The sequence below is a fragment of the Pseudogulbenkiania ferrooxidans 2002 genome (genome assembly GCF_000174355.1).
In the GTDB taxonomy this organism is placed as follows: Bacteria; Pseudomonadota; Gammaproteobacteria; order Burkholderiales; family Chromobacteriaceae; genus Pseudogulbenkiania; species Pseudogulbenkiania ferrooxidans.
The window spans coordinates 463,497-521,167 of sequence record NZ_ACIS01000002.1; the positions used below are offsets into that span (position 1 = coordinate 463,497).

The following is a 57,671-nucleotide window of genomic DNA, read 5'->3' on the forward strand; positions in this document are numbered from 1 at the left end:
GTGGACGAATACATTCGTGCGCATTTCAATCGCCCCATCACCATGGGTGAGTTGACGCGGATTGCCGGCATTTCAGCCGCACAATTGGAACGGTACTGCAAACGAGTCTTCCATCTGACACCCCGGCAAATGATCCATAAGGCGCGCCTGGAGCATGCGCATCGCTTACTTCATACCCAAATACCGATTACCGATGTGGCACTGCAGTGCGGTTACACCGACCACAGCGCATTCAGCCGGCAATTCAAGGCGCTGACTGGCTTCACACCACGGCAGTATCGTCAGGCTACAGAGCGCAGCTGATAGATAAGGCTTTACCACAGCCTCCCGCATCTCACGCATCCCAAGACGCACAAAAGCCCGGGGCGCCGATGTTGCCATCGGCGCCCCGGGCTCGGGAAAAGACATTGTCTCGATCAGTACACCAGCTTGGTTCCGACGATGGCCAGCATGATCGCCAGTGCCGGACGCATCCAGCGCTCCGCCATCTTCTTGGTGAGGCGGCTGCCAATCCAGATACCGGGCAGCGACCCCATCAGCAGGTTAACCAAGAGGCCGTAATCGAGGTTGCCGAGACTGGCATGACCGATCCCCGCCACCAGCGTCAGCGGCACGGCGTGGGCAATCTCGGTCCCCACCAGACGCGTGGTCGGCAGCACCGGGTAGAGCAGGAACAGGGCCAAGGTCCCCAGGGCACCGGCGCCGATCGAGCTCAGCGTCACCAGCACGCCCAGCATCACGCCGATCAGCACCGTCGGCACGGTGCGCGAGCGGGACTCATCCAGCAACGACGGGTTGATGCGATGCGCCAGTTTCACCAGCAGCGGCTTGAACAGAATGGCGAGTGCGGTCAGGATCAGCGCCGCTCCCAGGCTCACCTTGATCACGGCATTGATGGTGGCGGTAGGCAGGTCGATACGGGACAGCGCGAACAGGGTCAGCAGCGCCGCCGGCAGACTGCCGGTCGCCAGGCGCCTCGTAATGCCCCAGTCGACATGGCGCTGACGGTGATGAATCATCACGCCGCCGGCCTTGGTAATGGCCGCGTACAGCAAATCGGTACCGACCGCGGTGGCCGGGGGAATGCCGAACCACACCAGGATAGGGGTCATCAGCGAGCCACCGCCCACGCCGGTCAGTCCGACGACAAAACCAACGAGAAGACCGGCCACGACATAGCCCAACTCCATACGACCCCCAGATGCACTCGAAAACGATATGGGAGAGTAACCGATTAGCGTTATAACCAAATAGATTTTCTAATTTGATCAATATTCTAAAAGATCACTATTCATCTGCCCGGGGCATCGCTGTCCATCAAAACAGCATACTGAAGACTCCCGTCCTGACATGAAATCGAAATGATTCGGCGGCAAGCTGACCGTCAAGGACATTCCTGCAACATTTCCGGAACCGATGCCCATTTATGCTTTACAAAAGAATTAATTAGGGTCATTTTGTAAAGCGAATGCCTTCTGGTGTACAAGCCAGCAATGCAGTGATGAGGTGACAGGATGATCTCTCGTATCCCTCTAAGCGTTCGACGAAAACAGGCCCGCGATCAGCACGAAAGCTTTCTTTACGCGGTAGCCAAACCTCAACTCAGTGAAGCGGAAAAAGTCCGGCAGCAAAAAGTTCGCCAACGGGCGCACGACCGGGACGATGCCCGCTTTCTCGCCGAACGGTGTGACGATATTTTCTGATTGACCCCAGCCGGGGAACATTGCCCATACTGGCCAACCGTGGCCGGAGGGCGTGCTGATGCCATCAGACGGCTCCAGCGCCGTCACTTCCTGCCGCCACAATAAAAAAGCGGCCAAGGCCGCCTTTTTTGTTTCATGCTTTCCCCACCTACTCGCTGCGGCGCGCCACGCCGTGCTCCACTGCGTACACCGCCGCCTGCACCCGGCTCGACAGCCCCAGCTTTTTCAGGATGTTCTGCACGTGGATTTTCACCGTGCTCTCGGCCAAGTCGAGCGTGCGTGCGATTTCCTTGTTGCTCTGGCCTTGCGCCAGGAAACCGAGAATCTCCCGTTCGCGTGGCGTCAGCTTCTCCAGCTCCTGCTGCTGTTGCGACGGCGCCGGCGCACCGGCACGGAAATGCGCCATCAGCTTGGCGGTCATGGCCTCGCTCATCACCGACTCGCCGGCGGCGGCCTTGATGATGGACTGCTTGAGGAAGTCGGCATCGATGTTCTTCAGCAGGTAACCACGTGCGCCGGCCTTCAGCGCGGCAGTGAGGTCGTCGGCGTCTTCCGACACCGTCAGCATCACCACCGCCAGCGTCGGGTTGTCCTGCAACAGCAAGCCCAGCGCTTCCACACCCGAGATACCCGGCATGTGCAGATCGAGTAGCACCACATCCGGCATCAGCTGCTTTGCCAGTTTCACCCCTTCAGCCCCATCGGCGGCCTCGCCCACGACGGCCAGCTCGGGCTGGCGCGACAGCAGCATGCGGATGCCACTGCGAAACAGGGTGTGGTCGTCGACCAACAGGATGCGGATCGGGGTATCAGGCATAAGTCTCTCTTGGTTAAGGTCGATATTCGGCTCAGGCGGCCTTGCGCTGGGCCCGCGGCAGATGCAGGTGCACCGAAGTGCCCCGGCCCGGCTGACTGGAGATACGCAGGGCCACGCCGGCACGCGCGGCACGCTCCTTCATGATGGACAAGCCGAAATGGGTATCGGCCTTGCCCGCCACCGTCGCCATGGCGAAGCCGACGCCATTGTCCTTGATATCGAGCTCGAACGCACTCCCGTCGTCCTTGAGATGAACCACCACCTGCGTGGCCTGGGCGTGCTTGCGCACGTTCGACAGCACCTCCTGCAGGATAAACAGTATCTGCAACTGCTGTTCCGGCATCAGCGGCACCGTCAGCCCCTCGGAGCGCAGTTCCACCTTGATGCCGGTCTGGCGGCGGAAGCGCTCGAGCACGGTGGAGATGGCCTGCATCAGGCTCTCCGAGAGCTTGGAGCGGAAATTGTTGAGCAGCTCCCGCACATCGTCGTAGCTTTCCTTGATGCCGGTCTCGATCAGGCCGACGGTGTCGTCCAGCAACTCCTTGTCGCCAAGCTGCAGCGCCTGGCGCAGCATCTGGGCCTGCAGGTTCAGGAAGGACAAGCCCTGGGCAATGCTGTCGTGCAGCCCCTGCGCCACCAAGTTGCGCTCTTCCAGCACCGCCAACTCGCGCTCCTTGGCGAACAGGCGCTGGTTCTCGATGGCCACGGCCAGGTTTTGCCCCAGCACCTCGAGCAGGCGGGTCTGCTGCGGCGTCATGATGACGGACTGACGGTAATGCAGGTTGAACAAGCCCAGGGAACGCCCCTGCACCGTGATAGGGAAGGCGGAAATGACGCGGTAGCCTTCCCGGCTGCAGCTCTTGTTGTCCGCCACACTCAGGGTCTCCACCCGGCTGGACGAGTGTTCGGCCACCTCCCCGCACAGGCAGTCGCCCACGCGCATGCAATGCTCTTCCTTGAGCAGGGCCTCCGGCATGCCCTGATCCGCTACCACGTAGACGATGCCCTGCTCGTGATCGGTGAGGCGAACCGCCCCGCCGTCGGCGCGGTACGCCGCCATCACCTTAGCCAGGAAACCCTGGCACAGGCTTTCCAGCGATTGCGGCTGGTTCAGGAAAGCGGAGATTTCATAGAGCAGCGCCAGTTCCTTGTTCTTCTGCTGCAGCGAGGCGGTCTTGGCGCGGACTCGCTCTTCCAGCGTGGCGCGCGCTTCGGCCAGGCGTTGCGCCATCAGGTTGAAGCCCTGGCTCACCTGGGCGAACTCATCGTCAGACTCGACCGGCACCGAGACGTCGAGCTGGCCTTCGGCCAGGAGCTGGATACCCTGATGCAGCTTGTCGAGCGGATTGAGCACCAGCAGCATCATCATGTAGATCAGGGCGACCGTACCCACCACGGCCAGGGCCGCCAACATCAGTTGGCAATAGCGCAGGTACTCGGTGTTGCGCGCGTTGTAGGCCTCCATGTCGGCGACGAAACGATTGATCAAGTCGACGTAGTCGCTGGTCATGGACTGGAAACGAGCAATCGACTGCGGGCTGGCCTCGCTGCCCGCCGCCAGAATGGCCTGCCCCAAGGGGCGGATGCGCCCGTGCCACTGGTCGGCAACATTCTTGAAATCGAGCAGGATTTTTGCGGTGCGCGGCACCAGCAAGGGGCGGGCGCTATCACCCCTGCGCAATACCGCCAAGGTCTGGTCATAGCGGACGATGGAATTTTGCACCACTTCACGCGGCAGCTTGCCGTCGTGGAAGCGCTGCACATCGAGTGACAGCCGGGTGGCGCGCATGCGCAGGCTCCCAGCGTCGTTGATGGCGGCGGCACCCCCTTCGAGTTGCCAGGACAGCCACAGCGTCGCCCCGATGGCACTGAGCGCCATCAGTAGCACCGCCAGGAGGGCTCCAATGATCTTGGCCGACAAGCGAAACCCCAGCGGGCGGGACAAGTCGGCGGGGGGCGGGAGGGTCATGGGTCGGGCTTCTGAATCGGGCACACCAGTGGTACGAAGCGGTCCTGCTGCGGGTCGAACCCCCACAACGCGCCCTCATGGATGTCGAAATACCAGCCATCGAGCAGGAGCGAGCCCTGTTCGACACGCTCGCGCAGCCAAGGGTAGGACAGCAGGTTGTTGATGGAAACCAGAATAGCCGCCTTTTCGCATTGGCGCAGACGCTCTTCCTCGCTCACGTCGTCGTAGCTCGACTCGACGAAACGCCGCGCCGGCTCGGCGATATCCAGCCAGCGCTTCAGGGCGCTGGCCTCATCGGCAGAACGCTGCATCAGCGCCCGGATGCCGCCACAACTGGCGTGTCCGAACACGATGATGCGTTCCACCTTGAGCGACAATACCGCAAATTCGAGTGCCGCCGCCACACTGGCGTGCGTCAGCGTCTCGTCGCAAGGCGGCACCAGGTTGGCAACGTTGCGTACGATGAACAGCTCGCCCGGTTCGGAGCCGGTCAGGGTGGCGGGGTGCACGCGCGAATCGCAGCAACCGATCACCAGCGTGCTGGGACGCTGGCCGTGGCGCAATTCGTCAAAGAGGTCCAATTCGCCAAAGTAGCGGGACTGGAAACGGCGGAATCCTTGCAGCAGGGGTTCAACCGAACGCACGTCACCCCCCGGTCATCGACATGAAGCGCAGGATCTTGGTCGGTTTTTCGCGGAACTCGTGCTTTTCCGGCTTGAGCTCGATGGCGGCACGGATGGCGTCTTCCAGGCCAGCATCGCTGATACCGGCACGCAACAGGGGGCGCAACTCGAAACGCTCTTCCTGCCCCAGGCACATGTAGAGCGTGCCATCCACCGACAGGCGCAGGCGGTTGCAGGTAGCACAGAAGTGCTGCGAAATCGGTGTGATGACGCCGAGCGAGAACGCGTTGTCGCGGGTCTTCCAGTAACGGGCCGGGCCGCCGCCCAGCGTTTCGGCCTGCGGCACCAGGTCGAAGGTGCGGCGCAGGTTTTCCAGCACCGGCTGCAAGTCGAGGTAGTGCGCCGACTGCCCGGTTTCCCCCATCGGCATGGCTTCGATCAAGCGCAGCACGAACCCTTGCTCGATACAGAACGCCGCCATGCTTTCGATTTCGGATTCGTTGACGTCCTTCATCGCCACCATGTTGATCTTGATCGGGGCGAAGCCGACGGCCTTGGCGGCCTTCAGACCTTCCATGATCTGCGGCAGACTGTCGCGACCGGTGATCTCGTGCATGCATTCGCGCTTGAGCGAATCGAGGCTGATGTTGAGGCGGTTCACGCCGCCCTGGAACAGCGCTTCGGCATGACGCGAAAGCTGCGTGGCATTGGTTGTGAGCGAGAGGTCGTCGAGACCGTCGAGTGCGGACAGGCGCCCCGCCAGTTGCGGCAGATTACGGCGCAGCAGCGGCTCACCGCCTGTCAGGCGGACACGCCGCGTCCCCAAACGCACGAAGGCGGCGACCACGCGCTCGATCTCGTCGAACGTGAGCCAGTTTTCCGGCTCCTCGAAATCCTTGAAGCCCTTGGGAATACAGTAGGTACAGCGCAAATCACAGCGGTCGGTCACCGAGAGCCGCAGGTACTCGATGGTACGGCCGAAACGGTCGGTCAGCATATCAACTCCAGGCGGGGCATGTTCCCCGAACTTAAGCTCTTCATTGTTCAGTATATAGAAGGCAAAAGACGCGCACATTCCCACAAACGACCACCCCGAGCTATGCCGAAGTAACTAGGCCGGGTTCACCCCCCCCCGGTGGAGGGGCGCACACGGCCGGGAGACGACGGCTAGCCGGCGTGCTTGAAGCGGTCGACCATGGCGACCAGGTCGCCGGCGGTCTGGTTGAGCTGGGTGGCCAGCTCCGCCGCCTGGTGCACGATGGTCGAGTTGTCTTCGGCCAACGCGGCGATGCGCGCGATGTTCTGCGCCACTTCGGCGCTGGCGGCGGTCTGCTGCTGCATGGCGGCGGCGGTTTCCTCGCACTTGAGCGCGGAATCGCTGGCCTGACGGTGGATGCCGTCGAGATCGGCCACGGTGAGACCGACCCGCTCCAGCCCGACGTTCATCTGGCTGCGGGCGGAGTCCATCAGCCCGGCTGCGGCAAAGGTCTCCTGGCGGATACCGTCGACCAGGGTGGTGATTTCCAGCGTCTGCTGGCTGGTGCGCTCGGCCAGCTTGCGTACTTCGTCGGCCACCACGGCAAAACCACGGCCGGTCTCGCCGGCACGGGCCGCCTCGATGGCGGCGTTGAGTGCCAAGAGATTGGTCTGGTCGGCGATGTCGCGAATTGCCGTGATGATGGCGCTGATGTGCTGCGACTTCTCGCGCAACTGCCCGATCGACTCGCCAGCCCGGCCCAGCGCCGACGAGGTGTCGCGCATCACGCCGGTGGTTTCCCCCATGCGGGCGCGGCCGGCGTCCAGGCTGTCCTGCATGACGAACACGGTCTGCTGCGACTCGCGGGTATTGTCCTTGACCATGGCGATGCCGCTGGCCATTTCCTCGACCGCCGCGGCGATCTCGGTGGAGGACGCAGTCTGGGTCTCGGCGGCACGCGCGGCCCGGGCGGAGACCGCCTGCAACGCATCGGCGGCACCGACCAGCTGGTGGGCATTGTGCTTGACCTGCGTCAGCGTCGCCGCGAACGCGTCGACCAGATGATCGAACGCCTGGCCCATGCGCGCCATTTCGTCGCTACCGGGAACCTTGGCACGCACCGACAGATCCAGATCCTGGCTCATCCCGGTCATGACGCGCTCCAGACGCCGCACCGGGTTGCAGATGCCACGGTAGATCGACAACGCCAGCGTCGCCAGCAGCAGCAGCGCCAGCACGGTTCCGCCGATGGTGAGCACCAGGTCGCTACGGGCGCTGGCACGGGCGGCGGCGAGGCGGGTCGCCATGTCGGCAAGCAGACTGTCCTGCAGGGTTTTGAGACCGGCCATGCGGCGCGTGGAATCGCCGAACCAGCGTTCCGGCGCCACGCCGGCCGGCCCGCCGAGCGGCTGGCTGCGCAGCGCCTGGCGCAGCGCCAGCACAGCCTGCCCGTCGGCACTGTGCGCCTGCGCATCGGCCTGCTGCAGGAAGCGCTCCGACCCCAGTTGGCGCGCCTGCGCAGCGCACGCTTCCTGCTTGGCGGCGAGGGCATCGAACTGGCTCATGCTGGCCTGATCGAAGCTCCCCCGGACCAGCACACCGTTGACGAAGCCACGCTCGCGGCCGGCGAACTCCTTCTCGCACAGGACGTTGAGCAGCACCGTGGTCTCGCGCAACGCTTCCGGCTCCTGGCCGGACTTGGCCAGTTGCGCGATCAGCCCGGCCAGCGCCTCGATGCGCTCGGAAAACGCCGCAAACAGGGCCGGTGCGCCCACGCTGCGCGCGTCGACCGCCGGGCGCTGTTGCAGCAGCGCCTCGATGCTGGCCACCTGCGCCGTGCCCTGCCCCGCTGCGTCGAGCTCGGCGAGGCCGGCCTTGAAGGCGGCGAACGCCGTGCCGGTCTGGCCGCGTGCCTCGTTCAGCGCCGGCGGTACACTTCCCTGGGCGTGCAGATAGCCGTTGCTCAAGCCGCGCTCCACCTGCAGGGCATGGATCAGCCCGCTGGCCAGCCCCGCCATCTGCACCTGCCGTTGCGACAGCTCCAGTTGCCGCACCCCGTGCCAGCGTTCCATGGAGATCACCGATGCCAAGCCGATCGTCACGAGGGCGAAGGGCACCAGCAACAGCAGCAGCTTGGCGGCAAGAGAAAGGCGGGACAGCATCGACATCGACTCCAGTTAAATACTCGTGAGCAAGCAATAAGCACACCATGCGCAATACGCCTGCAACATGGTCATGAAATGCTCAGCGGCCACACTCGTGATCGTGGGCACGCGGGGGTGGAAAACGACAGGAAACGGCGGCCCCGGTACGTGTCGGCGAGGCGGTGCACAGCAGCAGCCGAGGGCGGCAGCACCCATGCGCATGGTAACGATTACGACGACATGACACACTCATCCGAAAGAACTAATTGCGCCGTGCCATGGTCTGTCATGATTTGCATGGAGTTCTGACTACCCGTTCGCAAATGGCCGGGCATCCGCCCCGCGCCAGGGCAAGGCCCTGGCAGCGACCGCCCTGCTGTGGTGCATTGAGGTACCCGATCCGAAATGTGCGCCCGCTTGCCGACGGGTTTCCCCGGGCATCCGCCCCTCTTTCAAGCAGGCCAACTTAGGCCATCCTATCCACTCGCCGGCGCTTGCCGGCCGGAGAACTTGCCTATGGATACCTTGCTGCGTGCGCTGGCCGATGGTCAAGCGCACTCCCCGACTTCGCTGCTGGCCGGTCTGATCGACTTGGTCCGGCCCGCCCACCCTTCCGACAGCGCCCAGGCAATCAAGAACGTGCGGGCGCTGAGCTACCTGCTGGAGCAGCGCCCGGATTACCGCGCCAACCTGCGCCGCTGCCTGCTGCAACAGCTGAGCAGCACGCGCCAGATCCAGCTCTATACCGACGTCGGCATCCTGTCGAACGCAGGTTTCTTTTCGTCGATGAAGACGCGTATCGGCGAGAGGCTGCTGCCGCCGCCGCAGAACCCGGATTACCTGAAAGACGTGTTCAGCAGCCTGTTCCGTGACAAGCGCGATTACCAGTGGGTGCAGCAATTGCCGCAGGAAGTGTGCGGCGACGTGTGGCGCGCGCTGCACTGGGAGGAAGAAACCGACACCGAGGCGCGCGCGCATACCCGCTGGCAGCTGCTGGAAGCCGTGCAGGTGCTCTCCTCGCGCATCGTGGCGATCGGTCTGGAACCGGAGCTGGTGCGCGTGCACCCGGACATCGAGCGCTTCGAATCGCCGTTCCTGCACTTGAACGCCGAGGTGTTCCGCTTCGTCGAAAGCCAACAACACGCCGCGACCGACGACAGCGAGACCGGCGAGGACGAGAAACACATCCTGGTGCTGCTGGAACAGTGCGAGGGCATCGTCCTGCGCATCCGCAAGAACGCCGCGCGCTACGGTATTTCGGTCAGCCTGACCTACCATCTGCAGCGACTGCAACAGCACATCCACCGCCTGCACCAGGTATTGACACTACTGACCCCAGGCTACGACCCGGTGGCCGACCCGACGCTGTTCCAGTTCCTCGGCGAGCTGGTGCGCGCCGACAACCGCCACCACAAGCTGTCCGACCTGTTCACCTCGAACATCGAGCTATTGGCGCTGCAGGTGACCGAACACGCCGGCCAGCGCGGCGAGCACTACATCGCCGAGAGCCGCAGCGAGTGGCTGGGCATGGCCAAGGCGGCGATGGGAGCCGGGCTGCTGGTGGGCTTCATGGCGCTGATCAAGCTGACGCTGGCGCAGGCGCACCTGCCCCTATTGCTGGAAGGGATGGCCTTCGGCCTGAACTATGCCTTCGGCTTCATGCTGATCCAGCTGCTGCATTTCACCGTTGCCACCAAGCAGCCGGCGATGACGGCCGCACGCCTGGCCGCCGCGATCCACACCCCGAACGGCGGCAGGGCACAGTTGAGCGAGCTGACGGAACTGGTGGTCAGCGTGCTACGCACCCAGTTCATCGCCATCGCCGGCAACGTGGTGATGGCGCTGCCGGTGGCCTGGGCGATCGCCGAGGGCTGGAAACATCTGTTCGGCTCCCAGGCGGTGAGTGTGGCCAAGGCGCAGCACCTGTTGCACGAGATCGACCCGCTGGCCAGCCTGTCGCTGTTTCACGCCGCCATTGCCGGGGTGTACCTGTTCTTGGCGGGCCTGATCGCCGGCTACTATGACAACCTGGCGATCTACCAGCGCATTCCGGAGCGGCTGGCCGCGCTGCCGTGGCTCAACCGCCTGATCGGCGAGCATCGCACGCGACGCCTGGCGCAATACGTGGAACACAACCTGGGGGCGCTGGCCGGCAACTTCTATTTCGGCCTTTTCCTGGGGCTGACAGGCACCATCGGCCTGCTGCTGGGGCTGCCGATCGACATCCGTCACATCACCTTCGCTTCGGCTAACCTGGCCTTCGCGGCGGTGGGGCTCGACTACACCATCAGTTGGCAGACGCTGACGTGGTCGGTGTTGGGTATCGGCCTGATCGGGCTGCTCAACCTGTTGGTGAGCTTCAACCTGGCACTGTGGGTGGCGTTGCGTTCACGCAAGCTGACGCTGCGCGACGCACTGCCGCTGCTGCCGGCGGTGGCGCGCCACTTCCTGCACCGGCCGCTTGACTTCTTCTGGCCACCACGCCGTCCGGCGACGGAGGACGAGGCCATGGTCGAGACGCTGGAAGCAGGCCCGCGTTGACCGGCCATCCAGCATAGAAAAAGCGCTGCCCGCGGGCAGCGCTTTTTAGTGTTGCGAAGATGAGCCGGCTCAGGCGCGCGGGCGCACCAGCTGCCAGGCACGGCCGAGGTAGCCCACGGCGGCGAAACCGCTCCACACGTGCACCAGACGGGTGAACGGGAAGATCAGGAACAGGCTCATGCCCATGAACAGGTGCATCTTGAACACGATCGAGGCACCGGCGATGTAGCTGGCCGCGTCGCCCCGCAGGGTGATGATGTGCTGCGCCCAGGTCATCAGCAGGACCATTTCGTGGCCGTCCAGATGGCCGGCGGAGACGAAGATGGTGGACAGGCCCAACAGCAGCGTCAGCAGGATCCACACCATCACCAGCTTGTCGCGCCAGGTGCTGTTGACGGCCAGGCGGTCGTTGCCGAAGCGGCGCTGCAGCAGGATCAGCACGCCGATCAGGCACAGCGTGCCCATGATGCCGCCGGCGGTCATGGCGAACACCTGCTTGAAGGAGTGGGCGACGCCCAGCGCGTCCCACACTGCCACCGGAGTCAGGAGACCGACCATGTGACCGAAGAACAGGCCGATGATGCCGATGTGGAACAGGATGTTGCCCAAGCGCAGGCTACCGCGATGCAGCAGCTGGCTCGACTCGCTCTTCCAGCTGTACTGCTCGCGGTCGAAGCGCACCAGACTTCCCAGCAGGAAGATCGACAGGGCGATGTACGGGTACACCCCGAACAGGAATTGATGCAAGGTATTCATGACTTTCCTCCATTCCGCTTCGGCCAACCTTGTCGGCCGACCGAAAGCGGCAGGTGATAATCAGGCACGCGGCCGTTGCGGGTAGAAGTTGACCGGAGCGATCTCGGGACGCAGCGTCGGCTTGAGCAGGGGCTCGATGCCGTCCGCGCCGGGACCGAAGGTTTCCAGCGCCTCGTCCATATCGCGCACCGGCGGCACCGTGAGCGGCTCCGGCGCTACCGGGGACAGCCACACCACCGCATCGAGCACGCCGGCGTAAACGCTGTTGTGCTCGCGCAGGCGGCCTGCAACGTGGGCCACCACGTGCACGGCGTCGGACAACAGCCTGCCTGCTTCCTCGGCATCGGTCTGAGACAGGAACTCCAGGAACAGCGGCAGGTAATCCGGCAGTTCGCTGGTCATCATCTCGAAACCGTGGCCCTTGTACTCCTCCATCAGGTCGACCATGGCCTGGCCACGCGCCCTGTCCTCGCCGTGAATGTGCTCGAACAGGTGCAGCGAGTGCGACGGGTTGCGGTCGAACACCAGCACGTAGTTCTCCTGCAGCGCGATCAGCTCGCCCGCTTCCAGCTCGGCCAGGAGCGGAGCTACCTGCGGCTCCAGCCCGGCGTCAGCCAACAGCGCCCGAATTTCCGGCAAGGCTTCGAGCAGTTCCGGCTCGGGGTAGCTCAGCAGCGCCGACAGCGCCTTGAAGTGTTTCATCATGCTCTCCTTCACTGGCCGGCGTTAGCCTTGCGGTCGCGACGCAGGTCGTGGAACACGATCGGCGTGGCCTTCTTCTTGCCGAACAGGCTGTGGTCGGTCGCCCCGCTGGAGCAGCCGTTGCCGAAGCTGAAGCCGCAGCTGGCCTTGTCGTCGAAGGTATTCTCGACCATTTCCTTGTGGGTGGTCGGGATCACGAAACGGTCTTCGTAGTTGGCGATGGCCATCACGCGGTACATCTCTTCCACCTGCAGCGGCTTGAGATGCGTGCCCTTCAGGGTGGCGGCGTCGCTGACCTTTTCCACGCTCTTCTTGCGCATGTAGCGGCGCATGGCGACCATGGTTTCCAGCGCCTTGACCACCGGCTCTTCCTTGCCTGCGGTGAGCAGGTTGGCGAGGTAGCGGATCGGGATGCGCAGATCCTTGACGTCCGGGATGATGCCGTTCTCGCCGATCAGGCCGTTTTCCAGCGCGGACTGGATCGGCGACAGCGGCGGGATGTACCACACCATCGGCAGCGTGCGGTATTCCGGGTGCAGCGGGAAGGCAACCTTCCACTCCATCGCCATCTTGTACACCGGCGACTTCTGCGCGGCGGTCAGCCAGGCATCCGGAATGCCCTGCTTCTTGGCTTCGGCGATGATCTCCGGCGCGTTCGGGTCGAGGAACACGCCCAGCTGCGCTTCGTACAGGCTCTTCGGATCTTCCACGCTGGCGGCGGCTTCGATCTTGTCGGCGTCGTACAGCAGCACGCCGAGGTAACGGATACGGCCGACGCAGGTCTCGGAGCACACCGTCGGCTGACCGGCTTCGATACGCGGGTAGCAGAAGATGCACTTCTCGGCCTTGCCGGTGGTCCAGTTGTAGTAAATCTTCTTGTACGGGCAGCCCGACACGCACATGCGCCAGCCGCGGCACTTGTCCTGGTCGATCAGCACGATACCGTCGTCTTCACGCTTGTAGATGGAGCCGGATGGGCAGGAGGCGACGCAGGCCGGGTTGAGGCAGTGTTCGCACAGGCGCGGCAGGTACATCATGAAGGTGTTCTCGAAAGCCGAGTACATTTCCTTCTGGATGCCTTCGAACAGCGCGTCCTTGGAGCGCTTGCTGAATTCGCCGCCGAGGTCGTCTTCCCAGTTCGGACCCCATTCGATCTTGTCCATCTTCTTGCCGGTCACCACCGACACCGGCCGTGCGGTCGGCGGGGTGATCATTTCCGGCGCGTTCTGCAGGTGCTCGTAGTCGTAGGTGAACGGCTCGTAGTACTCGTCGATGGACGGCAGGTTGGGGTTGGCGAAGATGTTGGACAGGATCTTCAGCCGGCTGCCCTGGCGCGGTTCCAGCTTGCCGTCGGAACGGCGTACCCAGCCGCCCTTCCACTTGTCCTGGTTTTCCCATTCCTTGGGATAACCGACGCCGGGCTTGGTTTCGACGTTGTTGAACCAGGCGTACTCCACCCCGTCGCGGCTGGTCCACACGTTCTTGCAGGTCACCGAACAGGTGTGGCAGCCGATACACTTGTCGAGGTTGAGCACCATGCCGATTTGGGCTCGGATTTTCATGTTGATTCTCCAGTTTGGCGGAAGCCCTTACTTGGCACCGCTGTGTTTGCCTTGCCCGCTCAGGGGCGTTCCGCCGAACTTCAATGGAATTAGGGAGTACAGGGGCGTTTCGCCGTCATCCGACGAAACGCCCTTCGGGCTCGCGCCCTACTCAGCCGACGGCCGATCCATCCAGTCCACGTTCTTCATCTTGCGTACGATCACGAATTCATCGCGGTTGGAACCGACCGTGCCGTAGTAGTTGAAGCCGTAGGAGAGCTGGGCGTAGCCACCGATCATATGGGTCGGCTTGGTCACCGCACGCGTCACCGAGTTGTGGATACCGCCGCGCTTGCCGGAGGTTTCGGCACCCGGCACGTTCACGATCTTCTCCTGGGCGTGGTACATCAGGCTCATGCCGTTGGGCACGCGCTGAGATACCACGGCACGGGCGGTCAGGGTGCCGTTGACGTTGAACACCTCGATCCAGTCGTTGTCGACGATGCCGGCTGCCTTGGCGTCGTCCTCGGAGATCCACACGTGCGGACCGCCACGCGACAAGGTCAGCATGCGCAGGTTGTCGGAGTAGGTACTGTGGATGCCCCACTTCTGGTGCGGGGTGATCCAGTTCAGCACGATCTCCTTGTTGCCGTTCGGCTTGGCCCCGAGCATGGCGCCGGTGGTCTTCAGGTTGATGTGCGGGCGGTAGCTCGAGAAGCCTTCGCCGAAGGCACGCATCCACTGGTGATCCTGATAGAACTGCTGACGACCGGTGATCGTTCTCCAAGGAATCAGCTCGTGCACGTTGGTGTAGCCGGCGTTGTAGCTGACCTCTTCGCTTTCCAGGCCGGACCAGGTCGGCGAGGAGATGATCTTCCTCGGCTGAGCCTGTACGTCGCGGAAGCGGATCTTGTCGTGCTCGCGCGGGATCGCCAGGTGGGTGTGGTCACGCCCGGTGATCTTGGACAGCGCTTCCCAGGCCTTGACCGCAACGTGGCCGTTGGTTTCCGGTGCCAGCGTCAGGATCATCTCGGCGGCGTCAATCGCGGTGTCGAGCTTGGGCTGGCCCTTGGACACGCCCTCCTCGGTGACGACGTGGTTGAGGTGACGCAGCTCTTCGATTTCGTGGCCAGTCTTCCAGCCGATGCCCTTACCGCCGTTGCCGGCTTTTTCCAGCAAGGGGCCGATCGAGGTGAACTTCTTGTAGATGTCGCCGTAGTTGCGCTCGACCACGGTCATGGTCGGCATGGTCTTGCCCGGAATCGGCTCGCACTCGCCCTTCTTCCAGTCGCGCGGGTCGAACGGCTGGCCCAGTTCGCTCGGGGTGTCGTGCATCAGCGGGGTGAGCACCAGGTCCTTGCGGGTGCCGAGGTAGTCGCCGGCCAGTTCCGAGAACTTCTTGGCGATGCCCTTGTAGATTTCCCAGTCGGACTTGCTCTGCCACAGCGGCTGCACGGCTTCGGACAGCGGGTGGATGAACGGGTGCATGTCGGACGTGTTGAGGTCGTCCTTCTCGTACCAGGTGGCGGTCGGCAGCACGATGTCGGCGTAGAGACAGGTGGTCGACATGCGGAAGTCCAGCACCACCAGCAGATCGAGCTTGCCTTCGGCGGCCGGGCGTACTTTGACTTCCTTCGGCTTGATGCCGGTCTGCTCGTCGTCCATCAGCGCGTTCTGCGTGCCGAGCAGGTACTTCAGGAAGTACTCGTGGCCCTTGCCGGACGAACCCAGAATGTTGGAGCGCCACACGAACATGTTGCGCGGGAAGTTGGCCGGATTGTCCGGGTCGTCGCAGGACATGTCGAGCTGGCCGTTGCGCAGGCTGTCGACGGCGTGCTGCACGGCGTCCTTGCCCAGCGATTCGGCTTCGGCAGTCACGTCGAGCGGGTTCTTGGCGAGCTGCGGTGCGGACGGCAGCCAGCCCAAGCGTTCGGCCTTAGCGTTGAAGTCGATCAGCGACATCTCGGCCATCTTGCCGTCGGCGGTCGGGGCCAGGATTTCGCTAGCGCCGAGTTTTTCATGGCGCCACTGGCTGGTATGGGCGTAGAAGAACGAGGTGCCGTTCATCTGGCGCGACGGGCGCACCCAGTCGCTGGCAAAGGCGAGCGGGGCCCAGCCGGTTTGCGGGCGCAGCTTTTCCTGGCCGACGTAGTGGCACCAGCCACCACCGCTCTGGCCGACACAGCCGCACATCATCAGCATGTTGATGATGCCGCGGTAGGTCATGTCCATGTGGTACCAGTGGTTCAGCGCGGCACCGACGATGACCATGGACTTGCCCTGGGTCTTGTCGGCGTTCTCGGCGAACTCGCGCGCCACCTGGATCACCATTTCCGGCTTCACGCCGGTGTGCTTCTGCTGCCAGGCCGGGGTATACGGCACGTCGTCCATGTAGGAGGTGGCCACGTTGCCGCCGCCCAGGCCGCGATCGACGCCATAGTGCGCCATCATCAGGTCGAACACGGTGGCGACCAGCGCCTCGCTGCCGTCGGCCAGCTGCACCTTCTTGGCCGGCACGTTGCGCATCAGCAGGTCGTCGTGCTCGGCGCCGAAGTACGGGAAGCCGACGCTGACCACTTCGTCGCGGTCGTCCAGCAGCGACAGGCGCTGCTTGATCTCGCGGCCGCTGTGGCCATCTTTCTCTTCCAGGCTCCACTTGCCGGATTCACCCCAGCGGAAGCCGATGGAACCGGTCGGGGCGACGATGTTGCCGGTGTTGTCGTCGTAGACCAGGGTCTTCCATTCCGGGTTGTTGTCTTCGCCCAGGTGGTCGACCAGGTTGGAGGCACGCAGGAAGTAGTCCGGCTCGTAACCCTTGGCGCCGTTCTTGAGCAGCACCAGCATCGGCATGTCGGTGTACTGGCGCACATAGTCGTTGAAGTAGGCCGACTTGCCGGTCTTGTGGTACTCGTTGAGGATGACGTGGCCCATGGCCATCGCCAGCGCGGCATCGGTACCCTGCTTCGGCGCGAGCCAGATGTCGCCGAACTTGGCCATTTCGCCGAAGTCGGACGATACCGCCACGGTCTTGGTGCCCTTGTAGCGCACTTCGGTGTAGAAGTGGGCGTCCGGGGTACGCGTCATCGGGATGTTGGAACCCCATACCATCAGGTAGGTGGAGTTGTACCAGTCGGCCGATTCGGCGACGTCGGTCTGCTCACCCCAGATCTGCGGGCTGGACGGCGGCAGGTCGCAATACCAGTCGTAGAACGACAGCGGCACGCCACCGATCAGGCTGAGGTAGCGGCTGCCGGAGGCGTAGCTGATCATCGACATGGCCGGAATCGGCGAGAAGCCTACCACGCGGTCCGGTCCGTAGTTCTTCACGGTGAACGCGTTGGCGGCGGCGATGATCTCGTTGACTTCATCCCAGTTGGAACGCACGAAACCACCCAGGCCGCGCTTGGACTTGTATTCCTTGGCGGTTTCGGCGGTCTGGCTGATCTTTGCCCAGGCCTCGATCGGGCCCAGGGTCTTGCGTGCCTCGCGCCACAGGCGCATCAGGCGGCCACGCACCATCGGGTACTTCACGCGCTGCGCGGAATAGACGTACCAGCTGTACGAGGCGCCGCGCGGACAGCCGCGCGGTTCGTGGTTAGGTAGATCCGGGCGGGTGCGCGGATAGTCGGTCTGCTGGGTTTCCCAGGTGATCAGACCGTTCTTAACGTAGACCTTCCAGCTGCACGAGCCGGTACAGTTGACACCATGGGTGGAGCGGACGATCTTGTCGTGCTGCCAGCGCTGGCGATACGCGTCCTCCCACTTGCGATCCTCGTTCACGACGGCGCCGTGGCCGTCGGAGAAGGTGCTGCGGACCTTGCCGAGAAAATTCAGGCGGTCGAGAAAATGGCTCATCATGCCTCCAAACATTGGCCGCGCAAGAGAGGCGCGGCTGACCCGTTGTCACATTGCAAAGCTTAGGGAAACCCGGTCCAGCACGACATTCGCCAAAGGTTGGCCGAAGCCTGCGCATTGGCACTACCCCCTCCCCCTGCCGCCCGGCCATCCCGGCTACTCCCAAAGAACTACCCCGCCCAAACCCATCGCCGCAGGCGCAAAAAAAATCCCCGCACAGGGCGGGGCAAAGAGTCGACATAAAGGGAAGCGGACGGGTGCCATCGACGGCACCCCTGGCAACGAGACCCAAGCCTCGTCAGTGTGCCGTTCTCAGCACGGTACTTCGGCGTTCTTGCGTGCGTAGTACCAGCCGTTGATCACCAGGCAGCTGAGGTAGAAGGCGATGAAGGCGTACAGCGCGGCCTCGACGCCACCGGTCAGCGCAATCGAGGTGCCGTAGCTCTTCGGAATGAAGAAGCCGCCGTAGGCACCGACCGCACCGGAGAAGCCCAGCACCGCAGCAGCCTCCTTGGTGGCATTGGCGACGGCCTGCTTCTGTGCCGCCTCGCTGCTGCCGGCCATGCGCTTGTGCAGGGTCAGGAAGATGGTCGGCACCTGCATGAAGGTGGAACCGTTGCCGATGCCGGTCAGCGCGAACAGGCACAGGAACATCGAGAAGAAGCCCTGGAAGCTGCCGCCCTGGCCGCCGTGCGGCAGGAACTGCAGCACGCCGAACACCGCGGCGATCATCAGCGCGAACACCGCCTGGGTCACCTTGGCGCCACCGATCTTATCGGCCAGCCAGCCACCCACCGGGCGGGCCAGGGCACCAATCAGCGGGCCGAGGAAGGCGTACTTGGTCGGGTCGATATCCGGGAACTGGCCTTTCACCAGCAGCGGGAAGCCAGCGGCAAAACCGATGAAGGAACCGAAGGTACCGATGTAGAGCCAGCACATCAGCCAGTTGTGCTTGCGCTTGAAGATCACCGCCTGGTCGGCGAACGAGGCCTTGGCCGAAGCAATGTCGTTCATGCCGAACCATGCTGCCACCGTCGACAGCACGATGAACGGCACCCAGATGAAGCCGGCGTTCTGCAGCCACATCAGCTTGGTCTGGCTACCCTTGATCCAGGTCTGCGGCTCGCCGCCGAAGGCGCCGAACACGCCGGCGGTGATCACCAGCGGCACCACGAACTGCACCAGCGACACGCCGAGGTTGCCGAGGCCGGCGTTGAGGCCGAGCGCGGTACCCTTCTCCGCTTTCGGGAAGAAGAAGCTGATGTTGGCCATCGACGAGCTGAAGTTGCCGCCGCCGAAGCCGCACAGCAGAGCCAGGAAGGCCATGGTGCCGTAGCTGGTGGAGGTATCCTGCACCGCGAAGCCGATGCCTACCGCCGGCAGCAGCAGCGTGGCGGTGGAAAACGCGGTCCACTTGCGGCCACCGAAGATCGGCACCATGAAGGAGTAGAAGATGCGCAGCGTGGCGCCGGACAGGGCCGGCAGCGCGGCGAGCCAGAACAGCTGATTCTGGGTGTAGTTGAAGCCGATGTTCGGCATGTTCAACACCGCCACGCTCCACACCTGCCAGATCACGAAGGCCAGCGTCAGCGCCGGGATCGAAATCCACAGGTTGCGCCGGGCCACCGCCTTGCCCTCATCCTGCCAGAACGCCGAGTTTTCCGGCTCCCAGCGTGTCAGTACGTAAGACGTCATGGTAAGAGTCCTCCAGGGAGAGGGCTCCAGGGGGAGCCCTCCTTCATTAAAATTCGATATCAGGATTTAACGGTAGCCAGCTCGCCCGCCTCTTCGGCACGGCGGACCGCCTTGAACGACCAGTGCATCCAGATCAGGCTGACGCAGACGGTGCCGTAGAGCAGCATGAAGGAGCTGGAGCGCACGCCGGTCAGATCGACCAGGACGCCAAACAGGATCGGCAGCAAAAAGCCGCCCAGACCACCCGCCAGGCCCACCACGCCGGACACCGCGCCGATGTTGTCGGGGAACTCTTCGGAGATGAACTTGAACACCGAGGCCTTGCCCACCGCCATGGCCACGCCGACCACGAACAGCAGTACCGTGAACAGCGTCGGGGTCAGGCGGACGTCGAACGACACAGGGCCCTTGATGGTGTTGACCACCATCTGGGTCGGCGGGTAGGAGAGCAGGAAGAACACCACCCAGCACACCCACATCACGCCCCAGGTCACCTTGAACGGCCCCCACTTGTCGCTGAGCCAGCCGCCGAAGGCGCGCAGCACCCCGCCCGGCAGCGAGAAACAGGCGGCCAGGAAGGCGGCGTGCTTCATGTCGAAGCCGTATTCGCCGACGTAGTAATGGATCATCCACAGCGCCAGGGCAACGTAGCCACCGAACACCACCGAGTAGTACTGACAGTAGCGCAGCACCGCCGGATTCTTCATCAGGGCGAGCTGCTGCTTGAGCGATACTTTGGACGACACCACGTGCTTGGGATCGTGATAGCTGAACAGCCAGAAGCTCAGCGCCACCACCAGCATGATCACGGCGTACACCGTCGGCACCATCTTCCAGCCCCAGGCGGCGACGATCGACGGCGCCACCAGCTTGGTCAGAGCCGAGCCAGCGTTACCGGCGCCGAACACGCCCATCGCCAGCCCCTGCTGCTCTTTCTTGAACCAGCGCGCCACGTAGGGCGTGCCGACCGAGAACGACCCACCGGCCAGGCCGACAAACAGGCCGATCACCAGGAACTGCCAGTACTGGGTGGCGAACTGCATGGCGTAGATCGGGATAATGGTGGCGATCATCAGCGAGAACAGCACGATGCGGCCGCCGAAACGGTCGGTCCAGATGCCCAGCGGCACGCGAATCAGCGAGCCGGTCAACACTGGCGTGGCAGCCAGGATGCCAAATTCGGTTTCATTCAGGCCGAGCTGCTGCTTCAGCGGTATCCCCAGTACCGCAAACATCATCCAGATCATGAAACAGACGGTGAACGACACCGTACTGGAAACGAGTACCGCGTATTGTTTGTAACTGTGCGACGCCATGGCTGGCCCCCTCGTTGTGAGCTGATTTCTCGCTATGAAAGGTACGCTTTGCGCCAGCGGATTCCCATTCACCTAACGTGGGCATACGCCGAGGGAAAAGAGCTAGCCGGGTATACCCTTAAGGCCGGCAGGCTCTAGTACTTTAGGAGGAGACGTGAGCAGAAGACAGCGACGGCCAATCCGCGCCGGGCGGCGCGGATTGGCCAGACCGGCGACAAGTCGCGCCAAGGGGATGCCGGGCCGGCCTTCGGCCAACCCAGCAACAGGCGGAGCGCTAGCCCGCCACGCTGCCGAAATCGGCCAGGCGGTTCATGTCGATCAGCGTGATCTCGCGGCCGTTGACCGCCACCAGGCCGGCGTCGGAGAGCTGGTGCAGCACGCGCGAGAAGGTTTCCGGCGTCAGGTTGAGGCGCGAGGCGATCAGGTTCTTGTTCACCGGCAGCGTCACCACGCGGTTGGGCTGACCGGGGTGATCCTCGCCCTGCAGCAGGTAGCCGATCACACGCTGCAGCGCGTTTTCCACCGAGTAGCGCTCGACGTCGCGCACCAGGCCGTGCAGGCGCAGGCTGAGGCCGGCCAGCAGGCGATGGGCGAAGGCGGCATCGCGGGCGATGGCGGCGAAGATCGAGCGCGCCTCCACCTGCAGCAGCAGGCCGTCTTCGAGAAACTGCGCCATCACCGGGCACGGCTTGCCGAGGAACATCACCGCCTCGGCGAAACTCTGCCCCGGATGGATGATCTCGATCACCTTCTCGGCGCCCTGCGCCGACGAGATCGACAGCTTGATCCGGCCGTAGACGACCAGGTACATGCCCTCGCACGGGTCGCCCTTCTGGAAGATGATCTGGCCTTTCTGGCCGCGCACCTCGTGGGTGCACGGCACCAGCGCCGAGAGCTGGCTGTCCGATAACTCTTGAAACAGCGGCTGGTGCCGCAAGAACGAACGGATATCGATCTGACTCATGGTCTGCTATTCCTGTGCGACGGGGTGGTGGTGTGGGAAGCGCAGGTAAAGCGCCAAGCAGCGCTCACCATACCGGCTCCGCCAGCACGGCACCATGAACCGGAAGTACACCCCTGATCATCCAAACGGCTTAGGAGGCCGAGAGCCCGGAAGCCGTTTGAAGACGCTTCGATGATGGCGGGGACAGGCGGACGAGCGCCCTTCCCTGGCCTGATTCCCAGAACCGCAGGAGGAGTGAAGCGCAGCGCAACCCATCCGCGATGGGTTGCGGCAGAAGCGCCTTCACCCATCCTACGCACTAGTCGGCTACGCCTTCAGAAGCCGTTTTAAACAGCGCGAATGACTTCAGGGCAAGACGCCCGGAGCGCCGCAACCGGAATGGACAAGTCGTCCATGAGAATTGCGAGCACTGCGCAACGCCGTCATGGCGCCGCGCAGCCTTTCTAAAACAGCTTCTCAATGGCTGGTGCCCTCGGAACGGGTCACCTTGTTGAACACGTTGTACTTGCCGATCGGCTTGGCCATCGGCAACGACTTCACTTCGCGGAAGGTGGCGGCGTCGAGCACCAGCAGCTCGCCCGGGTTCTCCATCACGCTCACCAGCGCGTAACGGCCATCGCGGGTGAATTCGACGTGGGCGGTGGTTTTACCCGGGCGCGGCGTCACGGTCTTCACCACTTCCAGGGTGCGTTTGTCGATGATCGCCAGCGTGTCCTTCTTCGCCCCCATCATGGCGTCGACCCAGGCGTACGGGGTGTTTTCGTGACTGCGCAGGAAGAAGCCCGGCCCCAGCGTCGGGATGTCCTTGACGCGTTGCCAGCTGTCGAGATCGATCACCGTCACCCGGCCGCTACTGAGATTGGGGGTGGCCATGTAGCGGTGGCCACCCTCTTCGAAGGCGATGCCGGAGCCCAGATGCGGCATGCCGTCGAGCGGCAGCTCGGCCACCTTGCGCCGGATGTCGAGGTTGATCACCTGCGCCCGGCCTTCGCGCGAGGCGCCGATGACGTGGCGGTAGGCCGGGTCGAAGAAGAAATCGTCCAGCACCAGGTCGAGCGGCGTCACGCGCGGGTTGAGAAAGCCGTCGACGCTCAGCGCCTCGCCCATCTTGTAGTCGTGCACGTGCCCGGGGTAGACCCTGGCCGCCTTCGGATCGTAGGAAATTTCCCACAGCTCCGGCACGTCCTTCAGCGCCACGATGAAGCTGTGGCGCGGGGCGGCGTCGTACACCGCCGAGACGCGCGAGGTCTTGCCGGCGGCGTCCTGCACGGCAAGGGTCTTGACCGGCTTGAGACCGTTGGCGTCGAGCAACACCAGCGTTTCCGGCAGGGTATTGCCGGCCAGCACCCAGCGCCCGTCGCTGGACACCGCGACGTTGCGGGTATTGAGCCCGACGCGGATTTCGGCAACGTTTTGCAGGGTGTAGAGGTCGTACTGCGTCACCCAGCCGTCGCGGCTGGCGAAATAGACGAAGCGGCCGTCCGGCGAGAACTTGGGGCCGCCATGGAGTGCGAAACGGCTCTGGAAGCGGGCGATCGGGCTGAGCGTGTCGCCATCCAGCACCGAGACGTGATGGTCACCCGCTTCCACCACCACGAACAGGTTCTGCGGGTCGGCCCGGTGCACCGGCTTGGCCGGCAGGCGTGCCGGATCGGCATAGACCACGCGCGAGGCGGCCGTGTCGGCTTCACTCCAGCGCGCCGGCTGCTCCGGCGCCGTCTTCAGGTAGCCGGCCAGCGCCTGGATGTCGGCGTCGGCCAGGCGCTCGGCGAAGGCCGGCATCTGGGTGGCGCTGCGGCCGTGGCGGATGGTGTCGAGAATCTCGGCCGGCTTGAGGCGCTCCAGGCTCTGCGGCAGCAGCGCCGGCGCCATGGCCCCCATGCGGTTGTCGCCATGGCAACTCTGGCAGTGCTGCTGGTAGAGCGCGGCAGGGTTGGCCGAAGCCAGCTGGAGCGAGCCCAGTGTCGCCAGCAGGGCCAGGGAAAGCAGCGCCTTCATGCCTGCACCTCCCGGCGGCGGCGCGGGTACGGCGTCAGCTCGGCCAGCGGATGCTCGCCCTCGGCCACGCCGATTTCGGCGTCGGTGAGGTAGCAGGCGGGATCGGCGGCCCAGAAGTCGCCGGTCAGCTCCCAGGCGCGCACCCGGGTGTTGCCGTTGCAGATGGCCAGGTGCCGGCAGGCGCCGCAGCGCCCGGTAACCGGGCGCGGACGCTGCTTGAGGCCGGCCATCAGCGGGTGCGTGGTATCGGGCCAGATCGCGGAGAACGGCCGCTCCTTGACGTTGCCGAGGCCGATCTTCCACCACATGGTGTCGGGGTGGACGTTGCCGAGGACGCCGGAGGCGTTGCCGCCCCACTGCTCCAGGCGCCGGCGCAGGTCTTCGGCCAACGTCGGGTGATGGCGTTCGACCCACTGCAGCAGGTAGACGCCGTCGGCGTCGTTGTTGCCGGTGACGAAATCCTTGGGCCGGCCGGCCTGGATATGCTGCCAGCAGCTCTCGATCAGCAAGTCCATGGCCCAGCGCGTGCGAGCATGGCGCGCGTCGTCGGCGCGGTGCTTGTTGCCGCGCCCGGCGTAGTTGAGGTGGGAGAAATAGAACTTGTCGATGCCCTCGTCGTCCACCAGTTGCAGCAGCGCCGGCAGGTCGTGGGCGTTGTCCTCGGTCATGGTGTAGCGCACGCCCACCTTCATGCCGGCGTCGCGACACAATCTGAGCGCCGCGAGCGAACTGTCGAAGGCGCCGTCGAGGCGGCGGAAGCGGTCGTGGGTGGCGCGCAGGCCGTCGAGGCTGATGCCGACGTAGTCGAAGCCCACGGCGGCAATGCGCCCGACGTTGCCCCGGTCGATCAGGGTGCCGTTGCTCGACAGCCCGACGTAGAAACCGAGCTGTTTGGCGCGCTGGCCGATGTCGTAGATATCCGGCCGCATCAGCGGCTCGCCACCGGAGAGGATCAGCACCGGCACCCCGAAGGCCCGCAAATCCTCCATCACGGTGAACACCTCGGCGGTGGACAGTTCGCCCGGGAAGACGGTATCGGCCGACACCGAATAACAATGCTTGCAGGTCAGGTTGCAGCGCCGGATCAGGTTCCAGATCACCACCGGCCCGGTGGGCTGGCGCGGCGGGACCAGCGGCACGGGATGGGCGACGGACTGCAGGTAGGGGGTGATGCGCAGCATCGGGGTGGCTCCGTCAATGACATTGGCGTCATTTCACGGCATCGCCCCCTATTCTGCATTGACCATGGTCAACCACCGGAGGCCGGACCTTCCCCGAGCGCGGATGCTTGATGCAGATCGTGCTTTTCCATCCTCGCAGGGAAATCCGTCATGCACGGGACGCACGCTGCCGGACGGGCATGGACGGCGTCCCCACGCCCCACGCCGCGCCATCCAACCGTGACGACGGAAGCTAACGCCATGAAGCGGCAATCGACGCCAAAACCCACCCCGCCGATGGCGCATTCCCCGCCGGCGGCCTATCATCGCTACCCCGTCACTGCCTGATCCTCCGGACCGATGCGCTACCTGCTTGCCGTCACCCTGCTATGGGCCTTTTCCTTCAGCCTGATCGGCCACTACCTGGCCGGACAGGTGGACAGCGATTTCGCCGTGCTGCTGCGCGTACTGATCGCCGCCGCCGTATTCTTCCCCTTCACGCAATGGCGCGGCCTGCCCGGCCGGCTCGTCGGCGGTTTCTGGCTCGCCGGGGCGCTGCAGTTCGGCGTCACCTACCTGTGCCTGTACCGCAGTTTCAGCGTGCTGACCGTGCCGGAGGTGTTGCTGTTCACCGTGATGACGCCGATCTACGTCACCCTGCTCGACGACGCGCTGGCGCGCCGCTTCAACCGCTGGGCGCTGCTGGCCGCCGTGGTCGCCGTGGGCGGCGGCGTCATCATCCGCTTCCAGCCGCTGGCGGGCGAGTACCTGGTCGGCTTCCTGCTGCTGCAGCTCGCCAACCTCACCTTTGCCGCCGGCCAGGTGTTGTGCCGCCGCCTGCTGCAACAGCACCCCGTAGCGCAGCCACTGTACTGCTACTTCGGCCACTTCTTCCTCGGTGCGCTGCTGTTGGCGCTGCCGTCCTTCCTGCTGTTCGGCGACGCCAGCCGCCTGCCACACACGGCGCTGCAATGGGGCGTGCTGGTGTGGATGGGGCTGTTCGCCACCGCGCTCGGCATGTACTGGTGGGTGAAGGGCAGCGTGGAAGTCAGCGCCGGCACGCTGGCGATCCTGAACGAACTGCACGTCCCGGCGGGGCTGCTGGTCAATGTGCTGATCTGGAACCGCGACGCCGACCTGCCGCGCCTGGCGTTGGGCGGCGGCGTGATCTTCGCCTCGCTGTGGCTAAACCGGCGCGGGCGGCTGGAGTGGGTAACGGCGGTAGGGTGAGCGCGCGCTGACCGGGTCGGGAGGCCTCCCCATGGGGGCCATCACCGAGACCGGCCGCCGCGTGTTCAGGTGCCCGCTCGACGGGGGCCAGCCGCCATGCGGCTACGGCGTGCCGTTGCGCCCATGCAGCCGGTAACCGGGCCGCTCGCTCAGGCGTTCGTAGTATGCCGCTACCGCCGGCAACGCCGGGCGCGGCATCGGTGTCATGTACCAGCGATGGGTAGACAAGCCGATGACGATGTCAGCGAGCGTGAACGACGCGCCGGCGATGTACGCCCCGGTACGAGACAACTGCGCCTCGACCATCGCCATGTGACGGTTCCAGCCCGCTACGCCGGCCTCGATCGCCTCCGGGTCCGCATGCGCAGGGCTTCGCCGGACCAGCGCCATGAAGGCGTAGCGCCACGAGTTGTTGAGTTCGGTGGCCTGCCAATCCATCCACTTCTCGACCAGCGCACGCCCCCTGGGGGCGCCGGGCAGCAGGTCGAACCGCTGCTCCCGCCCCGCGAGGTAGCGGCAAATGGTGTTCGATTCCCAAAGCACGAAGTCGTCATCGATCAGCACGGGAACCATGGCGTTGGGGTTGAGCGCCATGAATTCCGGGGTGTCGGTTGCCTGGAATCCCGAACCGTACTGCTCCTGCTCATAGGGAAGCCCAAGCTCCTCGCAGAGCCACAGCACCTTGCGCACGTTGATGGAGGAGGACTTGCCGAGGATTTTCAGCATGGGTTTGGTGACCTTTACGACGGCGCAAAGGGTGAATGGTACTCAAGGTTTGAGCAGGCAGGGAGCCATCGCGGCGCCGTGCATTGCCTCATCGTTGCGCCTGGAGGAGAGGTTAATCGTTGCCATGCGGTTCCCCCAGGTTGACGGTAAAAAGGAGAAGAAGAAGGGCACCACACCCCGATGACGGGCGCGGCGATACAGCCGTGGCTCAGCGCCCAGTGCGGGGAGATAGGCGGCGCAATACGCTGCACGTCAATGGTGCCCTACTGGTTGTTACGGAGGATTGCCTTGTCGGCCGTTTCCACGCCGAAGCCACCGTTGATTGCCGGCTAAGCCAACGACAGATGACGGCCCAATCCAGGCCTGCTTTATCAAACACGCGCAAAGGCAGGTATCGAGGTGGACCAGTCGCTCTGGCAACAGTGCTTTTCGCAAAAGTGGTTGAGCTTAGTCTTCTTGGCCGTCAGATAGGCATCTGCGGAGGTGTGCCTGGCCGTGGCAGCGTGCCTTTGCAGTTCGACCTTATGGTCTCGCCTGCTTGACTATACTGCCTAGCGTAGCTCTCTTCCTCGCTCGTGAAATAAAGCGTATGTGGCGTGTGCTCGTATTGTTGCTTGGGCTATTGATCTGCACCCCTGCGTGGGCTGAAAAGATCATTGCAGCAGGCGACCCGTACCCTCCCTTCACAGACCCGGCTCAACCCAAGCAGGGCATCTCCCTGCAAATTATCCGGGCAGCATACGCCAGCCAAAACTACGATGTCGAAATGCGCTTTATGCCCTGGGCACGAGCAATCGAGGGTGTAAAAAACGGAATGTACGACATCCTTCCAGCTACCTGGTGGACGCAAGAGCGGACGACGTTTCTGCTATACAGCGAGCCCTATATCAAGAGCGAGATCAAATTCATCAAGCGCAAGGATGATCCATTTGAATACAAGGGATTGGGCAGTCTGACCGGGAAAACGGTGGGTATCGTCAGAGGTTATGGCTACGGCGACGATTTCCTGGAAGCCACCAACTTCAACCGGGAAGAGGTTGCCGAAGTCATACAAAATATCAAGAAGTTGGTACTCGGCCGGATTGACCTGACGCTAGAAGACGAGATCGTCGCCCGCTGGATAATCAAGCACAATGCGCCAGATCTGCTGCAACAGATCGACTTCACAATGAACAGCTTGTCCAGCAAGCAGTTGCTTGTGACCAGCGGTTTGAAGAATCCACGTCACAAAGCCATCATCGAGGCGTTCAACAAGGGGCTGGCCGTCATCAAGGCCAATGGCACCTACGAGAAGATTCTCCGAGAGAACGGTCTGAAGTGATCCCGCGCCGCACCTGAACCTTGGCCCTTTTCCGGCATGATGAAAACATAAAGCATCATAGAGCCGCTTGTATCAGGGCGCTATCTGTTAACAGGGTTGCCGATTCAGTTTCAGAGTGACGCGGCCGTTCAAACAGCGAGAGTTCCGACGTGTTGACTCTCCACTCCTGGCCGGGAGTAGCCCCCGGTCACCGAGTCTCATCGTCCGACTGAAAAACCCCGGCACACGTATTCAATGCGCCTCGTCGACAGGACCAGGACGCACAATTGGTCGTGCCATCTGGATGACTCAGGCCCTCAGATCCGCAAGCCGCTCTTCTTCAGTATCCGGCTGGAGAACAGGATGTCGTGGCTGCGGCAGGCGGGGCCGAGTTGGCTGACCAGCCGCGCCACCTCGGCGCGGACCTGGTCGTGGCTGGCGCCGTGGACCATGGCGAACAGGTTGTAGGGCCAGTGCGGGAGGGCGCGGGGACGGCGGTAACAGTGGGAGACGGCGGGGTCGGCGCCGAGTTGTTCGCCAAGGCGGTCGACGGCGTCGTCCGCCACGTCGAACACCGCCATGCCGTTGGCGGTGTAGCCGATGGCGTAGTGGTTGGGCACGGCGCCGATGCGGCGGATGACGCCGTTGCGCAGCATGGCCTCGAGTCGCGTCAGCACTTCGTGCTCGTCGCAGCCCAACGCCTCGGCGAGGGTGTGATAGGGCCGGGGCAGGCGCGGCAGGCCGGCCTGGGTGGCACGGACCAGGGCGCGGTCGAGGCCGTCGAGCGTCACCGGGCCGGCGTCCACCGGGCGGGACGCGCTCTGCCCCACCGGTGCCGTGCCGCCGACGGCGAAGCGCATGCCGACGAAGTATTCGCGCTCCTTGGGGAAAGCGTGCACGGTGAGGCCGGTGGCGGCTTCGATGCGGGCGGTGGCGGCGGCGATGCCCTGTGGCGTTTCGGTGGCGAGCACGAACCACATGTTGAGGCGGTGCTCGCGGCGGTAGTTGTGCGCCACTTCGGGCAGGGCGTTGACCTGCTCCGCCACCTCGTCGAAGCGTTGTTCCGGCACCGCCAGCGCGGCCAGCACGAAGGCGCCACCCATACGTTCGATCTGGAACAGCGGACCGAAGCGGGTCAGGGTGCGGTGCTGCAACAGGCGGTTGAGACGGGCGATCAACTCGGTTTCGGTGATCCCGAGCGGCGCGGCAGCCTCGGCGAACGGCCGTGGGCTGAGTGGAAAACCGCCCTGCAGCTGGTCGATGAGACGCCGGTCGATCCCGTCCAGTTCAGTCATGACGGTAGCCGTAGCGCGCACCGCGCTGGGTATAGCGGCGGGTCGAGATCAGCACCGAATGCGGCAGGTGCATCACGTCGTGGCGGGCGCGCAGTTCGTCGACGGTCTGGCGCACGGTCAGGGCGTCCGGGGCGTGGATCATGCAGAACAGGTTGTACGGCCACAGCGGCGGGCGCGCCGGGCGGGCGTAGCACAGCGTCACCGCCTGCTCGGCGGCGAGCTTGACGCCAAGGTCGTCGCGCTCTTCTTCGTCCTCGACGCGCCACACACACATGGCGTTGGCATGGTAGCCCAGCTCGCGGTGGCGCACCACCAGGCCGAAACGGCGGATCACCCCGCTGTCGCACCAGTCGGTGAGGATGTGCAGCACTTCTTCGCGACTCAGGCCGGCGCGTTCCGCCAGCAGGCGATACGGCTCCGGTTCCAGCGCCAGGCCGTCTTCCAGCGCCCCGACCAGGCGGCGTTCAGACTGGCTCAGGCTGAGCGAGCCCATTCCCTGCAGGCATTCGCGCGGGCGCGGCTGGTCGCCGGGCAGGAAGGAGAAGCCCAGGTCGATGTGATATTCCTTGAGCAGCGGCAGGTGGAGCGGCTTGATGCCGGTGGCGAGGTAGATGCGCGCCAGCACTTCGGCGACACGACTGCGGTCGGACGCGGTGACCACAAACCACAAGTTGACATGATGCGCGCGGGCGTAGTTGTGGTTCACCTCGGGCAGGCTGCTGACGTAGTGCGCCACGGCGTCGAGCCGCTCCGGCGGCACCGCCATCGCCGCCAGGGTACTGGCACCGACGGTATTGGGGGCGAAGATGGCGCCGACCCGTCCCAGCACACCCTGCTGGTGCGCCGTGGCCAGGGCGTCGATGATACCGTCCTCGCTCCACCCCTCCCCCGCCTCTTCGGCCAACCTGGCGTAAGGACGCAGGGCCAGCGGGAAGCGGTGCTGGAAACGGTTGAGCAGGGCCAGCGTCGGGGCGCTGAGCAATGGGGTGGCCGGCGGGAATGCCGGCGAGCGAAGGATTCTTGTCATGACTCACATTCCGATACGGCTGGCACGCCAGCTGAAGAAGATGCCCGAGGGGCTGGCCGCCGGCAGTTCGCGCCGCACGGCGAGTGTGGCGGTGTCGACGATGACCAGCTTGTCGTCGTCACGGCTCGACAACCAGACCTCGTCGCCGCGCGGCGTAAATTCCATGTGCAGGATGCCACGGCCGGGTTTGAGCGTTTTGACCACGGTCAACGTCGGCACGTCGATCACCTGCACCGTGTCGTTGTGCGGGAAGGCAAAGTTGACCCAGACGCGGCGCCCGGACGGCTCGGCCATGACGAACACCGGCTGGCCATGCACCGGAACCTTGGCGCGCAGTTGCCAGTCGCGGGTATCGGCCACCAGCACCTCGTTGTGACCGATGGCGGGCAGGAAGGCTTGGCCGCCGGACAATGCCCAGCCGCGCAGGTGCGGCATTTTGTAGACCGGCAGTTTTTCCGTGCCGCGGCCGTAGCCGTCGAGCACGCGGCGCACCCCGGCTTCGGGGTGCCAGGTATCGAGCAGCGCCAGGCCGTCTTCGCCGAACAGCCCGGCCAGGTAATAGCGGCCGTCCTGGCTGGCGAGCCCGTCGTAGGGCTGGCGGCCGACATTGGGGTAACGCGTGGTGACCGGGTGACGCGGGTCGGCGACGTCGATCACCCAGATCTCGCCGGCTTCGAACAGGGAAAAGGCAAAGCGCTGGCCGGGCAGATCGGCCAGGCCGACCACCTTGGAGCTGTGCCCGCTGGCCGCGTCGCGCGTACTGACCTCGGCCAGCAGTTCCAGGGTGTCGGCGTCGAACAGCTTGACCCCGCCCGGTTCGTAATTCTGCGCGGCGACGACGCGACCGTCGCTGGAGATGGCGCCGCCGATGCTGTTGCCGGCCTGCATCACCCGCTTCACCAGGCGGCCGGTCAGGATATCGACCTTGGACAGCCCGCCGTCGCGCCCGAACACGTAGGCGTAGCGCGCGTCGCGCGAGAACACCACCGAGGCGTGCGACAGGTCGCCCAGCCCCGTGACTGTGGCGAACCGTTCGCTGCGGGTGTTGTCGACCAGCTGCACACTGCCGCTGGCGCGTTCGATGACGACGCCGAGGTCGCCACTGCCGCGCACAGCCGTAGTCGTAGAGCAGCCTGCCAAGAGCAGGCTGGCACAGAGCACCCCCGTGCCGCTTATCGCCCATTTCAGTAGGCGAGCGAGCCCAGGCAGCTTGTGGGCCGCCGGAGCGCAGGAACCCGAATGGACACGGAGTCCATGAGGATTATGGCTGAGCGAATCTCCATGAGAGATTCGCACGCTCAGAGCACCTCCGGTACCCAAGAGGCGAAGGCACAGCCGCCGAATGGAAGGGACTACTCGGGAGCGCCGTCTTTCAGCCACTGTATGACCCATTTGGCTTCTTCTTCCGTCAAAAACGGCCGCCATGGCGGCATCGCGGTACCGGGGCGACCGTTCAATATCGTGGCCAGCAGCGCCTCGTCCGGGCGGCCGGCCAGGGCCTCGGCGGTGAGCGGGCTGCCCAGCCCGCCCTTGAGCGTGAGGCCGTGGCAGGAGCCGCAGTCCTGGCGCACCAGATGACGGATCACCGCCGCGCGCTCCGGCGGCGGCGCCGAGACCGGCGGCGCCGCCAGCGCCAGGTTGGCCGAAACCAGCAGCGTCAGCCCGGCCAGGACGTTGCGTAGTGCCCGTCTCAGCGGGCGGGCGAGCCAAGACAGCTTGGGCGCCGCCGGCGCACAGGACCCGGAATGTACTCGTCGTACATGAGGAGTCCTGAGCGCTGAGCACATCAACGATGCGCACGCAGCCCGCCCGGAGCTCAAGCCGTGAAGGCGCCGCCGCCCGATGAGGCGGGTAGTTACTGCGACAGTACCCACTTCACCAGGACCTTCAGGTCGGCATCGGGCACGCTGGGGTTGGGCGACATCGGGACCGGTCCGAAACTGCCGGAACCGCCCTTCTTCACCTTGTCCATCAGCTTGGCTTCGACGCTCTGCCCCTTGTACTTGGCGGCGACGTCCTTGAAGGCCGGGCCGACCACTTTCTTGTCGACGCTGTGGCAGGCCAGGCAGTTGTACTGCTTGGCCATGTCCTGCGGGGTGGCGGCCAGCACGTTGGCCGAAGCCAGACCGGCCAGCACGGCGGCCATGATCCATTGATTGGTTTTCATGTTGTGACTCCTTCTGCCGCGGCCGGCGGTGAACGCCGACCACTGATCGATAATTGCTGCGCTTAGTAAATATCGTGCTGGGTGTTAAACACGTTGAACTTGCCGGTCGGCGTCACCAGGCGCGGGTCCTTGATCACGGCCTTGAGCTTGCGCGTCTTGTCGTCCACCACCACGATGGCCGACTGCTTGTCCTTGGCGCTCCATACCGAGAACCACACCTCGTCGCCCGCCTTGTTGTACTCCGGCTGCACCACGCGCTTGGCACCGTCGCCAAGGCCGGCCCACTCGCCCACCGGCAGCCGTACGAAGCCCTTGTCGAGGTGGTCGATGTCGTATACCGCTACCGACTGGCTCACCGCCGAATCCGGGTTCAGCGTGGTGTCAACCCACAGGTTCTTCGACTTGGGATGGGTCTTGATGAACAAGGAGCCGCCGCCCTGGCCCTGGATGCTGGCGACCATCTTCCAGGCGTACTGCTTGTGCTTGACCGGGTCGGAGCCGATCAGCGCGATGCTGTCGTCGCCGAGGTGGCCGGTGGCCCAGACCGGACCGAATTTCGGGTGCACAAAGTTGGCGCCGCGGCCCGGGTGCGGGGTCTTGCCGACGTCGACCAAGCCCGCCAGTTTGTCTTCCTTGGTGTCGACCACGGCGATCTTGTTGGAGGCGTTGGCGGCGACGAAGAAGTAGCGGCCGGTGCGATCGAAACCGCCGTCGTGCAGGAACTTGGCGGCGTTGATGGTGGTGGTCTTGAGGTTGTTGAGGTCGGAGTAGTTGACCATCATGATCTTGCCGGTTTCCTTGGCGTTGATCACGAACTCCGGCTTGTAGTGGCTGGACACGATGGAGGCCACGCGCGGCTCGGGATGGTACTCGTTGTCCACCGTCATGCCACGCGTCGACACCACTTTCTGCGGCTTGAGGGTGTCGCCGTCCATGATCACGTACTGCGGCGGCCAGTAGGTGCCGGCCACGGCGATCTTGTCTTCCCAGCCCTTGAACTTGGAGGTCTCGACCGAGCGCGCTTCCAGCCCGACCTTGATCTCGGCCACGGTTTCGGGATGTTCCATCCACAGGTCGATCAGGTTGATCTTGGCGTCGCGGCCGATCACGTAGAGGTAGCGGCCGGAGGCCGACACGCGCGAAATGTGCACCGCGTAGCCGGTCTTGATGATGCTGATGATCTGCTTGCTGTCACCGTCGATCAGCGCGATCTCGCCGCTGTCGCGCAGCGTCACCGAGAACAGGTTGTCGAGGTTGTACTTGTTCATCTTCTTGGTCGGACGCTTGTCGACCGGGATCAGCACCTTGCGCGTCTTCTCGATGTCGGCCAGCGAGTATTCCGGCGGGGTCGGCGGTTCCTGCTGCACGTAGCGCGCCATCAGGTCGACCTGGGCATCGGACAGCTCACCCGAGGTGCCCCAGTTCGGCATGCCGGCGGGCGAGCCATACTTGATGAAGGTCTTCAGGTACTCGGTGCCGCGCTCCAGCGTGATGTCGGTGGTCAGCGGCTTGCCGGTCGCCCCCTTGCGCAGCACACCATGACAGCCGGCGCAGCGCTCGAAGTAGATCTGGCGTGCCTGCGCGAATTCCGCCTTGGTCATCGGCGGGGCCTTGGGATTGATATTCTGGTGCATCTCCTCGCCGGCCAGGGGCGAGCCGCCAGCCTGGTAGGCCAGTTCCGGCGCGCTGGCGCCGGGAGGGGCGGCGAACGCCGCTGTCACCGCCAGCGGCAGCGCCGCCATGACGGCTCTCTTGACCAGTACGGACATCCTCGGTGTGCTCATGGTGCATACTCCTTTGAAGGGTAAGGAATTGACACCGGCATCATCGGCCTGCCGCCCCTCCCCCTCCTTGATGCGCGTCAACGCTTGCTCAGGCAAATATGCAAAAGGGGTGAACCTTTTCGCTCTCAGCGCGTCAGCTGCGCATACAGCGTGGTCAGCACCTGCGGCAGGGTCTCGGCGCGCTGCACCACCACGTAGCCGCGGCTGCCGAACAGGTGCGGCAGGTAGTCGCCGGCCTCGCGGTCGATGGTGACGCAGAACGGCGTCACGCCGTCGCGGCGCGCCTCGAGGATGGCCTGGCGCGTGTCCTCGATGCCATAGCGTCCCTCGTAGTGATCCATGTCGTTGGGCTTGCCGTCGGAGACGATCAGCAGCAGGCGCCGTTGCGCCGGCTGCTGCGCCAGGATGCGCGCCGACTGGCGGATCGCCGCGCCCATGCGCGTGTAGTAGCCGGGACGCAGCGCCAGGATGCGGCCGCGCGCGGCGTCGTCGAAGGCGTCGGCGAAGTCCTTCAACAGCAGGTAGCGCACTTCGTGGCGCTTGAGCGAGGAGAAGCCGTAGAGGCCGAAGGCGTCGCCGCTGGCGGAGAGCGCCTCGGCGAACAGCAGCAGGCTGTCCTTGATAACGTCGATCACGCGGCCCGCCTCCCCGACCCAGCTCTCGGTGGAGAGCGACAGGTCGGCCAACAGCAGGCAGGCCAGGTTGCGCTCGCCCGGCGGCCAGGCCTGGTACAGCCCCGGCTCGCCCTGCGCCACGCCGCTCTGGCGTTCGGCCATGAAACGGATGACGCGGTCGAGGTCGATGTCGGGCCCGTTGGTTTCGCCGCTCTTGCGCGTGCGTTCCGGCGCCAGCGCCTGGAACTGGCGGCGCAGCCGCCGTGCCAGCGGCAGCAGCCGATCCGGCAGCGGCGCCGGGCTGGCGTCGCGCGGGTGCATCGGCAGCAGGCGGCAGTGGTCGTCGATCAGCCGTTGCCGTTTCCAGTCCCATTCCGGCAACAGCAGACCGGGGCCGAGCGGGGTGTCGTCGTACTCGGCGGAGGGCAGGTCGAGGTCGAACTTGAGGCGGCTGCCGCGCGTCTTGCTGTCGGCGGCGATGCTGAGCTTGTTCATGTCCTCGGCGGCGGCGGCGTTGTCCTCGTCTTCATCCTCGTCGTTGTGGCGGTTGACCTTGACGTACTCGTCCCAGGTGAACAGGCTCTCGGCGCGGAACACCATCAGCATGCCGTCCTTCTTGTCCTCCGGCACGATGCGCTGGGCGCGGTAGCGACGGCGCTTCTGCGCGCTCTCGCGCGCCTTGTGCTCGCTGTCGTCGTCGGCCGGGGAATCCCCTGCGGCACCGCCATTTTCGGCGCCGGTCGGCGGTACCGGGTGCAGCCACAGCGGCACCGGCTGCGGCGGACGCTTGACCTCGGGCAGCGTCACCTCGCGTTCGGGGTGCTGCAGCGCCTGGCGGATGGCCTGCTCCACCGCGGCCTCGGGCGCCGACAGCCGCGCCGGGTCCGGGCGCAAGGCAAGCAAGGCGCCCACCAGCTGGTGGTAGCTGGCGGCGAGCCCGGGCATACGTGCCAGACAACGCTGCGTCGCCAGACGGTTGCGCATCAGCCAGTCGCCGCGCGGCGCCGGCTCGGCGGCCAGCGCCATCAGCCAGAAGTACAGCGCGCGGTTGAGCATGGCGGACGGGAACAGATCGAGTTTCTCCGGCAGATACAGCGCCTGGCGGTCGCTCCAGGCCAGTTCCACCTTCTCGCCGATGCCGGCCACGCGCTCGAGCAGCGAGCGGCGCGCGCCGTGCTCGGTGCCGACGGTGGAGCGCAGCACCAGCGCCGGGTCGCCGCCCATGGCACGGAAAAACGGCGGCGCCAACCGGGTCACGCCGGCCAGCGTCACTGCCGCCTGCGGGTGGCCGCGGTAGGCGGCGCGGGTGATCAGCCGGTCCCACCAGCCTCCGACAATATCTTCCATCGTCAATGCTCCTGACGGTGCCGCCACAAACCGGGCAGCGGGTAGCAGAAAGGCTGGTCGGCCAGCACCCGGGCCAGCGCCGCGATCCCCATCAGCGCCAGCACGGCGTGCAACGCGAGGAAGGAGAGGATCAGCGGCAGCCAGCCGACGGCGCGGGACGGGTCCAGCAGCAGGCCGCTCAGCGCCAGCGGGACCAGCAGCATGCCGGCGCGCCAGGAGGCCCCCCAGGACTGGTGCAGGGCTTCGGCCAACCTGGGCGTGGCCTGGCCGCGCCAGCGCCGGCGGCACCAGCACAGCAACAGGAAGGCGATGCCGGGGGCCAAGAGCAGGTTGGCGAGATAGAGCGCGTGGGCCAGCACCACCTTGTGCTGTTCGTCCTGCCGTTCGTCGTCGCCCATGTCAGGCGGCGAACTGGGTGTCGATGACGGCCAAGAGCGCCGCCAGGGTGTCGGCGTCGTCGGTCAGCGGCTCGGCCAGCGCGGTACGGCAGGCGGTGAGCGGTGCCATGCCGGCGGCCATCAGCTTGGCGGCGTAGACCAGGAGGCGGGTGCTGACCGATTCGTCCAGGTCGTAGCCGGTGAGGCGGCGCAGCTGGCCCGCCAGCGTCACCAGTTGCTTGGCGCGCCCGGCGTCGATGCCGCTCTCGCGCACCACCACGGCGTGCTCCACCTCGGGCTGCGGGAAGTCGAACGACATCGCCACGAAGCGCTGCCGCGTCGACGGCTTGAGGGTCTTCAGCACGTGCTGGTAGCCGGGGTTGTACGACACCACCAGCATGAAGTCGGGCGAGGCCTCCAGCACCTCGCCGGTGCGCTCGATCGGCAGGATGCGGCGGTCGTCGGTGAGCGGGTGCAGCACCACGGTGGTGTCCTTGCGCGCCTCGACCACTTCGTCGAGATAGCAGATGCCGCCCTCGCGCACGGCGCGGGTGAGCGGGCCGTCGCTCCAGTAGGTGGCGCCGTCGCCGATCAGGTGGCGGCCGACCAGGTCGGCGGCGGTCAGGTCGTCGTGGCAGGACACGGTGATCAGCGGCAGGCCGAGGCGCGCCGCCATGTGGGCGACGAAGCGGGTCTTGCCGCAGCCGGTGGGGCCCTTGATCAGCACCGGCAGCTGCTGGCGCCAGGCGGCCTCGAACAGCTCGCATTCGGAGCCGACCGGCTGGTAGAAAGGAACATCAAGTTGGGCCGAAACGGTGGGTGCGTTCATGGCGTTCTCTCACAGGAAACTGAAAATCAACACGGCGCTCACCAGCGCCAGCCAGCCGTGCACGGTCAGCCGCAGCCAGGCTGGGGCGTGGCGCAAGGCCATGTAGTGCTCGACGATGGCCAGGCCCTTGAGCCAGGCCACCGACAACGCCGCCAGCGCAAGGTGGCCGGGGGTGAGGTGAGCGTCAGCAAGAAAAGCCGCCAGCAGGGTCAGCGCGGTCAACCACAGCCACACCCGCCAGACGGTAGGGAAATCTCTCAAAGCGTTCATAGTCATCAACTTACGCGTCGGGCCCCGGCCTCACCTTGACCAAGGGCAAGCAATAAAAATCACTCAGAACCGGTTCAGGATGTGTCGCGGACGGCCCTCGGCTGGGCTACGCCATGGCGTCCCGATTAGGGACGTGCAACACGATCGTGGACAGGCTCTAACGTGCCACGTACACCAGCGCGAACAGCACCACCCACACCAGGTCCACCATGTGCCAGTAGGCGGCGGCGGTCTCCACACCGGCGAGCTGGCCCGGCCGGTAGCGCCCGTCGCGGGCGTACACGGCCACGGCACCGATGATCACCATGCCGAGGATGACGTGCAGGAAGTGGAAGAAGGTGAGCGACAGGTAGAACATCCAGAAGGTGTCGCTCGACAGCGTGATGCCGGCGGCGAACTTGCCGGCGAACTCGCCGCACTTGAGCACCACGAAGCCCATTCCCAGCGCCACGGTCAGCCACAGCAGACGCCGGGCGGTGCGCTGGCGATCGAGCACGAAGGCCCGCACCGCCGCCGACACGCTGGCGCTGCCGGCAATCAGCAGCAGGGTATTGACGGTGGGCACGCCCAGCGCCAGCTGGCGCTGGCCGGCGACGAAGGTGGCAGGGTCGTGCGCCCGGGCATAACCGTAGGCGAGAAAGAACACCCCGAACACCAGCAGCTCGGCGAGGATGAAGAACCACATCGCCAGATCGCCCGGCACCTCGCGCGGGTTGGCCGAAGCCGACAGGGTTACGCTCTGGTTCATGTTTGCCTCCCAGGATCCGGCCCGGCCCCGCATCGCACACGCAGCGGGCCAAACCGGCTTCCGATAAAAAAAGGCGACCCGAATCCCCCCGGGCCGCCTTCAGCTACACACACTCAGTGGGCGGCTTCGTCGGTCTTGCCCTTGACGAAGAAGCTGATGATGTAGAGCGCGAGACCGATGAAGAACACCACGCCGCTGGCTTCACGCAGCCAGTAGTAGGTCGCGGCATGGTCCTGAGCGACCATGAACGGCATCGGTGTGGTACCCATGCGCTGCAGCGACACCTGCACGTAGCCGGCGGCGGTCAGGAACAGCGTGATGGCCACCATGGCAAGGGTCATCAGCCAGAACGACACCATCTCCAGTTTCTGGGCGCCGCGGCTGTTGGCCTCGCGACCACGCAGCTTGGGCATGGTGTAGGAGATCATCGTGATCACCACCATGGCGTAGGCACCGTAGAAGGCCATGTGACCGTGCGCGGCGGTGAGCTGAGTGCCGTGCGTCAGGTAGTTCACCGGAGCCAGCGTATGCAGGAAGCCCCACACCCCGGCGCCGAGGAAGGCCATCACACCGGTCCCCAGGGCCCACAGCACGGCGGCCTTGTTCGGGTGTTCGCGACGGCGACGGTTGACCATGTTGAAGGAGAACAGCGTCATCATGAAGAACGGAATCGGTTCGATCGCCGAGAAGATCGAGCCCCACCACTGCCAGTACCCCGGGGTACCGATCCAGTAGTAGTGGTGACCGGTGCCGATGATGCCGGAGATCAGCGTCATGGCGATGATCACGTACAGCCACTTCTCCACCACTTCGCGGTCGACGCCGGTCACCTTGATCAGCACGAAGGCCAGCATGGCTCCCATGATCAGTTCCCACACGCCTTCCACCCACAGGTGCACCACGTACCACCAGAAGTACTTGTCCAGCACCAGGTTGGTCGGGTTGTAGAACGAGAACAGGAAGAAGATCGCCAGGCCCCACAGCCCCAGCATCATCACCAGGCTGACGCTGGTCTTGCGGCCGGACAGCACGGTCATCGACAGGTTGTAGAGGAAGGACAGCGCCACCAGCACGATCCCCACCTTGGTGATGGTGGGCTGCTCCAGGAACTCGCGTCCCATGGTCGGCAGAATCTCGTTATGGGTCAGCTTGGCCAGCGTGGCGTACGGTACCGACAGGTAGCCGACGATGGTCAGGGCGCCCGCCACCAGGAACACCCAGAAGGTGATGATGGCGAGTTTAGGACTGTGCAGCTCCCGTTCCGACTCCTCCGGAATCAGGTAGTAACCGGCGCCCATGAAGCCGAACAGCAGCCACACGATCAACAGGTTGGTGTGCACCATGCGCGCCACGTTGAACGGAATTTCCGGGAACAGGAAATCGCCGATCACGTACTGCAGGCCCATGATCAGGCCGAACACGATCTGGCCGAAGAACAGCCCGATGGCGGCAATGAAGTAAGGCTTGGCTACCGCCTGCGAGCGGTATTTCAGCCGGGTGGCGGCGTGTTCCTCCACACCCCGAGGGGTGTCGAGAACCGCCGTGGTCGAGGTACTCATGCGAATCTCCCTAAATCTGACAAGAATTCATCCCGCTCGGCAGCCTTAGCCTTCGATGTTGGGCGGCCAGTTGTTGGTATTGATCTCGGAGCTGTACTTGAGGAAGGCGACCAGGTCGTCCAGTTCGCCGTCGGTCAGATGGAATTGCGGCATCTGGCGACGACCCGGGGCGCCGGTCGGCTGACCCTTGATCCAGGCCTTGATGAACTCCGGTCCGCGGCGCTGGTAGACGTTGCCCAGTTCCGGCGCAAAGTAGGCGCCCTCACCCAACAGGGTGTGGCAGCCGATACAGTTGCGCGTCTCCCAGATGTTCTTGCCGCGCGCGACCTGCTCGGTCAGGTTGACGCGGTTGTCGCGCTTGGGCAGCGCCTGGGTGGTATCGAACGTCAATGCAAGAAACAACAGAAAGAAAAACACCGCCCCACCATAGAAAATATTGCGGGCGGTCGACTTGGTGAAGCTGGCGCTCATACGGCCTCCTATCACATATCACCGGAAACACCCGGTGCCTGGGGTAAACTGTATGGGCGATACATGTTTACGACATTGATGCGAATCAACGATTTCCCGGCCGCGCCATTCCTACACTTGCGCCATTGTCATCGCCTTGCTGCAGGAGTCCGCATGAACCACCCCGCCTCTCCCCCCCTCTCGGCAGCGGCCGCCAGCGCCGCTCAGCCCGCCTCCGCCAACGACGACTTCCCCCCCGGCACGGTCTGCCTGATCGGCGCCGGGCCGGGCGATCCGGAACTCATCACGGTCAAGGGACTGGCCCGGCTGCAACGTGCCGAGGTGGTGCTGTACGACCACCTGGTCGACCCCGCCGTGCTGGCGCTGGCATCGCCCTCGGCCTGGCGCATCGACGTCGGCAAGGAAGCCAGCCGCCACACCTTGCCGCAGGACGAGATCAACGCCCTGCTGATCCGCCAGGCTCGCCAGGGATGGCGCGTGGCGCGCCTCAAGGGTGGCGACCCGTTCCTGTTCGGCCGCGGCGGCGAAGAGGTCCAGGCGCTGGCCAAGGCCGGCGTTCCGTGCGAGGTGATCCCCGGCATCACCGCCGCCTGCGGCGCCGCGGCGCGCGGGCTGATCCCGCTCACCCACCGCGACCACGCCCAAGGCGTGAGCTTCGTCACCGGCCACCGCCGCGACGGCGAAGACGAACTCGAGTGGACGCGCCACACCGGCGCCGAGGAAACCCTGGTGATCTACATGGGCCTGGCCGAATCGGCACGCATCTGTGCCGAGCTGATGCGCCACGGCCGCCCCGGCACCACCCCCGCGGCCGTGATCGAGCGCGCCACCACGCCGCAGCAGCGCATCGTCAGCGCCGACCTGGCCACCCTGCCGGCACGCATCGCGGCGGCCGGCGTGCGTCCGCCAGCCTTGCTGATCATCGGCGAGGTGGTGCGGCTCTACCCGACGCTGAGCGCCGCCCCAGCCCCCGTTGCAGCCGCGCCGGCATGAGCCTGCCGACACGCGCCGGAAGTGTTGCATCGACCCGACACCGGCCCCGAGCAGGGCCGGTGCGCATCGGCCCGGCGGTAGCGGCTCGGCAGCTCAACAGCCGACCAGTTTCGTCACCAAAGCGACTATTCTCCCCGCCGGCTCCCCGTGTCGGCGGGCACTGCCGGCACCCTGCCCGCTGCGCCGCGTCCGTGCCGCCGCCGGCGCGTGACGAATCACGTTGACAGGCTGCGGCGGCATCTCTAGATTCGGCACCAGCCGCGTCAAACATTGCGGGAGAGACCACCTTGAGCGGTGGCGCCGAAGGGGTATCGCCCCAGAAACTCTCAGGCAAAAGAACCGCAATGTCGTTCGGCTCTCTGGAGAGTAGGCCCGTGAGGCCTCGCCGAAGGAAGCATGGCCGGGTGCCCGTCACCCCGCCGTAATCTCTCAGGCAAAAGGACAGAGGGGGCGTCATCTGACCTGTGTCGGATGGGGACCCGCGTCCGTGCCGTTGCACCCGCCCTTTACCCCTTCCCTCGCCCGTGCGGGCCACAGGTCGACACCAACGACCGGGCACGCGGCGGCCGCCATTGGCCGCCGGCCCTGCAACAACAAGGACAGCACATGTTTACCCAGGATATGCAGATTGCCGGCTTCGACGACGCCCTGTGGAACGCGCTGGAGGCCGAGCGCCAGCGCCAGGAAGATCACATCGAGCTGATCGCCTCCGAAAACTACACCAGCCCGCGCGTGATGCAGGCGCAGGGCTCGCAACTCACCAACAAATATGCCGAAGGCTACCCCGGCAAGCGCTACTACGGCGGCTGCGAGCACGTCGACGTGGTCGAGCAGCTCGCCATCGACCGCGCCAAGGAGCTGTTCGGCGCCGACTACGCCAACGTGCAGCCGCACTCCGGCTCGCAGGCCAACGCCGCCGTCTATATGGCACTGCTGGAACCGCACGACACCGTGCTGGGCATGAGCCTGGCGCACGGCGGCCACCTCACCCACGGCGCCAAGGTCAACTTCTCCGGCAAGATCTACAACGCCGTGCAGTACGGCCTCAACCCGGAAACCGGCGAGATCGACTACGACGAAGTGCAAAGGTTGGCCGAAGAACACAAGCCGAAGATGATCGTGGCCGGCTTCTCCGCCTACTCCCTGGTGCTCGACTTCGCCCGCTTCCGCCAGATCGCCGACAGCGTCGGCGCCTACCTGTTCGTCGACATGGCGCACGTAGCCGGCCTGGTCGCCGCCGGCCTGTACCCGAACCCGGTGCCGTTCGCCGACGTCGTCACCACCACCACCCACAAGACCCTGCGCGGCCCGCGCGGCGGCCTGATCCTGTGCAAGAGCAACCCGGAACTGGAGAAGAAGTTCAGCTCGCTAGTGTTCCCCGGTATCCAGGGCGGCCCGCTGATGCACGTCATCGCCGCCAAGGCCGTGGCCTTCCTCGAGGCGCAGCAGCCGGAATTCAAGGCCTACCAGCAGCAGGTCATCGCCAACGCCCGCGCCATGGTCACGGTGTTCCAGAACCGCGGTTACAGCGTGGTGTCCAACAAGACGGACGACCACCTGTTCCTGCTGTCGCTGATCAGCCAGGGGCTGACCGGCAAGGCAGCCGACGCGGCACTGGGCGCGGCGCACATCACCGTCAACAAGAACGCCGTGCCGAACGACCCGCAAAGCCCGTTCGTCACCAGCGGCATCCGCATCGGCACCCCGGCCGTCACCACGCGCGGCTTCAAGGAAGCCGAAGTGGAGCGCGTGGCCGGCTGGATCTGCGACATTCTCGACGACATCGAGAACCCGGCGGTGATCGAGCGCGTCAAGCATCAGGTGGCCGAGCTGTGCGCAGCCTTCCCGGTGTACCGCGGCTAAGAACCCGCCTCGCGATCGGTCGTGCACGCCGCAGGATGGGGCAATTCAGAGGAAACCATCATCGATGGATTCCCTATCCTGCGATGAGGACAATGCCAACAGCCCTCTCGGAAACATGGCAGGATCGTGACCCTTGATCGAGTTTTACCCCGGCCGGAAACGGCCGGGGGTTGTCTCCCGAATTCATCAGGCCCCCGCCTAGCGGGGTGCCGTAGCAAGAGAAGCAACCATGGCAATCAGCGTCTTTGACCTGTTCAAGATCGGCATCGGCCCGTCCAGTTCGCACACCGTGGGGCCGATGCGCGCCGCGCGCCAGTTCGTCGCCCGGCTAGAGAAGGACGGCCTGCTGGAACGAGTGGCCAGCGTGCGCAGCGAGCTGTTCGGCTCGCTCGGCGCCACCGGCAAGGGCCACGGCTCGGACGTGGCGGTACTGCTCGGCCTGCAGGGCGAACTGCCGGACGAAGTCGACACCGACGCGGTGCCGGCCATGGTGGCAGCAATCCGCAGCAACAAACGGCTGTCGCTGCTCGGCCAGCACGAAGTGGTGTTCACCGAGCCGGAGCACCTGGTGCTGCACAAGCGCAAGTCGCTGCCCTTCCACCCCAACGGCATGACCTTCGAGGCCCGCGACGATGCCGGCAACGTGCTCGACAAGCGCGCCTACTACTCGGTGGGCGGCGGCTTCGTGGTGGACGAGGCGGCGGTGGAGGCCGGCTTCGTGCCGCCCGGCGCCACCGAGCTGCGCCATCCCTTCAACAACGCCGCCGAGCTGCTGGCGCTGTGCAAGGAACACAACAAGCCGATCAGCCAGATCATGCTGGAGAACGAACTGGCCTGGCGCAGCGAGGAAGAAGTGCGCGCCGGTCTTCTCAACATCTGGCACGTGATGCAGGCGTGCGTGAAGCGCGGCTGCGCCCACGAAGGCATCCTGCCCGGCGGCATGAAGGTCAAGCGCCGCGCCGCCGACATGCACCGCAAGCTGCTGGCGGCGCCCGAGGCCAGCCTGCGCGACCCGCTCACGGTGATCGACTGGGTCAACCTCTACGCGCTGGCGGTGAACGAAGAGAACGCCGGCGGCGGCCGCGTGGTCACCGCGCCGACCAACGGCGCGGCCGGCATCGTGCCGGCGGTGCTGCACTACTACTCGCGCTTCGTGCCGGGCGCCAACGAAGACGGCGTGGTGCGCTTCCTGTTGACGGCCGGCGCCATCGGCATCCTGTTCAAGCTCAACGCCTCGATCTCGGGGGCGGAAGTCGGCTGCCAGGGCGAAGTCGGCTCGGCCTGTTCGATGGCGGCGGGCGGATTGGCCGAAGTGATGGGCGGCACCCCGGAACAGGTGGAAAACGCCGCCGAGATCGGCATGGAACACAATCTCGGCCTCACCTGCGACCCGGTGGGCGGCCTGGTGCAGGTGCCCTGCATCGAACGCAACGCCATGGCCTCGGTCAAGGCCATCAACGCGGTGCGCATGGCGCTGCGCGGCGACGGCCAGCACTTCGTCTCGCTCGACCGCGTCATCAAGACCATGCGCGACACCGGCCGCGACATGAGCACCAAGTACAAGGAAACCGCCCGCGGCGGCCTGGCCGTGAACATTGTCGAGGTGCCGGTCAACATCGTGGAATGCTGACCGCGTGCCCTCGGCACCCTTCCTCTGACGTCCCTTCCCCCGCTCGCCGGGGGTTCTTTTTTTGTCTGGCCCGCCTCAGCGATACAGCGCCGGAAACGCGCGGCGCAGGGCGTCGAGCTTGGGCAGATCGTTGATCACGATGTAAGGGTTGTCCGGGTGCAGCGCCAGGAAATTCTGGTGGTAACCCTCGGCCGGATAGAACGCCTTGAGCTGCACAACCTGGGTGACGATGGGTTGGCCGAACACGCGCGCCTTGTCCAGCTGCGCGATATAGGCCTGCGCCACCTGTTTCTGGCCGGCGTCGGCATAGAATATCGCCGAGCGGTACTGCGTGCCGTGATCCGGCCCCTGGCGGTTCAGCTCGGTCGGGTCGTGCGCCACCGCGAAGAACACCTGCAACAGCTGGCCGTACGAGACCTTGGCAGGGTCGTAGCTGATCTTCACCGCTTCGGCGTGGCCGGTGGTCCCGCTGCTGACGGTCTCGTACTGGGCGCTGGCGGCGCTGCCGCCCGAGTAGCCCGATACCACGCTGGTGACGCCCTTGACGTGCTTGAACACCGCGTCGACACCCCAGAAGCAGCCACCGGCGAGCACGGCGACCTGGCTGCCGTGCGCGGCGGGAACCGCTCCCGCGAAGGCGGGCACGGTCTGGGCACGAACCGGCGTCAGCAGGCCAGCGCCGGCACACAGCACCCACAACAGGGTGCGGATGCGAATCATGGTCTCACTCCTCAGTAAGGGGATGGGGACGTGGCGCCTTAGCCAAAGGTAAACGCGAACGCCTGCACCCCGGCGTCGAGAAACTCGATCTGGAAGGTGCGTTCCCGTGCACCTGCCTGCTGACGCACCAGCTGGTACAGCCGGTTGCCGTCGACCGTACCGCTGCCGTCGGCCCCGACGTCGGCGCCGTGGTCGGCTCCCGGTGCCGCACCATCCAGCGTCACGCGGAAGCGCACCGGCGTGCCAGGCGGATTACCCAGCACCAGATGCAGGTCGCGGCCGCGGAAGCGATAGACGATGGCCCCCTGCGGGCGCGCCAGCGTGGCCGATTCGCCCCCCACCTTCCAGCGGCCGGCGAGCCCCCATTGGTTGAGCGCTGGAGCAGGCGGAGTCGAATACAGGGCGACACGATCCGGCCGGAAGCGCTCGGGCGAGGCGAAATACTCGGCGCGTTCACTGCCGATATAGGTTTCCGGCGAGACATGGACGTCGCCGCCGCCGGCCGCCATCACGCCCTGGGCGGGCAACGGCAGCGCCCGGGCCATCGGGCCGGACACCTTGGAGTGGGCCTCCGCCAGCAACTGGCGGATCGCCGCTTCGGTGTGGGCGTAGTCGCCCTCGCCGAAGGTGTGGTCGCGTACCCGGCCCTGGGCATCGATCAGGTAGTGTGCCGGCCAGTACTGGTTGTGGTAGGCATTCCAGATGGAGAAATCGTTGTCCATCGCCACCGGGTAAGGGATGCCGAGGTCGCGGATGGCTTTGCGCACATTGCCCTCGTCGCGTTCGAAGGCGAACTCCGGGGCATGCACGCCGATGATCACCAGGCCCTGGCCCTGATATCGGTCCCACCACGACTTCAGGTAGGGCAAGGTGCGCAGGCAGTTGATGCAGGAGTAGGTCCAGAAATCCACCAGCACCACCTTGCCGCGCAACCCGGCCAGGCTCAGCGGTGGCGAATTGAGCCAGCGCGTGGCCCCGGTGAGCGCCGGCGCAGGCCCTTCATCCGCCAGTTTGAGCGTGCCCGCCACCGGCATCACGCCGGCGTTCGGCGCTGGCACGACGGGCGGCGTGGCGCGAGCCGACAGCGTGTTGATCAGCGCCTGCTCGGTACGGGCGGTGCTGGCGTAGGAGATTTTTGCGAGATATTGGGTGTCCAGCCCGAGCGCGATCGCCGTCACCCCGGCCAGTACCGCGACGCCGAGCCCGCGCCGGATCCACTCCTCGGCCCCCAGGCCGCGCTTCATCAGCCGGAAGAGACGGCTGCCGGCGAACAGCGCCCCGGCCAGCGAGGTGCCGGCACCGGCGGCAAAGGCCAACAGCAGCAGCGCCGTGTGCGCGTTGGGACCGTTCAGCGCGGCGCCGGCCAGCACCAGCCCCAGGATCGGCCCGGCGCACGGCGCCCACAGAAAGCCGATCGCCACACCCAGCAACAGCGCACCCTTGACGCTGCCCTGGTGCTCGGCCTGCTGCTGCAATTGTCCGCCCAGCCGTACCAGCGGCCGCATCACGCGCTCGGCCAGCGCCGGCAGCAGCAGGGTCAGCCCCAGTAGCGCCATCAGCACCAGCGCCGCGATACGACCGTATTGATTGGCCGCCACCACCCAGCTGCCGCCGACCGCGGCGAGCGTGGCCACGCCGGCGAAGGTGAGCGCCATGCCGAGCAGGATCGGCAGGCCGGCGCGCCGGAACGGCTGGTCGGCACGGGCGAACACGAACGGGATCACCGGCAGCACACACGGGCTGAAGATGGTCAGCACACCGCCAAGGTAGGAAAGCATCAGCAATAACATCGCACCACCTCCGCTTTCAGGATGCCTTGGCCAGCGGAACGAAACGCAGCGCCACGGTATTCATGCAGTAGCGCAGCCCGGTCGGCGGCGGGCCATCGTCGAACACGTGACCCAGGTGCGCCTCGCACAGGGCACAGAGCACCTCGGTGCGCACCATGCCGAGCGTCACGTCGCTGTGCGTGGCGATGTTCTGCGCGGCAATCGGCTGCCAGAAACTCGCCCAGCCGGTGTGCGAGTCATACTTGGTCCGGGAACTGAACAGGGCGTTGCCGCAGCAGACACAACGGTAGAGTCCGGCATCGTGACGGTCATAGCCGGGAATGGAAAACGGGGGCTCGGTGCCCTGCCGGCGCGTCACGGCATACGCCAAGGGCGACAACAGGCGCCGCCATTCGGCATCCTTCTGCACCAGCGGCAGGGTAACCGGGCCGAGCTGCGTTCCCGCATCCGAGAACTTGATCACCGTCACCATCCGGGGAGCGAGCGCGGAGGTGGCGGCGCGGGCGGCGCGATGCATCGCGAGCAGCGCAACGCTCCCCCCGCTCAGGCAGCGCAGAAATTGTCGACGTTTCATGATCAGGACCTCCCTTCCCCTTTTAGTCGCGCCGGGAGGCTATTCCTTACACTCCGACCGGCGGACCAAACGATAAAAGGTGTTCCGAGAGGACACGCACATGCCGAAAGGACATCCCGTCCTTCCGGAAAGTTTCCCGCTGCCCCGAACCACGCTTTGCCGACAACTCCTGCTGGTGCTAGTGCGAAAACCCCGAGGCCGTTTCGCTGAGGCTCTTGCCCTTGGTTTCGGGGGCCAGCCATTGCGACACGCCGGCACCGACAGCGGCGATGCCGGCAGCGATCAGAATGGTCACCGAGGGGCCGAGGTTGCTCATGGCCCAGGGCATCAGGAACGTACCGAGGCCGGCCCCGATCCGGCTGAAGGCGGCGGCAAAGCCCGTCCCGACCCCGCGGATCTCGGTCGGGAATACTTCGCCCGGGTAGATACAGGTCAGCGTACCGCAGCCTGCGTTAAAGAACGAAAACGCGAGGAACAGGCCCAGCACGGCCATCCCCGGCGCATCTGTCCACAAGCCGAGAATCACGAGAAGCACGGTGATGATCCACTGCGGCGGCACCGTGAGCACGCGACGGCCCGCCTTGTCGATCAACAGGACCGTGGCCACACTGCCGGCCAACGCCACCGCAGACAGCCCGACGCCACCGGCCAGACCGCCGCCGAGACCGAATTTCTGCAACACGCTGTCGGCGAACGTGGCGATCGCGAAGTACGGCGTGACGACACAGAAAAAGAACAGCGACACGAACAGCGTGGACCGCCAATACTGACGGGAGAACAGCTTCCGGAAACCACCGCCCGAGTGGACCACCTCCCTCTCAATGTCGGCCAAGTCGGAGGCACTTCCCATATACCGACGCGCCACGGAGCGCGCCTGCTCCGTACGGCCCTTGCTCCACAGCCAGCGCGGCGATTCGGGCATGCCAAGTCGGCCGAGGAACAACGCCACCGCGATGAACGTGCTCGTGCCGAGAATGTTTCGCCAGCCGAGGTCCGTATGCTGGTTCAGCAGATAGCCCACGACGAAGGCGAACATAAAACCGGCGTACCAAGCAATGAGGGTCAGGCCCATGAGCCGCCCACGGTGCCGGGCTGGGGAGAATTCCGACAGCATCGGCCAACCAACGGAGTATTCTGCGCCGATCGCGACGCCCATCAGCAACCGCACCACGAACAGTTCCAGAGGCGAGTTTGTGAAAAACTGCATGACCGACGCGATCACGAACAGCCCGATGTCGAGCATGAACAGCGGTTTGCGGCCGAACTTGTCGCCCGCCCACCCGCCCAACGGCGAGCCGAAGAGAATGCCGAACAGCGCGCCAGCGGCGATCAGGCCCTCCCAGACCACCGATATGCCGAGCTCGGCAGTCATCTTGCCGGCCACCGGGCCGACAATCCCGAGGATATAACCATCCAGAAACGTGCCGCCGGTCAGGACAAGGATCATTCTGATCATGAAGCGCCGCTTGAACGCTGCTGATGTCTCATCCTCAATCGCTACGGCGGAAACAACCGCTTCCTTTTGTAACGAGGTCATCCATATCTCCTTTGTTTTGCGGCATGCCCGGGACCGGAAGGCGGCGCACACCCGCTCTGTCGGTCGCCACAAACACGCCATTTTCTTAAAACTGCACAAGCCACGACCACCGGCTGTCTCCCGCCCGGTGGTGCATTACATCGATTGATCGTGCCCCGATCGCCGGAAGAGGAAAAAGGGATTGGTGCCGTCGCAGCGGCGACAGGTCGTGAAGCACAGTTGCGGTTCGATTGACCGCTTCCTGCGACTCGCACGCGGCCACAGAGCGCTTACCCTAGGCTCTGGCCGGCCAGCATTCCATGGTCTTCGCCATGCTCATTCATGCCATGCCGATTCTTCACCATGCACGAAACGCGCCAGACGACATCACTTGGGCAGTGCAGTGTATTAATTGGCACAAGTCCGGACGCTAACCCACGCGTCCGGAATTCGACAGTAAACGACACCGACACGGGGGTGGGGCGAGCCGCGCAAGAGGCCGGAGGGGATCGATTGGAATCTGACAAAGCGATTGTTACTGGGTCAGATCAGTTGGATAAGCCACCGGTGGCGCATTTATTTCAAGAAGAGTGGACGGCTTCTCTCGCCATGTGATTTTCAAGACCGTTGCAGAGCCTGTTCAAGGTCTTTTCGCGGCGGCGGCCGAGCTCGGCTGGATGCCGTGCCAGACGAGAGTCCCACCGGGAAGGAAGACGATACGGAAGCGCTCAGCGCACCCAGCCCGGCACAGGGAAGAACGGCGGCTTGAGCCCCCCCCAACGCGCCCGGCCTTCTCTCTGAGACACGGCAGACAAAAAAAGCCGGCCCTCCTGGAGGAGGAACCGGCTATTAGGAGCGCTCTACACGCCCGTGCTTACTTCGCCAAATACTGATTGACCTTGGTCAGACCGTCCTTGCCATCAAAAGTTTTCACACCGGCCAGCCAGCCCTTCAGCACGTTCGGGTTCTTCTTCAGGTAGTCACGCGCGGCCTGCTCCGGCTTGACCTTGTCCATGATCGGACCCATCACGTGGTTTTCCATGTCGGTGGAAAACTGCAGGTTGGTCAAAAGGCGCGCCACGTTCGGACAACGGGTCTGGTAGTCGGTGGCCATCCCGGTGAACACCTTGGCTTCGCCGAAGTTGGGTCCGAAGACGTCATCCCCTCCGGCCAGATAGTTCATCTTGAACTTGACGTTCATCGGGTGCGGCTCCCAACCCAGGAACACCACCCATTTCTTCTGGCGGATGGCACGCTCCACTTCCGCCATCATGCCGGCCTCGCTCGACTCGACCAGCTTGAACCCGGAGAGCCCGAACTGGTTCTTCTTGATCATGTCGTCGATCAGCTTGTTGCCGTCGTTGCCCGGCTCGATGCCGTAGATCCTGCCATCCAGCTTGTCCTTGAACTTGGCAATGTCGGCGAAGGTCTTGAGACCGCCGGCGGCGACGTAGTCCGGCACCGCCAGGGTGTACTTGGCGCCGACCAGGTTGGGCTTGTCCAGCACCTTGATCTGGCCCGCCTTGACGAAGGGCTCGATCATCGGGGTCATGCTGGGGTTCCAGTAACCGAGAAAGGCATCGATCTGCTTGTTCTTGATGCCGGCGAAGGTGATCGGCACCGAGGCGATGGTGGTGACCGGCTTGTAACCCAGCCCTTCCAGCACCACGCTGGCCATGCCGGTGGTGGCGGCGATGTCGGTCCAGCCGACGTCGGCGAAACGCACCTTCTGGCATTGGGCCGGATCGTTCGCCATCGCCATGCTGGTGAACGCACCCATGACGAGCGCTCCTGCAATCTTGTACAGCTTCATGACTCACCTCTCCGATGCAATTTATAAGAATTGGCCGGTGCATGCCGCACCGTGTTTTGACAGCCAAGAAAACCGACGGTCGCCAGCAGATTGCCACGTCAGGAAGGGACAACTTGTTCGATGGCGACCACGATTTGCCGTGAAACGTCGTCTGGATGGACAACGGCCCCGGTAGAAGACACTGTCTTGCCGGGGCCGTTCCTGAAGCCTTACATGATGGCGGCTTCGAGCGTTACCTGTTGACGCTCACGGCTCGGCGGGTAACCGAACAGGCTGCGGTAGGACTTGGAAAAATGCGACGAGGACAGGAAACCGGTAGCGACGGTCACTTCCATCACGCTCATATTGGTCTGCAGCAGCAGCTCGCGCGCGCGGCGCAGGCGCAGGTCGAGGTAATACTGCGCCGGCGTGCTGCCGAGATAGCGTTTGAACAGACGCTCGAGGTGGCGCAGCGACACGCCGAGCTCCGCAGCCAGCTCGTCGAGCGAGCGCGGATTCTCGATGTTCATCTCCATGGCCAGCGCGGCGTCGATCAATGATTCGTGACCGGTACCGACGCGCGCCAGCAAGGGGATGTGCTGGTGGTCGTGCTGGTCGCGGATGCGGTCGACGATGAACTGCTCCGACACGTCCGCCGCCAGGCTCTTGCCGCCCTTGAAGCGGATCAGGTTGCACATCAGGTCGAGCGGCGCGGTGCCACCGCTACAGGTGAAGCGATCGCGGTCGATCACGAACAATTCGCTGGAGAACAGTACCTTGGGGAACTCCTCGCGGATGGCCGAAAGGTTTTCCCAGTGGATGCTGCTGCGGTAGCCGTTGAGCACGCCAGCCTTGGCCAGCGCGAAGGAGCCGGTGCAGACCGCCCCCAGCGGCACGTCGGCGGCGGCAAAACGGCGGATCACCGACAGCACCTGATCAGTGACCGCTTCACGCACCTGGATGCCGCCGCAGACGATGAGCAGGTCATACTCCGACGGGTCGGCCGGCGCCGTGATCGGCGCCACCGACAGGCCATTGCTGGCTGCCACCGGCTGACCGTCACAGGACAGCACCGACCAGCGGTAAAGCCTCTTGCGCGACAGGTGGTTGGCCATGCGCAGCGGCTCCACCGCGTTGGTGAAGGCGATCATGGAAAAGTTGGGCAACATCAGGAAACCGATATGTGCCAGCGAACCGAGTTGCTGCGGGCTCATGGTGACCTCCTAGTTCTCTGTGAGTGTGCGGACATTCGGGGCGCCTCGTGACGGGCGCTGCTAAATCAATCAGAACTTATGGGCACAGCAAAAAACAGGCCAGCCCCGCCACCGGCCAGCGGCGGCGGGGCCCGACGACCAGACTTAACTCTGGCGTGCCGCTTGGCCTCGGCCGAAGCTTTCGGTCAGGCGGTCCAGGATGATGGCGAGCAATACCACGGCCAGACCACTCTCGAAGCCGAGACCGACATCGAGGCGCTGGATGCTCGACAGCACGTCGTTGCCGAGGCCACCGGCCCCCACCATCGAGGCGATGATCACCATCGACAGCGCCATCATGATGGTCTGGTTCACGCCCGCCATGATCGCCGGCAGCGCGATCGGCAACTGCACCTTGAACAAGAGCTGGGTCGAGGTACAGCCGAAGGCATGGCCGGCCTCGACCTGTTCCTTGTTGACCTGGCGAATCCCCAGGCTGGTCAGGCGCACCGCCGGCGGCACGGCAAACACCACGGTCGCCAGGATGCCCGGTACGCGGCCCAGGCCGAAGAACATCGCGGCCGGGATCAGGTAGACGAAGGCCGGCATGGTCTGCATGAAGTCGAGCACTGGGCGCACCAGGGTATTGACGCGCTTGCTGCGCGCACACCAGATGCCGGTGGGGATGCCGATCATCAGGCTGATCAGCGTGGCCGACAGCGTCAGCGCCAGCGTCGACACGGTCTGCGGCCAGAAGCCGGTGCCGAAGATCAGCGCCAAGGCGGCCAATACGAAACCGGCGAAACGCCAGCCCAGGCGCCATACGCCGAGACCGATGAAGAAGCCCATGATCAGCCAGGGCGGCAGCGACAGCAGCGCCACCTCGATCGACTCGGCGAACAGGTCGACCGCGCGGCCGAAGGCGTCGAAGGCACCGCCGTTATGGTCCAGCAGGAAATGGATGAACTGGTTGACCCATTCACCGATAGGCAGGAAATCGTGCGGGTTGGTGATTAGGTGATGCAAGAAGTCGGACATGGCTGGATGCTCCATTCAGGGACGCGCCGCGGGCGCCGTCCACAAGATTTGTTCGGGACGACGGTCAGTGGGCGCTTTGCAGGCGATGTGCGGACAGCTTGGACAGCACGCTGGTGGCAGTGATCACGCCGAGGTAGCGGCCCTCGCCATCGGCCACCGGCAGCGGCTCGCTCTGTCCCAACAGGCGCTGCAGCACATCCGGCAGACAGGAGGCCGGAGCGACCGGGGACACCGGCACACAACGTTCGCTCGGGATGCAGCCTTCGCTGCGCAGCGTTTCGCGGCCAACCAGGCCCAGCAGCTTGTGGTCCTTGGAGACACAGGCCACCCAGCTGTGCTTGTCGAGTTCAGCGTGGTTGGCGGGGTGGCCGTTCACCACCAGGCCGGCCGCGCTCGGGTCGATCAGGTCCTTGGCTTGCAGATAGCGCGACGTGTCCACGCTCTTGAAGAACTCGCGCACGTAGTCGTCGGCCGGGTTCTCGATGATCTCTTGCGGCGTCCCCACCTGCACCAGCCGGCCGCCTTCCATGATGGCAATGCGGGTACCGATACGCAGCGCTTCTTCCAGATCGTGCGAGACGAAGAAGATGGTGCGGCTCTGGCCGCGCTGCAGGTCGAGCAGGATGTCCTGCATCTCGGCGCGCTTGAGCGGGTCGAGCGCGGAGAACGCTTCGTCCATCAGCATCAGCGACGGGTTGACCGCCAGCGCGCGCACCAGGCCGACGCGCTGCTGCATGCCGCCCGACAGTTCGTGCGGGGACTTGCGGGCAAACGGCGCCAGGCCGACCTGCTCCAGCACCTTCATCGCGCGGGCTTCGCGTTCCGTGCGGCCCATCCCGGCGATTTCCAGACCGAAGGCGGCGTTCTCCAGCACCGAGCGGTGCGGCATCAGGGCGAAGCTCTGGAACACCATGCTCATGTCGCGGCGGCGCAGCGCCACCAGTTCCGGTTGCGACAGCCGGGTGATATCCTGGCCATCGAGCAGGATGCGTCCGTCGGTCGGGTCCATCAGGCGGTTGATCAGACGGATCAGCGAGGACTTGCCCGAGCCCGACAAGCCCATCAGCACAAAGATTTCGCCCTCGTCGACCGAGAACGACACGTTGTTGACGCCGACCACCTGACCGGTTTTGGCAAACACGGTTTCCTTGCTCTCACCCGCCTTCAGGAGCCGCATGGCGTCCTGCGGCTTGTCGCCGAATACCTTGTACAGGTTCTCCACAACGATCTTGCCAGACTGCATCGCTTTCTCCTTTGCCTCGGCGTGGCCGATGTACGATGAAACAGCACCGTGCCGGACACCTCACCCACGACAGGTGGAAAAGGGCCTGATTCGCCTCAACAGTTGTAATAATTGATCTTAATCAAGGCAAAAGATAGGGGGGTTCGGCTAGGCAAAACAATCGACAGTCGACGGCAACTTGTCTTTAAACGACATCCGAGTCCCCCGCACCAGAACGGTAAGACATTGAAGAAAAAGGGCTGTTCGTGCACCACGAGCAGCCCTTTTTCAGTGCATGTGCACTGGCAGCAATACAACACCAAGACGGGTCTGAGCGGCCGGATACCGCCAGTAAAACAAAGCCGGCACGAAGGCCGGCTATGATAATCAGTTAACGGTCGAGCACGAGAGGGGTCAGCGGGATGCTGCAGCACGGCAGTATCCAGCCTTGGTCGATCTCGCGCTGGCGGATGCCACCGCCGTGCTTCATGTCGACCTTGCCTTCCAGCAGCTTGGTCTTGCAGGTACCACACACCCCCTGCGAGCACGAGGACGGCAAGCGCAATCCCTGTTGCTGCGCTGCGGCCAGCACGGTCTGTCCCGGTGCGGTGGTAATGACGTCGCCGAGCTTGGCGAAACGAACTTCGAAACCGCCCTCGCACCCCGCCGTCTCGGCCTGACACCCGGCCTCCTCCACCACGGGAGACGCCGCCAATTCGGCGAAATTGAAACTTTCCTCGTGATACAGCGCCATGTCGTAGCCGGCGTCGGTCAGCAGTTTGCGCACCGCGGACATGTACGGCGCCGGGCCACAGCAGTAGACCGCGCGCTGGCGGAAATCGGGTACCAGCCGCTCCAATGCAGGCAGATCGAGGAAACCTTCCAGGCCATGCCACTCCGGCTCGGGGTGGCGGCTTTGCACAATGGCCGCCTGGCGGAAGCCGGGGCGCATGCGCGCGATCTGCACCAGTTCATGACGGAAGATCAGGTCGGCCGGGGTACGCGCGCTGTGCACGAAGGCGATGTCGAGCTGCGGACCAAGGTCGGCGAGCGCCCGGCTCATCGACATCAGCGGGGTAATGCCGCTGCCCGCCGACAGGAACAAGTAAGACCGGACAGGGGCGGAGGCGTAGCTGAATTCGCCGGAGGGCCCCAGCACGCTGACGAGCTGCCCCGGTTTCATGTTGTCGTGCAGCCAGTTGGAGACCTGACCGCCCGGCACGCGCTTGACGGTGATGGTGACGGTGTCGGGCCGCGTCGGCGTCGACGACAGGGTGTAACAGCGGTTGACGGTTTGGCCGTCGATCTCCAGCTCCAGCGTGATGAACTGGCCCGGCAGATAGGCGAAGCGGCGCGCCGGTACGGCACGGAAAGTGAAGGTGCGCACGTCGTGGGTTTCGTCGTGCACGGCCACGCATTCGAGCGTGTCGTCCACCCCGGGCTGCCAGTACGGTGCCGGTTCGGTGAAGATGGCGGAGTGGATGGGTGCATTCATGATCGTGCCCTACCTGTGTAAGCCTGCTTCGCGTCTTGCCGCCCGGGCCGGTTCGGGCGTTGCGCCCGCCCTGCCCGCTCGCGACAAATGGTGAACAGGTTCTGAAAACTTGAAAAACGGGCCGGCCGGCGCCGGCCCGTGGACGGATTTACTCCAGCCCGGCGCTCAGGCGGTTGATGTACCACTCGGAGAACTTCTCGACCAGCGTCTCGGTGTACGGCGAGTACGGGCCGGGCTGGTAGGCCGAGCTCTTGGCACCTTGATGGGATTCTTCCACCAGGCGACGGTCCTGGTCGTTGGTGGCGTTCCACACCGCAGTGAGGTTCTCGACGTCGTAATCGACGCCTTCCACGGCGTCCTTGTGCACCAGCCACTTGGTACGCACCAGCGTGGTGTCGGCCGTCAGCGGAATCACGCTGAAGGTGACGATGTGGTCGGCCATGAAGTGGTGCCAGGAGTTGGGCTGGGTCCAGAACGACAGGCCACCGATCGAGGCATCCTTGAAGTCGGCCAGGAGCTTCTTGCACGCGGCCTTGGTGTCCAGCGTCTGCGACTGGCCGGCGCGGTCGAGCGGCATGCGCATGGTGCGGAAGCCGGTGACGTCGGAAAGGCGCTCGACTTCGGTCGAGGGCAGGCCACAGGACTCCCAGTGCTGGTGACGATCGGCCACCATCTCGTCGTACTGACGGAGCCCCTCGGCGGTTTCGGCCTTGGGCGCGAAGCCGTAGCTATAGGCGAACAGCGACACGGTCAGTTCGGGGTGGTTGGCGGTGCAGTGGTAGCACTCGCGGTTGTTTTCCAGCGTGAGCTTCCAGTTGCCCTGCTCGATGATGTCGACCTGCACCGCGACCTTGCAGTCGTCGATCTTGTGCGGGGCGATGTACGGGGTCATGGCCTCGGCCATGACGTCGAAGTCTTCCGGCGGGTTATCGGCCAGGCAGATGAACAGCAGGCCGGACATGTTGCGCACGTGCACCGGCTTGAGGCTGTGATGCGATAGGTCGAAACCTTCGGCCATGTGGTCGGCGAAGATCAGCTTGCCGGTCAGGTCGTAAGTCCACTGGTGGTACGGGCACACCAGGTTGCCGACCGTGCCCTTCTCTTCCGCACACAGACGCGAGCCGCGGTGACGGCAGACGTTGTGGAAGGCACGGATTTCGTTGTCGTCGTCGCGCACGATCAGGATCGGCTGCGAGCCGATCTGCACGGTCATGTAATCACCCGCCTCCGGCACGTCGATCGACACGCCGACATAGATCCAGTGCTTGCCGAAGATGTGCTCCATGTCGGCGTCGAATACCGCCGGCGAGGTGTAGAACGGCGCTTCCAGGCTGTAACCCG

Annotated in this window: 48 protein-coding genes and 1 riboswitch (1 of these 49 only partly in view); of the genes, 8 read left to right on the forward strand and 40 right to left on the reverse strand. The window is 64.8% G+C overall.

The features are described from left to right. Positions 1 to 303, forward strand: a 303-nt coding sequence (locus FURADRAFT_RS20960; RefSeq protein WP_456238946.1) for a helix-turn-helix domain-containing protein, incomplete at its 5' end; no start/stop codon positions are given. Positions 304 to 416: 113 nt separating this feature from the next. Here the strand turns inward: FURADRAFT_RS20960 and FURADRAFT_RS04825 are convergent. The 7 genes from FURADRAFT_RS04825 to FURADRAFT_RS04855 all read right to left on the reverse strand — a co-directional run bounded on the left by FURADRAFT_RS04825 (position 417) and on the right by FURADRAFT_RS04855 (position 8,250). After that, positions 417 to 1,172: a sulfite exporter TauE/SafE family protein gene (locus FURADRAFT_RS04825; RefSeq protein ID WP_236261540.1), complete on the reverse strand. Its 756-nt coding sequence runs from the start codon at positions 1,170 to 1,172 to the stop codon at positions 417 to 419. 360 nt (positions 1,173 to 1,532) lie between these two features. Beyond that, positions 1,533 to 1,820 (reverse strand): hypothetical protein, encoded by a 288-nt coding sequence (locus FURADRAFT_RS04830; protein ID WP_040652369.1) that lies wholly within the window; start codon positions 1,818 to 1,820, stop codon positions 1,533 to 1,535. Between the two features lie 31 nt (positions 1,821 to 1,851). Continuing rightward, entirely contained in the window at positions 1,852 to 2,520 is a 669-nt protein-coding gene (locus tag FURADRAFT_RS04835; protein ID WP_008952999.1) for a response regulator, read from the reverse strand. A gap of 31 nt (positions 2,521 to 2,551) precedes the next feature. Beyond that, positions 2,552 to 4,489: a type IV pili methyl-accepting chemotaxis transducer N-terminal domain-containing protein gene (locus FURADRAFT_RS04840; RefSeq protein WP_008953000.1), complete on the reverse strand. Its 1,938-nt coding sequence runs from the start codon at positions 4,487 to 4,489 to the stop codon at positions 2,552 to 2,554. Continuing rightward, complete coding sequence (locus FURADRAFT_RS04845; RefSeq protein ID WP_008953001.1) at positions 4,486 to 5,133, reverse strand: carbonic anhydrase; 648 nt, start codon at positions 5,131 to 5,133, stop codon at positions 4,486 to 4,488. Before FURADRAFT_RS04845 ends, FURADRAFT_RS04840 begins: the two co-directional genes overlap by 4 nt. A 1-nt stretch (position 5,134) precedes the next feature. Continuing rightward, positions 5,135 to 6,109 (reverse strand): GTP 3',8-cyclase MoaA, encoded by a 975-nt coding sequence (moaA, locus tag FURADRAFT_RS04850; protein WP_008953002.1) that lies wholly within the window; start codon positions 6,107 to 6,109, stop codon positions 5,135 to 5,137. Between the two features lie 170 nt (positions 6,110 to 6,279). Beyond that, on the reverse strand, positions 6,280 to 8,250 hold the full coding sequence (locus FURADRAFT_RS04855) for a methyl-accepting chemotaxis protein (RefSeq protein WP_008953003.1): 1,971 nt from the start codon (positions 8,248 to 8,250) through the stop codon (positions 6,280 to 6,282). Positions 8,251 to 8,748: 498 nt separating this feature from the next. Here FURADRAFT_RS04855 and FURADRAFT_RS04860 point away from each other — a divergent pair, with 498 nt between their 5' ends. After that, a complete protein-coding gene (locus FURADRAFT_RS04860) occupies positions 8,749 to 10,773 on the forward strand; it encodes a site-specific recombinase (protein WP_008953004.1) in 2,025 nt (674 codons plus the stop codon). Between the two features lie 69 nt (positions 10,774 to 10,842). On the opposite strand, the gene narI is transcribed toward FURADRAFT_RS04860, so the two are convergent. From narI to nirJ, 9 genes are all read right to left on the reverse strand, one after another. After that, complete coding sequence (gene narI / locus FURADRAFT_RS04865; RefSeq protein ID WP_008953005.1) at positions 10,843 to 11,529, reverse strand: respiratory nitrate reductase subunit gamma; 687 nt, start codon at positions 11,527 to 11,529, stop codon at positions 10,843 to 10,845. A 60-nt stretch (positions 11,530 to 11,589) separates the two neighbouring features. Beyond that, the gene (narJ, locus tag FURADRAFT_RS04870; RefSeq protein ID WP_008953006.1) at positions 11,590 to 12,231 is read right to left on the reverse strand and encodes a nitrate reductase molybdenum cofactor assembly chaperone; all 642 of its coding nucleotides are present in this window, start codon (positions 12,229 to 12,231) and stop codon (positions 11,590 to 11,592) included. A gap of 11 nt (positions 12,232 to 12,242) precedes the next feature. After that, the gene (gene narH, locus FURADRAFT_RS04875) at positions 12,243 to 13,793 is read right to left on the reverse strand and encodes a nitrate reductase subunit beta (RefSeq protein WP_008953007.1); all 1,551 of its coding nucleotides are present in this window, start codon (positions 13,791 to 13,793) and stop codon (positions 12,243 to 12,245) included. A 147-nt stretch (positions 13,794 to 13,940) separates the two neighbouring features. After that, on the reverse strand, positions 13,941 to 17,627 hold the full coding sequence (locus FURADRAFT_RS04880; protein WP_008953008.1) for a nitrate reductase subunit alpha: 3,687 nt from the start codon (positions 17,625 to 17,627) through the stop codon (positions 13,941 to 13,943). A gap of 312 nt (positions 17,628 to 17,939) precedes the next feature. Then, positions 17,940 to 19,322, reverse strand: coding sequence for a NarK family nitrate/nitrite MFS transporter (locus tag FURADRAFT_RS04885; protein WP_008953009.1), 1,383 nt, complete (start codon positions 19,320 to 19,322; stop codon positions 17,940 to 17,942). Between the two features lie 59 nt (positions 19,323 to 19,381). Then, on the reverse strand, positions 19,382 to 20,638 hold the full coding sequence (locus FURADRAFT_RS04890) for an MFS transporter (RefSeq protein WP_008953010.1): 1,257 nt from the start codon (positions 20,636 to 20,638) through the stop codon (positions 19,382 to 19,384). Between the two features lie 274 nt (positions 20,639 to 20,912). Beyond that, positions 20,913 to 21,602 carry a Crp/Fnr family transcriptional regulator gene (locus FURADRAFT_RS04895; protein ID WP_008953011.1) on the reverse strand — a complete coding sequence of 230 codons (690 nt, stop codon included), beginning with the start codon at positions 21,600 to 21,602 and terminating at the stop codon, positions 20,913 to 20,915. Positions 21,603 to 22,058: 456 nt separating this feature from the next. Next, a complete protein-coding gene (locus FURADRAFT_RS04900) occupies positions 22,059 to 23,600 on the reverse strand; it encodes a nitrite reductase (protein WP_008953012.1) in 1,542 nt (513 codons plus the stop codon). Then, the gene (gene nirJ / locus FURADRAFT_RS04905; protein ID WP_008953013.1) at positions 23,597 to 24,781 is read right to left on the reverse strand and encodes a heme d1 biosynthesis radical SAM protein NirJ; all 1,185 of its coding nucleotides are present in this window, start codon (positions 24,779 to 24,781) and stop codon (positions 23,597 to 23,599) included. Before nirJ ends, FURADRAFT_RS04900 begins: the two co-directional genes overlap by 4 nt. Positions 24,782 to 25,120: 339 nt before the next feature. Here nirJ and FURADRAFT_RS04910 point away from each other — a divergent pair, with 339 nt between their 5' ends. Next, complete coding sequence (locus FURADRAFT_RS04910) at positions 25,121 to 25,990, forward strand: DMT family transporter (RefSeq protein WP_008953014.1); 870 nt, start codon at positions 25,121 to 25,123, stop codon at positions 25,988 to 25,990. Positions 25,991 to 26,092: 102 nt separating this feature from the next. Here FURADRAFT_RS04910 and FURADRAFT_RS04915 read toward each other — a convergent pair whose 3' ends face one another. Next, on the reverse strand, positions 26,093 to 26,716 hold the full coding sequence (locus FURADRAFT_RS04915) for a glutathione S-transferase family protein (protein WP_008953016.1): 624 nt from the start codon (positions 26,714 to 26,716) through the stop codon (positions 26,093 to 26,095). On the opposite strand from FURADRAFT_RS04915, the gene FURADRAFT_RS04920 reads away from it, so the two are divergent. Together FURADRAFT_RS04920 and FURADRAFT_RS04925 are read left to right on the forward strand one after the other, a co-directional pair. Next, complete coding sequence (locus FURADRAFT_RS04920) at positions 26,715 to 26,900, forward strand: hypothetical protein (protein ID WP_040652371.1); 186 nt, start codon at positions 26,715 to 26,717, stop codon at positions 26,898 to 26,900. The genes FURADRAFT_RS04915 and FURADRAFT_RS04920 overlap by 2 nt on opposite strands. Positions 26,901 to 27,305: 405 nt before the next feature. Next, on the forward strand, positions 27,306 to 28,037 hold the full coding sequence (locus FURADRAFT_RS04925; protein ID WP_040652373.1) for a transporter substrate-binding domain-containing protein: 732 nt from the start codon (positions 27,306 to 27,308) through the stop codon (positions 28,035 to 28,037). Positions 28,038 to 28,333: 296 nt separating this feature from the next. On the opposite strand, the gene ahbB (FURADRAFT_RS04930) is transcribed toward FURADRAFT_RS04925, so the two are convergent. The 13 genes from ahbB (FURADRAFT_RS04930) to FURADRAFT_RS04990 form a co-directional block, all read right to left on the reverse strand. Continuing rightward, positions 28,334 to 29,311, reverse strand: a complete 978-nt coding sequence (gene ahbB, locus FURADRAFT_RS04930) for a siroheme decarboxylase subunit beta (RefSeq protein WP_008953018.1) — start codon at positions 29,309 to 29,311, stop codon at positions 28,334 to 28,336. After that, positions 29,304 to 30,338 (reverse strand): siroheme decarboxylase subunit beta, encoded by a 1,035-nt coding sequence (gene ahbB, locus FURADRAFT_RS04935; RefSeq protein ID WP_008953019.1) that lies wholly within the window; start codon positions 30,336 to 30,338, stop codon positions 29,304 to 29,306. Before ahbB (FURADRAFT_RS04935) ends, ahbB (FURADRAFT_RS04930) begins: the two co-directional genes overlap by 8 nt. A 3-nt stretch (positions 30,339 to 30,341) precedes the next feature. After that, positions 30,342 to 31,451, reverse strand: a complete 1,110-nt coding sequence (locus FURADRAFT_RS04940; protein WP_328269357.1) for a cytochrome D1 domain-containing protein — start codon at positions 31,449 to 31,451, stop codon at positions 30,342 to 30,344. A gap of 239 nt (positions 31,452 to 31,690) precedes the next feature. Next, on the reverse strand, positions 31,691 to 32,125 hold the full coding sequence (locus FURADRAFT_RS20435) for a c-type cytochrome (RefSeq protein ID WP_150105009.1): 435 nt from the start codon (positions 32,123 to 32,125) through the stop codon (positions 31,691 to 31,693). 68 nt (positions 32,126 to 32,193) lie between these two features. Then, complete coding sequence (locus FURADRAFT_RS04950; protein ID WP_008953022.1) at positions 32,194 to 32,505, reverse strand: c-type cytochrome; 312 nt, start codon at positions 32,503 to 32,505, stop codon at positions 32,194 to 32,196. Between the two features lie 62 nt (positions 32,506 to 32,567). Continuing rightward, a complete protein-coding gene (locus FURADRAFT_RS04955) occupies positions 32,568 to 34,289 on the reverse strand; it encodes a nitrite reductase (RefSeq protein ID WP_008953023.1) in 1,722 nt (573 codons plus the stop codon). 125 nt (positions 34,290 to 34,414) lie between these two features. Further along, complete coding sequence (locus FURADRAFT_RS04960; RefSeq protein ID WP_008953024.1) at positions 34,415 to 36,250, reverse strand: nitric oxide reductase activation protein NorD; 1,836 nt, start codon at positions 36,248 to 36,250, stop codon at positions 34,415 to 34,417. A gap of 2 nt (positions 36,251 to 36,252) precedes the next feature. Then, positions 36,253 to 36,648 (reverse strand): hypothetical protein, encoded by a 396-nt coding sequence (locus FURADRAFT_RS04965; RefSeq protein ID WP_008953025.1) that lies wholly within the window; start codon positions 36,646 to 36,648, stop codon positions 36,253 to 36,255. Between the two features lies 1 nt (position 36,649). Next, positions 36,650 to 37,456: a CbbQ/NirQ/NorQ/GpvN family protein gene (locus FURADRAFT_RS04970; RefSeq protein WP_008953026.1), complete on the reverse strand. Its 807-nt coding sequence runs from the start codon at positions 37,454 to 37,456 to the stop codon at positions 36,650 to 36,652. A gap of 9 nt (positions 37,457 to 37,465) precedes the next feature. After that, on the reverse strand, positions 37,466 to 37,726 hold the full coding sequence (locus FURADRAFT_RS04975; RefSeq protein WP_014086629.1) for a cytochrome C oxidase subunit IV family protein: 261 nt from the start codon (positions 37,724 to 37,726) through the stop codon (positions 37,466 to 37,468). 157 nt (positions 37,727 to 37,883) lie between these two features. After that, positions 37,884 to 38,474 carry a cytochrome c oxidase subunit 3 family protein gene (locus tag FURADRAFT_RS04980; protein ID WP_008953028.1) on the reverse strand — a complete coding sequence of 197 codons (591 nt, stop codon included), beginning with the start codon at positions 38,472 to 38,474 and terminating at the stop codon, positions 37,884 to 37,886. A 113-nt stretch (positions 38,475 to 38,587) separates the two neighbouring features. Further along, positions 38,588 to 40,033, reverse strand: coding sequence for a cbb3-type cytochrome c oxidase subunit I (locus FURADRAFT_RS04985; protein ID WP_008953029.1), 1,446 nt, complete (start codon positions 40,031 to 40,033; stop codon positions 38,588 to 38,590). Positions 40,034 to 40,078: 45 nt separating this feature from the next. After that, positions 40,079 to 40,504: a c-type cytochrome gene (locus FURADRAFT_RS04990; protein ID WP_008953030.1), complete on the reverse strand. Its 426-nt coding sequence runs from the start codon at positions 40,502 to 40,504 to the stop codon at positions 40,079 to 40,081. 153 nt (positions 40,505 to 40,657) lie between these two features. On the opposite strand from FURADRAFT_RS04990, the gene cobA reads away from it, so the two are divergent. The 3 genes from cobA to FURADRAFT_RS05005 all read left to right on the forward strand — a co-directional run bounded on the left by cobA (position 40,658) and on the right by FURADRAFT_RS05005 (position 44,990). Next, the gene (cobA, locus tag FURADRAFT_RS04995; RefSeq protein WP_008953031.1) at positions 40,658 to 41,497 is read left to right on the forward strand and encodes a uroporphyrinogen-III C-methyltransferase; all 840 of its coding nucleotides are present in this window, start codon (positions 40,658 to 40,660) and stop codon (positions 41,495 to 41,497) included. Between the two features lie 263 nt (positions 41,498 to 41,760). Beyond that, a riboswitch (glycine riboswitch) is annotated at positions 41,761 to 41,849 on the forward strand. Positions 41,850 to 42,103: 254 nt separating this feature from the next. Continuing rightward, positions 42,104 to 43,360, forward strand: coding sequence for a serine hydroxymethyltransferase (gene glyA / locus FURADRAFT_RS05000; protein ID WP_008953032.1), 1,257 nt, complete (start codon positions 42,104 to 42,106; stop codon positions 43,358 to 43,360). 229 nt (positions 43,361 to 43,589) lie between these two features. Further along, positions 43,590 to 44,990: an L-serine ammonia-lyase gene (locus FURADRAFT_RS05005; RefSeq protein WP_008953033.1), complete on the forward strand. Its 1,401-nt coding sequence runs from the start codon at positions 43,590 to 43,592 to the stop codon at positions 44,988 to 44,990. A gap of 75 nt (positions 44,991 to 45,065) precedes the next feature. Here FURADRAFT_RS05005 and msrA read toward each other — a convergent pair whose 3' ends face one another. The 10 genes from msrA to FURADRAFT_RS05055 all read right to left on the reverse strand — a co-directional run. Continuing rightward, on the reverse strand, positions 45,066 to 45,710 hold the full coding sequence (msrA, locus tag FURADRAFT_RS05010; protein ID WP_008953034.1) for a peptide-methionine (S)-S-oxide reductase MsrA: 645 nt from the start codon (positions 45,708 to 45,710) through the stop codon (positions 45,066 to 45,068). Between the two features lie 38 nt (positions 45,711 to 45,748). Next, positions 45,749 to 47,500 (reverse strand): cytochrome c biogenesis protein DipZ, encoded by a 1,752-nt coding sequence (locus FURADRAFT_RS05015; RefSeq protein ID WP_008953035.1) that lies wholly within the window; start codon positions 47,498 to 47,500, stop codon positions 45,749 to 45,751. 16 nt (positions 47,501 to 47,516) lie between these two features. Further along, complete coding sequence (msrB, locus tag FURADRAFT_RS05020) at positions 47,517 to 48,074, reverse strand: peptide-methionine (R)-S-oxide reductase MsrB (RefSeq protein WP_008953036.1); 558 nt, start codon at positions 48,072 to 48,074, stop codon at positions 47,517 to 47,519. 178 nt (positions 48,075 to 48,252) lie between these two features. Then, a complete protein-coding gene (locus FURADRAFT_RS05025; RefSeq protein ID WP_008953037.1) occupies positions 48,253 to 49,611 on the reverse strand; it encodes an MFS transporter in 1,359 nt (452 codons plus the stop codon). 853 nt (positions 49,612 to 50,464) lie between these two features. Next, positions 50,465 to 51,403, reverse strand: a complete 939-nt coding sequence (locus FURADRAFT_RS05030; RefSeq protein WP_008953038.1) for a choline ABC transporter substrate-binding protein — start codon at positions 51,401 to 51,403, stop codon at positions 50,465 to 50,467. 209 nt (positions 51,404 to 51,612) lie between these two features. Further along, positions 51,613 to 52,596, reverse strand: a complete 984-nt coding sequence (locus FURADRAFT_RS05035; protein WP_008953039.1) for a GlxA family transcriptional regulator — start codon at positions 52,594 to 52,596, stop codon at positions 51,613 to 51,615. Between the two features lie 144 nt (positions 52,597 to 52,740). Continuing rightward, complete coding sequence (locus FURADRAFT_RS05040; RefSeq protein WP_008953040.1) at positions 52,741 to 53,613, reverse strand: ABC transporter permease; 873 nt, start codon at positions 53,611 to 53,613, stop codon at positions 52,741 to 52,743. Between the two features lie 64 nt (positions 53,614 to 53,677). Next, complete coding sequence (locus FURADRAFT_RS05045) at positions 53,678 to 54,856, reverse strand: quaternary amine ABC transporter ATP-binding protein (protein WP_008953041.1); 1,179 nt, start codon at positions 54,854 to 54,856, stop codon at positions 53,678 to 53,680. Between the two features lie 370 nt (positions 54,857 to 55,226). After that, complete coding sequence (locus FURADRAFT_RS05050; RefSeq protein ID WP_008953042.1) at positions 55,227 to 56,330, reverse strand: hybrid-cluster NAD(P)-dependent oxidoreductase; 1,104 nt, start codon at positions 56,328 to 56,330, stop codon at positions 55,227 to 55,229. 148 nt (positions 56,331 to 56,478) lie between these two features. Next, a protein-coding gene (locus tag FURADRAFT_RS05055; protein WP_008953043.1) for an aromatic ring-hydroxylating oxygenase subunit alpha crosses the window boundary here: on the reverse strand, positions 56,479 to 57,671 show its 3' portion. It continues 67 nt past the right edge of the window; 1,193 of the gene's 1,260 nt are visible here — the last part of the coding sequence; its start codon lies beyond the right edge, outside the window; the stop codon is at positions 56,479 to 56,481.

Bases quoted from the DNA above. Each gene is read 5' to 3' on its own strand.
- glyA (WP_008953032.1), top strand. From the start codon at position 42,104: ATGTTTACCCAGGATATGCAGATTGCCGGCTTCGACGACGCCCTGTGG.
- FURADRAFT_RS04900 (WP_008953012.1), bottom strand. From the start codon at position 23,600: ATGAAGGCGCTGCTTTCCCTGGCCCTGCTGGCGACACTGGGCTCGCTC.
- FURADRAFT_RS05015 (WP_008953035.1), bottom strand. From the start codon at position 47,500: ATGTTATTGCTGATGCTTTCCTACCTTGGCGGTGTGCTGACCATCTTC.
- moaA (WP_008953002.1), bottom strand. From the start codon at position 6,109: ATGCTGACCGACCGTTTCGGCCGTACCATCGAGTACCTGCGGCTCTCG.
- FURADRAFT_RS04965 (WP_008953025.1), bottom strand. From the start codon at position 36,648: ATGGGCGACGACGAACGGCAGGACGAACAGCACAAGGTGGTGCTGGCC.
- FURADRAFT_RS05035 (WP_008953039.1), bottom strand. From the start codon at position 52,596: ATGAGCCCGCAGCAACTCGGTTCGCTGGCACATATCGGTTTCCTGATG.
- ahbB (WP_008953019.1), bottom strand. From the start codon at position 30,338: ATGACAAGAATCCTTCGCTCGCCGGCATTCCCGCCGGCCACCCCATTG.
- FURADRAFT_RS05050 (WP_008953042.1), bottom strand. From the start codon at position 56,330: ATGAATGCACCCATCCACTCCGCCATCTTCACCGAACCGGCACCGTAC.
- FURADRAFT_RS04970 (WP_008953026.1), bottom strand. From the start codon at position 37,456: ATGAACGCACCCACCGTTTCGGCCCAACTTGATGTTCCTTTCTACCAG.
- FURADRAFT_RS04915 (WP_008953016.1), bottom strand. From the start codon at position 26,716: ATGCTGAAAATCCTCGGCAAGTCCTCCTCCATCAACGTGCGCAAGGTG.
- FURADRAFT_RS04855 (WP_008953003.1), bottom strand. From the start codon at position 8,250: ATGCTGTCCCGCCTTTCTCTTGCCGCCAAGCTGCTGCTGTTGCTGGTG.
- FURADRAFT_RS04890 (WP_008953010.1), bottom strand. From the start codon at position 20,638: ATGGCGTCGCACAGTTACAAACAATACGCGGTACTCGTTTCCAGTACG.
- FURADRAFT_RS04910 (WP_008953014.1), top strand. From the start codon at position 25,121: ATGCGCTACCTGCTTGCCGTCACCCTGCTATGGGCCTTTTCCTTCAGC.
- msrA (WP_008953034.1), bottom strand. From the start codon at position 45,710: ATGATTCGCATCCGCACCCTGTTGTGGGTGCTGTGTGCCGGCGCTGGC.
- FURADRAFT_RS04835 (WP_008952999.1), bottom strand. From the start codon at position 2,520: ATGCCTGATACCCCGATCCGCATCCTGTTGGTCGACGACCACACCCTG.
- FURADRAFT_RS20435 (WP_150105009.1), bottom strand. From the start codon at position 32,125: ATGTGCTCAGCGCTCAGGACTCCTCATGTACGACGAGTACATTCCGGG.
- FURADRAFT_RS05025 (WP_008953037.1), bottom strand. From the start codon at position 49,611: ATGACCTCGTTACAAAAGGAAGCGGTTGTTTCCGCCGTAGCGATTGAG.
- FURADRAFT_RS05030 (WP_008953038.1), bottom strand. From the start codon at position 51,403: ATGAAGCTGTACAAGATTGCAGGAGCGCTCGTCATGGGTGCGTTCACC.
- FURADRAFT_RS05005 (WP_008953033.1), top strand. From the start codon at position 43,590: ATGGCAATCAGCGTCTTTGACCTGTTCAAGATCGGCATCGGCCCGTCC.
- cobA (WP_008953031.1), top strand. From the start codon at position 40,658: ATGAACCACCCCGCCTCTCCCCCCCTCTCGGCAGCGGCCGCCAGCGCC.
- narI (WP_008953005.1), bottom strand. From the start codon at position 11,529: ATGAATACCTTGCATCAATTCCTGTTCGGGGTGTACCCGTACATCGCC.
- narH (WP_008953007.1), bottom strand. From the start codon at position 13,793: ATGAAAATCCGAGCCCAAATCGGCATGGTGCTCAACCTCGACAAGTGT.
- FURADRAFT_RS04885 (WP_008953009.1), bottom strand. From the start codon at position 19,322: ATGACGTCTTACGTACTGACACGCTGGGAGCCGGAAAACTCGGCGTTC.
- FURADRAFT_RS04960 (WP_008953024.1), bottom strand. From the start codon at position 36,250: ATGGAAGATATTGTCGGAGGCTGGTGGGACCGGCTGATCACCCGCGCC.
- FURADRAFT_RS04985 (WP_008953029.1), bottom strand. From the start codon at position 40,033: ATGAGTACCTCGACCACGGCGGTTCTCGACACCCCTCGGGGTGTGGAG.
- FURADRAFT_RS04990 (WP_008953030.1), bottom strand. From the start codon at position 40,504: ATGAGCGCCAGCTTCACCAAGTCGACCGCCCGCAATATTTTCTATGGT.
- ahbB (WP_008953018.1), bottom strand. From the start codon at position 29,311: ATGACTGAACTGGACGGGATCGACCGGCGTCTCATCGACCAGCTGCAG.
- FURADRAFT_RS04840 (WP_008953000.1), bottom strand. From the start codon at position 4,489: ATGACCCTCCCGCCCCCCGCCGACTTGTCCCGCCCGCTGGGGTTTCGC.
- FURADRAFT_RS05040 (WP_008953040.1), bottom strand. From the start codon at position 53,613: ATGTCCGACTTCTTGCATCACCTAATCACCAACCCGCACGATTTCCTG.
- nirJ (WP_008953013.1), bottom strand. From the start codon at position 24,781: ATGCTGCGCATCACCCCCTACCTGCAGTCCGTCGCCCATCCCGTGCCG.
- FURADRAFT_RS04950 (WP_008953022.1), bottom strand. From the start codon at position 32,505: ATGAAAACCAATCAATGGATCATGGCCGCCGTGCTGGCCGGTCTGGCT.
- msrB (WP_008953036.1), bottom strand. From the start codon at position 48,074: ATGAAACGTCGACAATTTCTGCGCTGCCTGAGCGGGGGGAGCGTTGCG.
- FURADRAFT_RS04955 (WP_008953023.1), bottom strand. From the start codon at position 34,289: ATGAGCACACCGAGGATGTCCGTACTGGTCAAGAGAGCCGTCATGGCG.
- FURADRAFT_RS04920 (WP_040652371.1), top strand. From the start codon at position 26,715: ATGGGTTTGGTGACCTTTACGACGGCGCAAAGGGTGAATGGTACTCAA.
- FURADRAFT_RS04980 (WP_008953028.1), bottom strand. From the start codon at position 38,474: ATGAACCAGAGCGTAACCCTGTCGGCTTCGGCCAACCCGCGCGAGGTG.
- narJ (WP_008953006.1), bottom strand. From the start codon at position 12,231: ATGAAACACTTCAAGGCGCTGTCGGCGCTGCTGAGCTACCCCGAGCCG.
- FURADRAFT_RS04975 (WP_014086629.1), bottom strand. From the start codon at position 37,726: ATGAACGCTTTGAGAGATTTCCCTACCGTCTGGCGGGTGTGGCTGTGG.
- FURADRAFT_RS04880 (WP_008953008.1), bottom strand. From the start codon at position 17,627: ATGAGCCATTTTCTCGACCGCCTGAATTTTCTCGGCAAGGTCCGCAGC.
- FURADRAFT_RS04895 (WP_008953011.1), bottom strand. From the start codon at position 21,602: ATGAGTCAGATCGATATCCGTTCGTTCTTGCGGCACCAGCCGCTGTTT.
- FURADRAFT_RS04925 (WP_040652373.1), top strand. From the start codon at position 27,306: ATGTGGCGTGTGCTCGTATTGTTGCTTGGGCTATTGATCTGCACCCCT.
- FURADRAFT_RS05045 (WP_008953041.1), bottom strand. From the start codon at position 54,856: ATGCAGTCTGGCAAGATCGTTGTGGAGAACCTGTACAAGGTATTCGGC.
- FURADRAFT_RS04860 (WP_008953004.1), top strand. From the start codon at position 8,749: ATGGATACCTTGCTGCGTGCGCTGGCCGATGGTCAAGCGCACTCCCCG.